The 54,942-nt window shown below is 73.4% G+C and carries 55 protein-coding genes and 1 tRNA gene (2 of these 56 cut by a window edge); 21 read left to right on the top strand and 35 right to left on the bottom strand.

Annotation, left to right across the window (positions count from 1 at the left end):
* Both AB0J57_RS14595 and dacB read right to left on the bottom strand, forming a co-directional pair.
* Positions 1-128: the beginning of a zinc-dependent metalloprotease gene (locus AB0J57_RS14595; RefSeq protein WP_366128436.1), read on the bottom strand. The gene continues 997 nt to the left of window position 1, outside the view; 128 of the gene's 1,125 nt are visible here — the first part of the coding sequence; it begins with the start codon at positions 126-128; its stop codon lies beyond the left edge, outside the window.
* A 55-nt stretch (positions 129-183) separates the two neighbouring features.
* A complete protein-coding gene (gene dacB, locus AB0J57_RS14590; RefSeq protein ID WP_366128435.1) occupies positions 184-1,617 on the bottom strand; it encodes a D-alanyl-D-alanine carboxypeptidase/D-alanyl-D-alanine-endopeptidase in 1,434 nt (477 codons plus the stop codon).
* A 111-nt stretch (positions 1,618-1,728) separates the two neighbouring features.
* Between dacB and AB0J57_RS14585 the strand changes: the two genes are divergently transcribed.
* Both AB0J57_RS14585 and AB0J57_RS14580 read left to right on the top strand, forming a co-directional pair.
* Complete coding sequence (locus tag AB0J57_RS14585) at positions 1,729-2,223, top strand: inorganic diphosphatase (protein ID WP_031077398.1); 495 nt, start codon at positions 1,729-1,731, stop codon at positions 2,221-2,223.
* 120 nt (positions 2,224-2,343) lie between these two features.
* Positions 2,344-3,993, top strand: coding sequence for a threonine/serine exporter family protein (locus tag AB0J57_RS14580; RefSeq protein ID WP_366128434.1), 1,650 nt, complete (start codon positions 2,344-2,346; stop codon positions 3,991-3,993).
* A 460-nt stretch (positions 3,994-4,453) separates the two neighbouring features.
* Here AB0J57_RS14580 and AB0J57_RS14575 read toward each other — a convergent pair whose 3' ends face one another.
* Complete coding sequence (locus AB0J57_RS14575) at positions 4,454-4,858, bottom strand: hypothetical protein (protein ID WP_366128433.1); 405 nt, start codon at positions 4,856-4,858, stop codon at positions 4,454-4,456.
* A 104-nt stretch (positions 4,859-4,962) separates the two neighbouring features.
* Here AB0J57_RS14575 and AB0J57_RS14570 point away from each other — a divergent pair, with 104 nt between their 5' ends.
* Complete coding sequence (locus AB0J57_RS14570) at positions 4,963-9,420, top strand: cation-transporting P-type ATPase (protein WP_366128432.1); 4,458 nt, start codon at positions 4,963-4,965, stop codon at positions 9,418-9,420.
* Between the two features lie 8 nt (positions 9,421-9,428).
* Here AB0J57_RS14570 and AB0J57_RS14565 read toward each other — a convergent pair whose 3' ends face one another.
* The 8 genes from AB0J57_RS14565 to AB0J57_RS14530 form a co-directional block, all read right to left on the bottom strand.
* Positions 9,429-10,139 carry a VTT domain-containing protein gene (locus AB0J57_RS14565; protein WP_366128431.1) on the bottom strand — a complete coding sequence of 237 codons (711 nt, stop codon included), beginning with the start codon at positions 10,137-10,139 and terminating at the stop codon, positions 9,429-9,431.
* Positions 10,140-10,462: 323 nt separating this feature from the next.
* Positions 10,463-11,221, bottom strand: coding sequence for a MerR family transcriptional regulator (locus AB0J57_RS14560; protein ID WP_366128430.1), 759 nt, complete (start codon positions 11,219-11,221; stop codon positions 10,463-10,465).
* Positions 11,222-11,394: 173 nt separating this feature from the next.
* Positions 11,395-12,249 carry an ABC transporter permease gene (locus AB0J57_RS14555; RefSeq protein WP_366128429.1) on the bottom strand — a complete coding sequence of 285 codons (855 nt, stop codon included), beginning with the start codon at positions 12,247-12,249 and terminating at the stop codon, positions 11,395-11,397.
* Positions 12,246-13,190: an ATP-binding cassette domain-containing protein gene (locus AB0J57_RS14550; protein ID WP_366128428.1), complete on the bottom strand. Its 945-nt coding sequence runs from the start codon at positions 13,188-13,190 to the stop codon at positions 12,246-12,248. Before AB0J57_RS14550 ends, AB0J57_RS14555 begins: the two co-directional genes overlap by 4 nt.
* Positions 13,191-13,327: 137 nt before the next feature.
* Positions 13,328-13,969: a PadR family transcriptional regulator gene (locus AB0J57_RS14545; protein WP_366128427.1), complete on the bottom strand. Its 642-nt coding sequence runs from the start codon at positions 13,967-13,969 to the stop codon at positions 13,328-13,330.
* A gap of 73 nt (positions 13,970-14,042) precedes the next feature.
* The gene (locus AB0J57_RS14540) at positions 14,043-14,588 is read right to left on the bottom strand and encodes a DinB family protein (protein WP_366128426.1); all 546 of its coding nucleotides are present in this window, start codon (positions 14,586-14,588) and stop codon (positions 14,043-14,045) included.
* A 114-nt stretch (positions 14,589-14,702) separates the two neighbouring features.
* On the bottom strand, positions 14,703-16,160 hold the full coding sequence (locus tag AB0J57_RS14535; protein WP_366128425.1) for an aldehyde dehydrogenase family protein: 1,458 nt from the start codon (positions 16,158-16,160) through the stop codon (positions 14,703-14,705).
* Positions 16,161-16,222: 62 nt separating this feature from the next.
* Entirely contained in the window at positions 16,223-17,104 is an 882-nt protein-coding gene (locus AB0J57_RS14530; RefSeq protein WP_366128424.1) for a helix-turn-helix transcriptional regulator, read from the bottom strand.
* 310 nt (positions 17,105-17,414) lie between these two features.
* On the opposite strand from AB0J57_RS14530, the gene AB0J57_RS14525 reads away from it, so the two are divergent.
* Positions 17,415-17,924, top strand: a complete 510-nt coding sequence (locus AB0J57_RS14525) for an ATP-binding protein (RefSeq protein ID WP_366128423.1) — start codon at positions 17,415-17,417, stop codon at positions 17,922-17,924.
* An 85-nt stretch (positions 17,925-18,009) separates the two neighbouring features.
* Here AB0J57_RS14525 and AB0J57_RS14520 read toward each other — a convergent pair whose 3' ends face one another.
* The 5 genes from AB0J57_RS14520 to rpmG all read right to left on the bottom strand — a co-directional run bounded on the left by AB0J57_RS14520 (position 18,010) and on the right by rpmG (position 20,307).
* Positions 18,010-18,249, bottom strand: a complete 240-nt coding sequence (locus tag AB0J57_RS14520) for a DUF397 domain-containing protein (RefSeq protein WP_351821188.1) — start codon at positions 18,247-18,249, stop codon at positions 18,010-18,012.
* A 247-nt stretch (positions 18,250-18,496) separates the two neighbouring features.
* Positions 18,497-18,742 carry a 30S ribosomal protein S18 gene (rpsR, locus tag AB0J57_RS14515; RefSeq protein ID WP_366128422.1) on the bottom strand — a complete coding sequence of 82 codons (246 nt, stop codon included), beginning with the start codon at positions 18,740-18,742 and terminating at the stop codon, positions 18,497-18,499.
* A 4-nt stretch (positions 18,743-18,746) separates the two neighbouring features.
* On the bottom strand, positions 18,747-19,871 hold the full coding sequence (locus AB0J57_RS14510) for a GTP-binding protein (protein WP_366128421.1): 1,125 nt from the start codon (positions 19,869-19,871) through the stop codon (positions 18,747-18,749).
* Positions 19,871-20,134, bottom strand: a complete 264-nt coding sequence (locus tag AB0J57_RS14505) for a type B 50S ribosomal protein L31 (protein ID WP_366128420.1) — start codon at positions 20,132-20,134, stop codon at positions 19,871-19,873. The genes AB0J57_RS14510 and AB0J57_RS14505 overlap by 1 nt, the downstream gene beginning before the upstream one ends.
* An 8-nt stretch (positions 20,135-20,142) precedes the next feature.
* Complete coding sequence (gene rpmG / locus AB0J57_RS14500) at positions 20,143-20,307, bottom strand: 50S ribosomal protein L33 (RefSeq protein ID WP_290113321.1); 165 nt, start codon at positions 20,305-20,307, stop codon at positions 20,143-20,145.
* A gap of 63 nt (positions 20,308-20,370) precedes the next feature.
* Between rpmG and rpmB the strand changes: the two genes are divergently transcribed.
* The 3 genes from rpmB to AB0J57_RS14485 all read left to right on the top strand — a co-directional run bounded on the left by rpmB (position 20,371) and on the right by AB0J57_RS14485 (position 21,415).
* Complete coding sequence (gene rpmB / locus AB0J57_RS14495; RefSeq protein WP_344356933.1) at positions 20,371-20,607, top strand: 50S ribosomal protein L28; 237 nt, start codon at positions 20,371-20,373, stop codon at positions 20,605-20,607.
* Entirely contained in the window at positions 20,607-20,912 is a 306-nt protein-coding gene (gene rpsN, locus AB0J57_RS14490) for a 30S ribosomal protein S14 (protein ID WP_126888379.1), read from the top strand. The genes rpmB and rpsN overlap by 1 nt, the downstream gene beginning before the upstream one ends.
* Before the next feature lie 62 nt (positions 20,913-20,974).
* Positions 20,975-21,415, top strand: a complete 441-nt coding sequence (locus tag AB0J57_RS14485; protein WP_366128419.1) for a hypothetical protein — start codon at positions 20,975-20,977, stop codon at positions 21,413-21,415.
* On the opposite strand, the gene AB0J57_RS14480 is transcribed toward AB0J57_RS14485, so the two are convergent.
* Entirely contained in the window at positions 21,412-23,469 is a 2,058-nt protein-coding gene (locus tag AB0J57_RS14480) for an FUSC family protein (protein ID WP_366128417.1), read from the bottom strand. The genes AB0J57_RS14485 and AB0J57_RS14480 overlap by 4 nt on opposite strands.
* Before the next feature lie 34 nt (positions 23,470-23,503).
* A complete protein-coding gene (locus AB0J57_RS14475; RefSeq protein WP_366128416.1) occupies positions 23,504-24,664 on the bottom strand; it encodes a DUF2786 domain-containing protein in 1,161 nt (386 codons plus the stop codon).
* A gap of 139 nt (positions 24,665-24,803) precedes the next feature.
* Here AB0J57_RS14475 and AB0J57_RS14470 point away from each other — a divergent pair, with 139 nt between their 5' ends.
* Genes AB0J57_RS14470 through AB0J57_RS14460 form a run of 3 tightly spaced genes read left to right on the top strand, consistent with a single transcriptional unit; the run spans position 24,804 to position 29,382 of the window.
* Positions 24,804-25,556 (top strand): ABC transporter ATP-binding protein, encoded by a 753-nt coding sequence (locus AB0J57_RS14470; RefSeq protein WP_366128415.1) that lies wholly within the window; start codon positions 24,804-24,806, stop codon positions 25,554-25,556.
* Positions 25,550-27,637 (top strand): ABC transporter permease, encoded by a 2,088-nt coding sequence (locus AB0J57_RS14465; protein ID WP_366128414.1) that lies wholly within the window; start codon positions 25,550-25,552, stop codon positions 27,635-27,637. The genes AB0J57_RS14470 and AB0J57_RS14465 overlap by 7 nt, the downstream gene beginning before the upstream one ends.
* 56 nt (positions 27,638-27,693) lie before the next feature.
* A complete protein-coding gene (locus tag AB0J57_RS14460; protein WP_366128413.1) occupies positions 27,694-29,382 on the top strand; it encodes a bifunctional 3'-5' exonuclease/DNA polymerase in 1,689 nt (562 codons plus the stop codon).
* 14 nt (positions 29,383-29,396) lie between these two features.
* Here the strand turns inward: AB0J57_RS14460 and AB0J57_RS14455 are convergent, their stop codons facing one another.
* From AB0J57_RS14455 to AB0J57_RS14440, 4 genes are all read right to left on the bottom strand, one after another.
* Positions 29,397-30,617 (bottom strand): hypothetical protein, encoded by a 1,221-nt coding sequence (locus AB0J57_RS14455; RefSeq protein WP_366128412.1) that lies wholly within the window; start codon positions 30,615-30,617, stop codon positions 29,397-29,399.
* A gap of 64 nt (positions 30,618-30,681) precedes the next feature.
* Positions 30,682-31,194, bottom strand: coding sequence for a SigE family RNA polymerase sigma factor (locus AB0J57_RS14450; protein WP_366128411.1), 513 nt, complete (start codon positions 31,192-31,194; stop codon positions 30,682-30,684).
* Positions 31,195-31,389: 195 nt separating this feature from the next.
* Positions 31,390-31,782 (bottom strand): rodlin, encoded by a 393-nt coding sequence (locus tag AB0J57_RS14445; protein ID WP_366128410.1) that lies wholly within the window; start codon positions 31,780-31,782, stop codon positions 31,390-31,392.
* Between the two features lie 161 nt (positions 31,783-31,943).
* Complete coding sequence (locus tag AB0J57_RS14440; protein WP_366128409.1) at positions 31,944-32,336, bottom strand: rodlin; 393 nt, start codon at positions 32,334-32,336, stop codon at positions 31,944-31,946.
* A gap of 202 nt (positions 32,337-32,538) precedes the next feature.
* Here AB0J57_RS14440 and AB0J57_RS14435 point away from each other — a divergent pair, with 202 nt between their 5' ends.
* From AB0J57_RS14435 to AB0J57_RS14420, 4 genes are all read left to right on the top strand, one after another.
* The gene (locus AB0J57_RS14435; RefSeq protein WP_366128408.1) at positions 32,539-32,907 is read left to right on the top strand and encodes a DUF6479 family protein; all 369 of its coding nucleotides are present in this window, start codon (positions 32,539-32,541) and stop codon (positions 32,905-32,907) included.
* A gap of 145 nt (positions 32,908-33,052) precedes the next feature.
* Complete coding sequence (locus AB0J57_RS14430; RefSeq protein WP_366128407.1) at positions 33,053-34,405, top strand: cytochrome P450; 1,353 nt, start codon at positions 33,053-33,055, stop codon at positions 34,403-34,405.
* 459 nt (positions 34,406-34,864) lie between these two features.
* Positions 34,865-35,098, top strand: a complete 234-nt coding sequence (locus AB0J57_RS14425) for a chaplin (RefSeq protein ID WP_366128405.1) — start codon at positions 34,865-34,867, stop codon at positions 35,096-35,098.
* A gap of 208 nt (positions 35,099-35,306) precedes the next feature.
* A complete protein-coding gene (locus AB0J57_RS14420; protein ID WP_366128404.1) occupies positions 35,307-36,818 on the top strand; it encodes a glycosyl hydrolase in 1,512 nt (503 codons plus the stop codon).
* Here the strand turns inward: AB0J57_RS14420 and AB0J57_RS14415 are convergent.
* Genes AB0J57_RS14415 through AB0J57_RS14380 form a run of 8 tightly spaced genes read right to left on the bottom strand, consistent with a single transcriptional unit; the run spans position 36,808 to position 46,065 of the window.
* Positions 36,808-37,905, bottom strand: a complete 1,098-nt coding sequence (locus AB0J57_RS14415; protein WP_366128402.1) for a GNAT family N-acetyltransferase — start codon at positions 37,903-37,905, stop codon at positions 36,808-36,810. The genes AB0J57_RS14420 and AB0J57_RS14415 overlap by 11 nt on opposite strands.
* A complete protein-coding gene (locus tag AB0J57_RS14410) occupies positions 37,902-38,588 on the bottom strand; it encodes a lipopolysaccharide biosynthesis protein (RefSeq protein ID WP_366128401.1) in 687 nt (228 codons plus the stop codon). Before AB0J57_RS14410 ends, AB0J57_RS14415 begins: the two co-directional genes overlap by 4 nt.
* Complete coding sequence (locus AB0J57_RS14405; protein ID WP_366128400.1) at positions 38,585-39,682, bottom strand: glycosyltransferase; 1,098 nt, start codon at positions 39,680-39,682, stop codon at positions 38,585-38,587. Before AB0J57_RS14405 ends, AB0J57_RS14410 begins: the two co-directional genes overlap by 4 nt.
* The gene (locus AB0J57_RS14400; RefSeq protein ID WP_366128399.1) at positions 39,679-40,407 is read right to left on the bottom strand and encodes a polysaccharide deacetylase family protein; all 729 of its coding nucleotides are present in this window, start codon (positions 40,405-40,407) and stop codon (positions 39,679-39,681) included. Before AB0J57_RS14400 ends, AB0J57_RS14405 begins: the two co-directional genes overlap by 4 nt.
* Positions 40,340-42,028 (bottom strand): lipid II flippase MurJ, encoded by a 1,689-nt coding sequence (locus tag AB0J57_RS14395; protein ID WP_366128398.1) that lies wholly within the window; start codon positions 42,026-42,028, stop codon positions 40,340-40,342. Before AB0J57_RS14395 ends, AB0J57_RS14400 begins: the two co-directional genes overlap by 68 nt.
* On the bottom strand, positions 42,021-43,517 hold the full coding sequence (locus tag AB0J57_RS14390) for an O-antigen ligase family protein (protein ID WP_366128397.1): 1,497 nt from the start codon (positions 43,515-43,517) through the stop codon (positions 42,021-42,023). The genes AB0J57_RS14395 and AB0J57_RS14390 overlap by 8 nt, the downstream gene beginning before the upstream one ends.
* The gene (locus AB0J57_RS14385; protein WP_366128396.1) at positions 43,517-44,914 is read right to left on the bottom strand and encodes a sugar transferase; all 1,398 of its coding nucleotides are present in this window, start codon (positions 44,912-44,914) and stop codon (positions 43,517-43,519) included. The genes AB0J57_RS14390 and AB0J57_RS14385 overlap by 1 nt, the downstream gene beginning before the upstream one ends.
* The gene (locus AB0J57_RS14380) at positions 44,911-46,065 is read right to left on the bottom strand and encodes a glycosyltransferase (RefSeq protein ID WP_366128395.1); all 1,155 of its coding nucleotides are present in this window, start codon (positions 46,063-46,065) and stop codon (positions 44,911-44,913) included. Before AB0J57_RS14380 ends, AB0J57_RS14385 begins: the two co-directional genes overlap by 4 nt.
* Before the next feature lie 346 nt (positions 46,066-46,411).
* Here AB0J57_RS14380 and AB0J57_RS14375 point away from each other — a divergent pair, with 346 nt between their 5' ends.
* The 5 genes from AB0J57_RS14375 (at position 46,412) to AB0J57_RS14355 (ending at position 49,541) form a co-directional block, all read left to right on the top strand.
* Positions 46,412-46,651 carry a chaplin gene (locus AB0J57_RS14375; protein WP_366128394.1) on the top strand — a complete coding sequence of 80 codons (240 nt, stop codon included), beginning with the start codon at positions 46,412-46,414 and terminating at the stop codon, positions 46,649-46,651.
* Positions 46,652-46,995: 344 nt separating this feature from the next.
* On the top strand, positions 46,996-47,598 hold the full coding sequence (locus AB0J57_RS14370; protein WP_366128393.1) for a hypothetical protein: 603 nt from the start codon (positions 46,996-46,998) through the stop codon (positions 47,596-47,598).
* 302 nt (positions 47,599-47,900) lie between these two features.
* Positions 47,901-48,182, top strand: coding sequence for a hypothetical protein (locus AB0J57_RS14365; RefSeq protein WP_366128392.1), 282 nt, complete (start codon positions 47,901-47,903; stop codon positions 48,180-48,182).
* A gap of 227 nt (positions 48,183-48,409) precedes the next feature.
* On the top strand, positions 48,410-48,934 hold the full coding sequence (locus tag AB0J57_RS14360) for a hypothetical protein (RefSeq protein WP_366128391.1): 525 nt from the start codon (positions 48,410-48,412) through the stop codon (positions 48,932-48,934).
* 319 nt (positions 48,935-49,253) lie between these two features.
* On the top strand, positions 49,254-49,541 hold the full coding sequence (locus tag AB0J57_RS14355; protein ID WP_366128390.1) for a chaplin: 288 nt from the start codon (positions 49,254-49,256) through the stop codon (positions 49,539-49,541).
* Between the two features lie 91 nt (positions 49,542-49,632).
* Here the strand turns inward: AB0J57_RS14355 and AB0J57_RS14350 are convergent, their stop codons facing one another.
* The gene (locus AB0J57_RS14350; protein ID WP_366128388.1) at positions 49,633-50,499 is read right to left on the bottom strand and encodes a tyrosinase family protein; all 867 of its coding nucleotides are present in this window, start codon (positions 50,497-50,499) and stop codon (positions 49,633-49,635) included.
* Positions 50,483-50,896, bottom strand: a complete 414-nt coding sequence (locus tag AB0J57_RS14345; RefSeq protein WP_366128386.1) for a tyrosinase family oxidase copper chaperone — start codon at positions 50,894-50,896, stop codon at positions 50,483-50,485. Before AB0J57_RS14345 ends, AB0J57_RS14350 begins: the two co-directional genes overlap by 17 nt.
* Before the next feature lie 189 nt (positions 50,897-51,085).
* Between AB0J57_RS14345 and AB0J57_RS14340 the strand changes: the two genes are divergently transcribed.
* Both AB0J57_RS14340 and AB0J57_RS14335 read left to right on the top strand, forming a co-directional pair.
* Positions 51,086-51,595 carry a DUF5949 family protein gene (locus AB0J57_RS14340; RefSeq protein WP_366128385.1) on the top strand — a complete coding sequence of 170 codons (510 nt, stop codon included), beginning with the start codon at positions 51,086-51,088 and terminating at the stop codon, positions 51,593-51,595.
* 127 nt (positions 51,596-51,722) lie between these two features.
* A complete protein-coding gene (locus AB0J57_RS14335) occupies positions 51,723-52,358 on the top strand; it encodes a vitamin K epoxide reductase family protein (RefSeq protein WP_366128528.1) in 636 nt (211 codons plus the stop codon).
* Positions 52,359-52,455: 97 nt separating this feature from the next.
* Here the strand turns inward: AB0J57_RS14335 and AB0J57_RS14330 are convergent.
* From AB0J57_RS14330 to AB0J57_RS14320, 3 genes are all read right to left on the bottom strand, one after another.
* Positions 52,456-52,529 (bottom strand) — tRNA-Thr (locus AB0J57_RS14330).
* A gap of 78 nt (positions 52,530-52,607) precedes the next feature.
* Positions 52,608-54,146, bottom strand: a complete 1,539-nt coding sequence (locus AB0J57_RS14325) for an alpha/beta hydrolase (protein ID WP_366128383.1) — start codon at positions 54,144-54,146, stop codon at positions 52,608-52,610.
* A gap of 53 nt (positions 54,147-54,199) precedes the next feature.
* Positions 54,200-54,942, bottom strand: the 3' portion of a protein-coding gene (locus tag AB0J57_RS14320; protein WP_366128382.1) for a DNA polymerase III subunit delta'. It continues 463 nt past the right edge of the window; 743 of the gene's 1,206 nt are visible here — the last part of the coding sequence; the start codon falls outside the window, past its right edge; the stop codon is at positions 54,200-54,202.

Genomic DNA, 54,942 nt, shown 5'->3' with positions numbered 1-54,942 from the left:
CGCCGCAGTTCGGCGACGACCGCGCGGGCCTCGTCGCGGCTCACCTCGGGCCCGGGGCGTACCAGTCGGGTCGCGGTCGCGACCGCGAGGTTCCAGTCGACCATCTCGGCACCACCGATGCTCGTCATGCGTCAACCGTACGTGCTCGGTGCCCGATCGGGTCAGGGTGCGGCTCCGGTCGGCTCAGTGCGGCACCTGGGGAAGCAGCGCGGTGGCGAGGCGGTCCAGGGCGGGCTGGGCGGTGTACGGGGACGGGGTCCGGCCCGCCAGGAACGCGAAGGCGAGCAGCCGGCCGTCCGCCGTCACCACGGTGCCGGCCAGGGTGTTGACGCCGGTGAGGGTGCCGGTCTTGGCCCGGACCAGTCCGGCGCCCGCCGCGCCCGGGGAGCCGTCGCCGAAACGGTCCTCCAGGGTGCCGCTGAAGCCGCCCACGGGCAGGCCGGTGAGGACGGGGCGCAGTTCGGGGCGGGCGGGGTCGGCCGCGCGGGCGAGCAGCGCGGTGAGGAGGGCGGCGGAGATCCGGTCGCCCCGGTCCAGGCCGCTGCCGTCGGCGAACCTGGCCCCGGCGAGCGGTACGCCCAGGTCGCGCAGCCGCTCGCGGACGGCGCGCTCGGCGCCGGCGAAGCTCGCGGGGTGGCCGGAGGCGATCGCGGTCTGGCGGGCGAGGGCCTCGGCGAGGTCGTTGTCGCTGTGGGTCAGGGTGCGCTCGACGAGGGCGGACAGCGGCTCGGACCAGGTCTTGGCGAGGGGGACGGCCTTCTTGGGGGCACGCGCGCGTGCCGGGGGTTTTCCGGTGACGACGCCGTGCTCGGCGAGCAGGGCGGCGAAAGCGCGGGCGGTGTCCCCGGCCGGGTCGGCGGTGCGCGGGGCGGGTCCGCCGGCCGACCCGTCAAGGCGCCCTTCATTGGTCATCAGGGCCGTGACCGGGGCGATGTTGTCGTTGACGCCGATCGGGTGGCGCTCGGGGCCGGTGTACCGGGAGGTGTCGTAGGTGAGCGTGACGGTGGTGACGCGGCGGGCCCGCAGGGCGCGGGCGGTGTCGGCGGCCAGGGCGCGCAGCCGGACGGGGTCGAGGGTGGGGTCGCCGCCGCCGACGAGCGTGACGTGGCGGGCGTCCGGGGTGGCGACGGCCGCGGTGGGGATGCGGTGGTCGGGGCCGAGGGCGGCGAGGGCGGCGGCCGTGGTGGCGATCTTGATGGTGGAGGCCGGGGTCATCGGTACGCCGGCCCCGTTGCCGTACACCTGCTTGCCCGTCGTCAGGTCGACGACGGACGCCGAGCGCAGCGGGCCGAGCCCCGGGTCGGCGAGCAGCGGGTCCAGGGTGGCCGCCAGGGAACCGAGCCCGGACTTCGGGGCGGCCTTCGTGCGCGGGGCGGTGAGCGCGGTGAGGACGCCGGGGGCGCTGGGGGCCGGGGCGGGCGGCCTCGGGGCGGCGCGTTCCGGGCCGGTCGCGCCGTGATGTGCGCCACCTGTGCGGGCCTGGGCGGCGGCTCTGGCCCGCTCGGCCGTACGCTGACCCGAGTCCCAGGGCCCGGCCAGGGTCACCACCCCGGCCGCCAGGACGAGGCCGAGTACGGCGGAGCCCGCGGTGAGCTGCACCACCTTCGGCTCCAGCACGGCTGACCAGCCCCTTTCGCGAGCACAGAGTTGCGTGAGGGACACTTAACCACTGAGCTGTGCCGTGAGCACGGCACCCCCGATTTTGTGTTGATCTTGGAGGAGCCACCCGTGGAGTTCGACGTCACCATCGAGATCCCGAAGGGGTCGCGGAACAAGTACGAGGTGGACCACGAGACCGGTCGTATCCGACTGGACCGCCACCTCTTCACGTCGACCGTCTACCCGGCCGACTACGGCTTCGTCGAGGGCACCCTGGGCGAGGACGGCGACCCGCTGGACGCGCTGGTCATCCTGGACGAGCCGACCTTCCCCGGTGTGCTGGTGAAGTGCCGGGCCATCGGCATGTTCCGGATGACGGACGAGGCGGGCGGCGACGACAAGCTGCTGTGCGTCCCGGCCTCCGACCCGCGCATGGAGCACCTGCGCGACATCCACCACGTGTCCGAGTTCGACCGCCTGGAGATCCAGCACTTCTTCGAGGTGTACAAGGACCTGGAGCCCGGCAAGTCCGTCGAGGGCGCGAACTGGGTCGGCCGCGCCGAGGCCGAGGCCGAGATCGAGGCCTCCATCAAGCGCCTGGAGGCGCAGGGCGGCGCTCACTGAGCCCCCGTTTCTCCGTACGACGGGCGGTGCACCCTCATGGGCGCACCGCCCGTTGTCGTACCGGCCCATTGGCACGCCCATACTGGGCAGACGGGTCGGATGGGAGTGAGGACGAGCACAGTGGCGCCGGAGACGGACGGTCCCGAGGACCGTAAGCCTCAGTCCGATGAGGCACACAGCGCCTTCACGCCGCCGCCGGGCGTGGGGCAGCCCTCCGGCACCGAGGAGGACCAGCAGACGACGTCGGAGTTCGCCCTCCCCCCAGGGCTGACGCCCGAGGCGCCCGCCGAGCCGGAGGGGTCGGCGTTCGCGCCGCCCTCCACGTACTCGGCGAAGGAGTCCCCGCCGGCGTTCACGCCCGCCGAGGGGTTCCCGGCGATACGGCTGTCCAAGGACGCGCCGTGGCAGGACCGGATGCGCACCATGCTGCGGATGCCGGTGAGCGAGCGGCCGGTGCCGGAGTCGGTGCAGAAGCAGGGCGACACGGGGCCCGCCGTGCCGCGCGTGCTGGACCTCACGCTGCGTATCGGCGAGCTGCTGCTCGCGGGCGGCGAGGGCGCCGAGGACGTCGAGGCGGCGATGTTCGCGATCTGCCGCTCGTACGGGCTCGACCGCTGCGAGCCGACGGTGACCTTCACGCTGCTGTCGATCACGTACCAGCCCTCGCTGGTGGACGACCCGGTGACGGCGAACCGGACCGTGCGGCGGCGCGGCACCGACTACAACCGGCTGTCCGCGGTCTACACGCTGGTCGCCGACATCAACGCCGACGACTACGAGGTCTCCCTGGAGGAGGCGTACCGGCGCCTCGCGGAGATCCGGCGCAACCGGCACCCGTACCCCGGCTGGGTCCTGACGGTGGCGGCGGGCGGGCTCGCGGGCGCCGCGTCGATGCTGCTGGGCGGCGACATGGCCGTGTTCCTGATCGCGGCGGCGGGCGCGATGCTGGGCGACCGGCTGGCCTGGTTCTGCGCGGGGCGCGGGCTGCCGGAGTTCTACCAGTTCGCGGTGGCCGCGGTGCCGCCGGCCGCGCTGGGCGTGCTGGTGAGCCTGCTGCACGCCGGGCTCCAGCCGAACGCGGTGATCACCGGTGGGCTGTTCGCCCTGATCCCGGGACGGGCGCTGGTGGCCGCCGTGCAGGACGGCCTCACCGGCTTCTACATCACCGCCTCAGCACGCCTGCTGGAGGTCGGGTACTTCTTCGTCGCCATCGTGGTGGGCGTGCTCTCCGTCCTGTACGGGGGCGTCCAGCTCGGCGCCAAGCTCAACCCCGAGGGCGTCCTGAACGCGGTCGAGCGGCCGGTGATCCAGATCCTGGCGGCGGTGCTGCTGTCGGTGACGTTCGCCATCCTGCTCCAGCAGGAACGTTCCACGGTGCTGTTCGTGGCGCTGAACGGGGCGGTGGCGTGGGTGGTCTACGCGTCGATAGCCGTCACGGCGGACGGCTCCACCGTGATGGCGACGGCGGTGGCGGCCGGGCTTGTGGGCCTGTTCGGGCAGTTGATGGCCCGGTACGAGCACACCTCGTCGCTGCCGTACGTGACGGCGGCGATCGGGCCGCTGCTGCCCGGTAGCGCCACGTACCTCGGGGTGCTGAACATCGCCCAGAACAACATGGACGCGGGCTTCACGTCGCTGGCGCGGGCGGCGGCGCTGGCGCTGGCCATCGCGATCGGGGTGAACCTCGGCGGCGAGATGGCGCGCATGTTCATCCGCGCGCCGGGCTCGGCGGCGGCGCGCCGCGCGGCGAAGCGGACAAGGGGCTTCTGACGGGGCGCCGCGCCCCGGTTCCCCGGCGGTGCGGTGCGGCACCGGGCCCTTCAGGCGCCCATCCCCCGCCCGCACCCGGCAGACGACCGGGGTGGGGCCGTGCAGGGTCGCCCCCGCAGAGGCTGGCGGCGACGGCCGGGCTCCCTTTACCAGCGCCCAAGGCCGCCGGCCGCGAGGAGGCGAGCCCGGAGGGGCCCCGCCCCCCCACCCACCGGGGGCGTCCGCACCGCCCCGCGGGTCACCGGGAACAGGCACCGCCCCGGTCCGTTGTGCCCACCCGTCCCTCCCCCAAGGACTTCGTCCAGGGGGGGACCCCCAGCGGAACGACTGCCCACAACGGAGGCGGGAGGTGCCGTGCCACGGCGGGACGACTGCCCACAACGGAGGCGGAGGGGGCGGCGTGCCCCAGCGGGAGGGGACCCCGCCCCGCAACGGGAGCGGGACCCTGCCGACAACGGAGTCAGGCCGTGGCGCCCGGGCGGGGGCCGGACATGAGGCCGCCGCGGCGGAGGACCGCGTAGCCGACGCCGATGCCGATGGCGACCGGCCATTCGATGATGTCGGCGGCGCCCAGGACACCGAGGCCGAGGTAGAGCGGCAGGCCGCCCTTGGCGGGGAGCACCTGGCGGGCCGCCGCCACCGGCAGCAGTGCCGCGTTGGCCGCGTTGCTGGCGACCTTGTCGAGGGACGGGACGGTGAAGCTGACCGTGCGCTGCCCGTCCGAGGACGAGGACGGGGCCTGGGCCCGGTCCGGCTCCTTGGCGGCTTCCTTGCGCGGCTGGGCAGCCTGCTTGGTGGCCGCTGCCTTCGTGGTCTTGGTCGTGGTCTTTGTCGTGCGCTTGCGGGGTGTCGAAGAGGTGGCCACAGATCTCACATCCATGGATGTGGTATGGGCGGGTTGTCTACATTTCAGGGTATCCATTCCGGTACGGCTGAATCGACGGGACAACGGACCGGAGGCATCAATCCATGTCACCGCTGCAACTGCTCGGGCCGATAGCGTCCGGCGTGACGTACGGGGTCGCGGCCGGCGTGCGCGGCGCCGCCGATGTGGCCGCACAGCTCATGGGACTGCCGCAGCGCGGCGTCTGGTGGCGGCCGGGGCGCTGCTACATCGAGGTGCACGGCGTCCACGGCGCGGGCGGCGAACGGGTCGCCCGGCGCATCGAGCGCGCCCTGGAGGGCCACCCCCGCGTGCTGTGGGCCCGGGTGAACGCGCCGTCGGAGCGCGTCGTGGTGGCCGTGGCCCCGACCCCGCCGTCCGACCGCGAGCTGGTCGCCCTGGTCGAGCGGGCGGAGGGGCAGCTCGCCGCGCACGTCGACGAGTTCGACGAGTGGTGCCCCGAACCGCACCACCCCTGCGAGGGCCCCAGGACCCGCCAGTCGGTGCCCGCGCTGGCCGCCGACACCGTGGGGCTCGCCATCGCCTCCGTACGCCAGTTGGCCCCGTGGCTCCGGCTGCCGCCCGAGGTCGCGGCGCTCGCCGGGGCGCTCCAGCACCACCCCAAGCTGCGCCACCTGGTCGCCGAGCTGAGCAGCACCGAGCAGGCCGAGTCCGTGCTGCCGGTCGTCAGCGCCCTCGCCCAGGGCGTCGCCACCCGTGGCGGAGGCATCGCCCTGGACGCCCTCGAACGGGTCTCCCAGTGGCGCGAGGCCACCGCGGAACGCGCCGCGTGGAACGAGGCCGAGCCCTCGCTCGTCGCCGGGCCGGACGACGCCTCGGCCGAGCCGATCGTCGTGGACCGCGCCGGTCCGCCGCCCAAGGACGCCACCGACCGGTACGCCGAGCGCGCCATGGCGGCGGGCCTGACGGCCGGCGCCCTGACCGTCCCGTTCGCCGGGCCCCGCAAGGGGCTGGCGGTCGCCCTGTCCGCCGTGCCGAAGGCCCCGGAGGCCGGCCGGGAGGGCTTCGCCACCCGTCTGGGCCGGGCCCTGGCGCTGCGGGGCGTCGTCACCATGGACCGGGGCGCGCTGCGGCGGCTCGGGCAGGTGGACACCGTGGTCCTGGAGGAGGACGCGCTGCGCAGCGACCGGTACGAGCCGGTGGACCTGGAGCTGCTCAGCGGCGCCGACCCGGAGCTCACGGCCCAGCGGCTGTTCACCCTGTTCGACTCGGACGCGCCCCTGCGGACCGCCCGCGACGACGACGGCTGGGTCCTCGGGCCGCTCGACGAGCTGGAGCTGACCGGCCGCACCGGGCGGCAGGCCGAGGCACGGCTGCTGCGCCGGGGCAGCGAGAAGACGCTCGGCCTGGCCCGTGGACGGCGGTTGCAGGCCGTGGCCGGGCTGGCCACGCAGACCGCGCCGGGCGCCGAGGCGGTCGCGGCGGCGGCCCGCCGGGCAGGCGCCCGGGTGGTGCTGGCCACCGACCGGGAGGCCCCCGCGTTCACGTTCGCCGACGCGGTCGTCCCGGCGGGCGGGCGCCTGGTCGCCTCCGTACGCGGCCTCCAGGCCGACGGCGCGGTGATCCTGCTGGTGTCCGGCAACCGGCGGGCGCTGGGCGTGGCCGACTGCGGCGTCGGCGTGCACCGGGAGGGCGAGCCGCCGGCCTGGGGCGCCCACCTCATCGTCGGCGCCGACCTCGAATCGGCCGGGATCATCGTGGACGCCGTCGGCATGGCGGCCCGGGTCGACCGGGACAGTGCCGTGCTCGCGGCCGGCGGCAGCGGTGTCGGCGCCGTCGCCGCGCTGCGCGCCCGCTCCCCGCAGGCGACCGCGCGGGGCATGGCGGCCGGCACCACCGCCGGGGCGCTCGCCTTCTGCCTCGGCACCTGGCGCGCCCGGCAGCTCCTGGCCCGCCCCCTCGCCCCGCCCGTGACCACGGTGCCCTGGCACCTGATGCCCACCGACCGGGTGCTGGAGCGGCTGCGCACCACCCCCGACGGCCTGACCGGCGAAGAGGCGGCCGCCCGCAGCGGAGGCCCCGGTGGCGGCAACGAGCCCGCCCGCCTCACCCTGCCGTCCGCCTTCATCGAGGAGCTGGCCAACCCCCTGACCCCCGTCCTCGCCGGTGGCGCCGCCCTCGCCACCGCCGTGGGCTCGCGCACCGACGCCGGGCTCGTGGCCGCCATCACCGGCACGTCCGCCCTCATCGGCGGCTTCCAGCGGGTACGCACCGAGCGGGCCCTGGAGGAGCTGTTCCGCCGCTCCGCGATCGGCGCGCGCGTCCGCCGCGGCGGCCGGGAGCGGCTGGTCACGGCCGGCGACCTGGTGGAGGGCGACATCGTGCTACTGCGGCCCGAGGACGTCGTACCGGCGGACTGCCGGCTGCTGGAGGCGGAGGGGCTGGAGGTCGACGAGTCGTCGCTGACCGGCGAGTCCCTCGCGGTCCACAAGGACCCGGCGCCGGTGGTCGCCACCGACATCACCGGCCGCCGCTCGATGGTCTACGAGGGCACCACCGTCTCCTCCGGGCGGGGCGTGGCCGTGGTCGTGGCGACCGGTTCGAGCACCGAGGTCGGGCGCAGCCTCGCCACCGCGCGGCAGGCCGCTCCGGAGACCGGTGTGGAGGCCCGGCTCGCCTCGCTCACCCGGTCCAGCCTGCCCATCGCGATCGGGTCGGCCAGCGCGGTCGCCGCGTCGGGCCTGCTGCACGGGCGGCCGCTCGCCGACAACCTCGCCTCCGCCGTGAACCTCGCCGTCGCCTCCGTACCGGAGGGGCTGCCCTTCCTGGTCAACGCCGCCCAGCTCGCCGCCGCCCGGCGCCTCGCCGACGTGGGCGCGCTGGTCCGCAACCCGCGCACCATCGAGGCGCTGGGCCGCGCCGACGTGCTGTGCTTCGACAAGACGGGCACCCTCACGGAGGGCAAGCTCCAGCTCGCGGCGGTCAGCGACGGGGACGGCGCCCTGCCGCTGGACCAGTTGGACGGCGTACGCAAGGACATCCTCGCCGCCGCGCTACGGGCCACCCCGCCCGCCCGGCAGGCCGAGCCCATGGCCCACCAGACCGACCGCGCGGTGACGGCCGGGGCGCGCAGTGCCAAGGTGTCGGTACGGCACGGGGCGGCGCGGTGGCGGCGGCTGGACACGCTGCCGTTCGAGCCGTCCCGCGCCTACCACGCCACGTCGGGGCAGACCACGCACGGCCTGCTGCTCAGCGTGAAGGGCGCGCCCGAGAACGTCCTGGACCGCTGCGCCCGGCACCGTACGCCCGGGGGCCGGGCGGCCGGGCTCGACGAGGCGGGGCTCACGCGGCTCAACGCCGAGGCGGAGGAGCTCGCGGGCGCCGGGCGGCGGGTGCTGGCGGTGGCGGAGCGGCGGATGGACCCCGGCGAGGACCTCACCGACGAGAGCGTGCGGGACCTGGTGTTCCTGGGCTTCGTCACGCTGGCCGACCCGGTACGGGCGGGCGCCGCCCCGGCGACCGCGCGGCTGCGGGCGGCGGGCGTGCACACCGTGATGCTCACCGGTGACCACCCGGCCACCGCCGACGCCATCGCGTCCACCATCAGCGACGTCACCGACCCGAAGGTCTGCACGGGCGCCGAGCTGGACGAGCTGGACGACGACGAGCTGGACGAGCTGCTCCCGACCGTGGACGTCATCGCCCGGTGCAGCCCGCACCACAAGGTCCGGATCGTCCAGGCTTACCAGCGCATCGGCCGGGTCGTGGCCATGACCGGCGACGGCGCCAACGACGCGCCCGCCATCCGGCTGGCCGACATCGGCATCGCGCTCGGGCGGCGCGGCACCCCGTCCGCGACGGCCGCCGCGGACCTGGTGGTGGGCGACGACCGGCTGGAGACGATCGTCTCGGCGCTGATGGAGGGCCGCTCCATGTGGGCCTCGGTGCGGGCCGCGCTGGGCATCCTCATCGGCGGCAACCTCGGCGAGGTCACCTTCAGCGTGCTGGTCTCCACGCTCACCGGCGCCACGCCGCTCAACGCCCGCCAGATCATGCTGGTCAACCTGCTCACCGACCTGGCGCCGTCACTCGCCATCGCGGTGCGCGAGCCGGCCGGCCACACCGCGAAGCGGCTCCTGGCGGAGGGCCCGAGCCGCTCGCTGGGCAGCGCGCTCACCCACGAGATGCTGCTGCGCGGCGCCATCACGGCCACCGGCGCCGGGCTGGCCTGGACCGGGGCCCGCCTGACCGGGCGCGGCAGGCGGGCGAGCACGGTGGCGCTGGCCGCGGTCGTGGGTACGCAGTTGGCGCAGACCCTCGCGACGGGGGGCCTGGACCGCAACGTGCTGGCCGCGAGCCTGGGCTCGGCGGCGGTGCTGGCCGCCGTCATCCAGACCCCGGGCATCAGCCAGTTCTTCGGCTGCACACCGCTGGGGCCGGTCGGCTGGGGCATCGCGCTGAGCTCGATCGCCGCGGCGACCCTGCTCGGTACGGCCCTGTCGCCGCTGGTCCGCTCGGCGACGGCCGCCGCGGAGGGGGAGGAGGCCCAGGAGGAGGCCCGAGAGGACAAGGCCTCCTCCTGACGAGGGGGTCAGCGCTTGGCGTGCCGCCCGCGCTGGGCCGGCGGCGTCCCGTCCTCGACGGCCGGGTCCTGCTTGCCCTGCTTGCTCTGCTTGCTCTGCTTGCTCTGCGAGCGGGCCCGCAGGTACTCGATCACGATCGGGACGACCGAGATCAGCACGATGAGGATGAGGATGGCCTCGATGTGCTCGTGTACGAAGTCGACGTTGCCCAGCGACGCCCCCAGCAGCGTCACGCCGGCGCCCCACAGGATGCCGCCGATGACGTTGAAGGTGATGAACGAGCGGTAGTTCATCCGGCTCACACCGGCGATGATCGGCGTGAACGTCCGCACGATCGGCACGAACCGGGCGAGGATCAGCGACTTGGGCCCGTGCTTCTCGAAGAACTCATGGGCCTTCTCCACGTTCTCCTGCTTGAACAGGCGGGAGTCGGGGCGCTTGAAGAGGGCGGGTCCGACCTTGCGGCCGAAGAGGTAACCCACCTGGTCACCGATGATCGCGGACAGCACGATCAGGGTGCACACCACCCACAGCGGTGTGTCGAGGACGCCGGTGGTGACCAGCAGACCCGTGGTGAACAGCAGCGAGTCACCGGGCAGGAAGAAACCGATCAGCAGTCCGGACTCGGCGAAGACGATGACCAGGACGCCGATGAGGCCGAAGGTCTCGATGAGATAGTCCGGGTCCAGCCAGCTCGGTCCGAGCGCAAGCGTATTCACGGGTTCCGGGGCTCCTGGGTCGGTGGGCGGGGACGGCTGCCCAAAGCTATCAACGCTTCCGCCCCTCCACCGGTTCCACCGCCCCCTGCGGGCCCGCACCCGGCATACGGCCGGGGCGGGGCCGTGCAGGGCCGCCGGCCTCGAGGAGCCGAGCCCGGAGGGGCCCGGCCGGCCCCCACCCACCGGCAGGCACCGCCCCGCCCCGTTGTGCCCACCCGTCCCTCCCCCAAGGACTTCGTCCAGGGGGACCCCCAGCGGGATGACTGCCCACAACGGAGGCGGGGCGGCCGCCACAGTGGCGGCCGCCAGCCGGACCGGTCCCGTCAGGCGTGGCGGTCCGCGTTGGCGTGGATGGCGGAGCGGAGGTGCTCCGCCATGCCCGGGCGCATGGCGTCGTAGAACGCCGTGAACCGCTCATCGGACACGTACATGTCCGCGAGGCACCGGTGGAACTCGTGGGTGCACTCGTAGAACCACGTGTTGATCTGCTGCCGGTGCTCCTCGGCGAGGTCCATCGCCCGGTCGCCCGTCGGCGGCTCGCCCTCCTCCATCAGGGCCTGGTACCGGGCGCCCCAGTCGGCGTTCTGGTCCTGCATGCGCTGCCAGTCGGCCTTGGTGTAGCGGGCCGTACGGCGCTGGGACTCCCGGTATGCCTCGGTGTCGCCCCAGCGCTGCTCGACCTCCTCCGCGTACTGCTCGGGGTCGTTGTCCCCGAACACCTCGAACTTCTCCTCGGGCGTGAGGTTGATGCCCATCTTCTTCGCCTCCATGGCGTGCTCGACGGCCTCGGCCATCTTCTGGAGCTCGGCGATCCGCGTGGTCAGCAGCTCGTGCTGGTGCCGCAGGTGCTCCTGCGGGTCCGCGTCGGGGTCGTCGAGCAGGGCCGCGACCTGGTCGAGCGGGAAGCCCAGCTCCCGGTAGAACAGGATCTGCTGCAGCCGGTCGAGGTCGGCGTCGTCATAACGCCGGTGGCCCGCGTGGCTGCGGCCGCTCGGGGAGAGCAGTCCGATCTCGTCGTAGTGGTGCAGCGTCCGCACCGTGACATGGGCGAAAGCGGCGACCTGTCCCACGGAGTAGCTCATGGCTCTCCGCTCCCTTCGTGTCGGTACGCACTCCACCCTGAGCCCTCACGCGACGTGAGGTGCAAGCCCGTTTGCCCGTCACCAGTGTGCGGACCCCCACGCGAAGCCGCGCGCACGCACGCGTGCGGCGTATCCGGCCCGTACCCGGATACGCCGCGCACCTCGCGCTCCCGTCAGCGGCTCAGCCGCCCGAACCTCCGCACCGCCAGCGGGAAGAACACCGCGAGCAGCACCAGCGGCCACGCCACCGCCAGCAGCTCCGCGTGCTGGGCCGCCCACGACGCCCCGGCGGCATCCGCGGCGTCCGCGATCCCCGGCGGGCCGACCAGTTCGCGGACGGCCGTCGCGGTCGCCGACAGCGGGTTCCACTCGACCACCGAGCCCAGCCAGTCCGGCATCGCACCGGGTGCAGCGAACGCGTTGGAGAGGAAGCCGACCGGCCAGACGAGGATCTGCACCGCCTGCACCAGTTCCGGTCTGCCCGCCACCATCGCGAGGTGGATGCCGATCCACAGCATCGCGAACCGCAGCAACAGCAGCAGCCCCACGGCCACCAGGAAGGCCCCGAAGCCGCCGTGCGCCCGCCAGCCGATGGCGTACCCGGCGCCGACCATCACGGCCAGGCCGAGCACCGACTGGAGCATGTCGGCGACCGAACGCCCCACGAGCACCGCGCCATTGGCCATGGGCATCGACCGGAAGCGGTCGATCACGCCCTTGTTGAGGTCCTGCGTGACCGCCAGCAGGGTCGCCTCCAGGCCGAACGCCATGGTCAGCGCGAACATGCCGGGGATGAGGTAGTCGATGTAGTCGCCCTCGACACCGCGCCCGCCGCCGATGAGGTACCCGAACATCAGCAGCATCATCACCGGGAAGGCGAGCCCGACGACGACCTGGACCGGTTCGCGGGCCCAGTGGGCCAGTTCGCGCCGGGTGATGGTCCACGAGTCGGCGAGCGCCCACCCGATGCGGCCCATGCCGATCGTGCTCGTACCCGCGCCCGTGCCCACGCTCACGTCCGCGCTCATACGGCCACCGCCTCCTTCTGCTCGCCGCCCGTCAGGTGCAGGAAGACCTCGTCCAGGGTCGGCCGCCGCACCGCGATGTCCTCCGCCTCGATCCCGGCGGCCTCCAGGTCCCGTACGACCCGGGTCAGCGCCGCCATCCGGTCCTCGACCGGGGCGCTGACCAGCCGCCGGTCCTCGTCCACGTCGGCCGCGCCGGGCACCAGGGCGGCCGCGGCGGCCAGGTGCCGGGCATCGCGTACGACGATGTCGATCCGGTCGCCGCCGACCTTGCCCTTCAGTTCGTCCGCCGTTCCGTCGGCGATGACCCGGCCCCGGTCGACGACCGAGATCCGGTCCGCCAGTTGGTCGGCCTCCTCCAGGTACTGCGTGGTGAGCAGGACGGTCGTACCGCCGCCCACCAGCGACCGGACGGAGTCCCACACCTCGGCCCGCCCGCGCGGGTCGAGCCCGGTCGTCGGCTCGTCCAGGAACAGCACCTCCGGTTCGGTGATCAGCGAGGCGGCCAGGTCCAGCCGCCGCCGCATGCCGCCGCTGTACTGCTTGACCGCCTTGCGGCCGGTGTCGGCGAGCCCGAACCGCTCCAGCAGCTCGTCCGCCCGGGCGCCCGCCCGCCGCGCGCCCAGGTGGTGGAGCCGGCCGAACATCTCCAGGTTCTGCCGCCCGCTGAGCCCCTCGTCCAGTGCCGCGTGCTGCCCGAGCAGCCCGATCCGCCGCCGCACCTCGTCCGCGCGGGTCCGTACGTCGAACCCGGCCACCCGCACCAGGCCCTCGTCGTGCCGCAGCAGCGTGGCCAGCACCCGGACCGTGGTGGTCTTGCCCGCGCCGTTCGGCCCCAGGACCCCGTGGACCGTGCCCCGGCCGACCACCAGGTCCAGCCCGTCAAGGGCCTGCTTCTCGCCGTACCGCTTCCGCGCGCCCTCGACGACGATCGCGTCCGTCATGCACCCTCCCAACCCGGTAGTCAAAATTGACTACGCATGCAAGGTAAGCCATGCCGGGGGATTAGTCAAACTTGATTAGCCAGGAGCGCCCCAAAGCGCCCCAGAGGACCCGGAACAGCCAGAACAGCCAGAGCGGGCTAGCGCGCGGACCCCGGCTCCGGCTCGCCCGTCGCGTACGGGTTCTCCTGGCCCTCCGCCAGCACGCCCACGAAGGGCTCGCCCTCGTCCGCGAACGTGTAGGCGCCGCTCTCGATGCGCTCGATCAGCCCGCGCGTCCACTCGGCACCGGCGTCGGCCGAGTGCACCCACATGTTCATGATCTCGCCGATGTGACCGAGCGCCTCCGGCCCGTCCTCCGGCGTGTAGTACTCGGTGACGCCGGCCCGCCACCGCTCCAGCCCCTCGATCCGCCGCTTCAGCAGCGCGACGGCTTCCTCGCGCGGCAGGTCGACGATGAAGCCGACCCCGGCCGACAGGACGTCCATCTTCTGGTCGTACGCCGTCAGCGCCTCGCGCAGCAGCGCGAAGTACTCCTCGGTGCCCTTGTCGGTGATCTCGTACTCGGTGCGCGGCGGGCCGCCGGCCGTGCTGGGCGCGGTCTCGTAGGCGCGCAGGAGCCCCTGCTTGGCCATCTGCTTGAGCGCGTGGTAGATCGAGCCGGGCTTGGCGTTGGACCACTCGTGCGCGCCCCAGTACTCCAGGTCGTTGCGGACCTGGTAGCCGTGCGCCCGCCCGTGCTGGCGCACGGCCCCCAGGACCAGCAGCCGGATCACTGACATCACCTCACGCACCCTTCTGGTCAATTTTGACCAGGGTACGCAGAGCTGCTCGACGCCGGCCGGAGCGCCCCGTTCAGTCCCCTCGGCCCTGCTCCAGGGCGATGAGCTCGAACGAGGTCTTCCCGTCCAGCGACTCCCGGATGATGTCGGCGTGCCCGGCGTGCCGGGCCATCTCCTGCACCAGGTGCATCCCCATCCAGCGCATCGAGACCCGGCCGTCCTTCGGGAACCACGGCGCCTCGGGCAGCGGGAAGGTGTCGTCCAGGCTCGGCACGGTGCGCAGGAATTCCTCCGTCTCCTTGATCACCCCGTCCCAGAACTCCAGCACTCCCTGGACCGACTCCGCGCCCACCAGCCGGAAACCCTCGTCCCAGGTGTCCCGGCTGCGCTGCCGCTCGTTCGGCTTCTGCTGTGCCAGCCGCAGCCAGTTCAGCTCCACCTCGGCGACGTGCTTGACCAGTCCGGCCAGCGACAGTTCGCTGGCGCTGGGCCGCGACGCCGCCTGCTCGTCGGTCAGCCCGTGGAGCGAGCGGCGCAGCGCGTCGCGCTGCGCCTCGATGAACGACAGCAGCGCGCCGCGCTCGTCGCCGTGTGCCTCCGCGGGAACAAGGGTGACCATGACCGTCCGCCTTTCGCCGGCTTCCTGGGCTCTTTCGACACCGGCTACGCTACGGGCACTTGAGGTCAGTCCCGGTCCTAAATGGACATCCGGGGGAACCCGAAACAGGGGAACCTAAAAGGGGAACCGGCTGCGGCCGTGCTGGATCGAGATCCACTTGTAGGTGGTGAAGGCGTCCACCGTCGCCTCGCCGTTCAGCCGGCCGACGCCCGAGTGCTTCTCACCGCCGAACGGCACGATCGGCTCGTCGTGGACGGTGCCGTCATTGATGTGGATCATCCCGGTGTGGATGCGCTGGGCGATCCGTACGCCGCGCTCGACGTCCCCGGTGTGCACGGCGCCGCTGAGCCCGTACGGGGTGTCGTTGGCGATCCGTACCGCCTCGTCCTCCCCGTCGAAGGGGATCAGCATGACGACCGGGCCGAAGATCTCCTGGCTCAGGACCGGGGAGTCGGCCGGCAGGTCGGCCAGCACGGTCGGTGCCACGACGTTGCCCTCGGCGCCGCCCCGGACGAGTGCCGTCGCGCCCGCGCCGACGGTCTGGTCGACGAGGGTCGTCACCGCCTCGGCCTGGGAGGAGTTGATGAGCGGGCCGATGTGCGTGGCGGGGTCGGCCGGATCACCGGTCTTCAGGGTGCGCACCTTGGCGACGAACTTCTCGGTGAACTCCCGCTCCACCGCACGGTCCACGAGCACCCGGTTGGCGGCCATGCAGACCTGCCCCTGGTGCACGAACCGGCTGAAGACGGCCGCGTCGACCGCGTAGTCGATGTCCGCGTCGTCGAGCACGATGAGCGCGCTGTTGCCGCCCAGCTCCAGCACGGACCGCTTGAAGTTGGCGGCGCAGACGGTGGCGACGTGCCTGCCGACCCGGTCGGAGCCGGTGAACGAGATGACCTTGGGCACCGGGTGCTCGATCAGCGCGTCGCCGATCTCGGCGATGTCGGTGATCACGACGTTGAGCAGACCGGCCGGCAGGCCCGCGTCCTCGAAGATCTTCGCGACCAGGGCGCCGCCGAGGATCGGCGTGTTCTGGTGGGGCTTGAGGACGACCGCGTTGCCGAGGGCGAGCGCCGGGGCGACGGACTTGATCGACAGCAGGAAGGGGAAGTTGAACGGGCTGATGACGCCGACGACCCCGACCGGGACCCGGTAGAGGCGGTTCTCCTTGCCGTCGACCGGCGAGGGCAGGATGCGGCCCTCGGGGCGCAGGGCGAGGTGGATCGCCTCGCGCATGAACTCCTTGGCCAGGTGCAGCTCGAACCCGGCCTTGGTCCGCGTACCGCCGAGCTCGGCGATGATCGCCTCGGTGATCTCGGCCTCGCGCTCCTCGATGAGCCGCAGCGCCCGCTCGAAAACAGCGCGGCGCGTGTACGGATTGGTGTCCGCCCACGCGCGCTGTGCCCGCTCGGCCGCCCTGTAGGCCTGGTCTATCTCGTCGACCGTGGCCACGGTTATGGAGGCGAGCTTCTCCTCGTTGTACGGATTGAAGTCGATGATGTCCCACGAGCCGCCGCCGGCCCGCCACTCACCGTCTATGTACTGCTGGGCCAGGTCTGTGAAGTAGGACATGCCATCCCTTCCCGAGGGCGCGCACCGTGCTGCTGATGACGAGACGTCATCCTACTGACGGGTCACGTGAGTTGGAGGAGACCTCGGAGAAGGTCGCGGCTCTCCTCGGGGCCCGGGCTGTCCTGATGCAGCCGCCCCATCACCCGCTCGTACTGGGCCACTTCCTCGCGCTTGTCGAGGTAGAGCGCGCTCGTGAGCTGCTCCAGGTAGACGATGTCGGAGAGGTCGGACTCGGGGAAGCTCAGCATGGTGAAGGCCCCGCTCTCGCCCGCGTGGCCACCGAAGCTGAAGGGCATGATCTGGAGCGTGACGTTGGGCTGCTCGGAGACCTCGATCAGGTGCTTGAGCTGGTCGCGCATCACCTCCCGGTCGCCGTACGGGCGGCGCAGGGCGGCCTCGTCGAGAACGGCGTGAAATCGCGGTGCCCGCTCGGAGACGAGCACCTTCTGGCGCTCCAGCCGCAGCGCCACGCGCCGGTCGATCTCCGCACGCGGGGCGTCCGGCATGCCCCGGGCGACGACGGCGTGCGCGTACGCCTCCGTCTGCAACAGGCCGTGCACGAACTGCACTTCGTAGATGCGGATGAGGGAGGCGGCGCCCTCCAGGCCGATGTACGTCTGGAACCAGCCCGGCAGCACGTCGCCGTAACTGTGCCACCACCCGGCGACGTTGGCCTCCCGGGCGAGACCGAGGAGGGACTCGCGCTCGGCCTCGTCGGTGACTCCGTACAGCGTGAGCAGGTCCTCGATGTCCCTGGCCTTGAAGCTCACCCTGCCCAACTCCATGCGGCTGATCTTGGATTCGGACGCCCGGATCGAATAGCCGGCGGCTTCGCGGGTGATGCCGCGCGACTCACGCAGCCGCCGCAACTGCGAACCCAGCAGGATGCGCCGCACCACGGAACCGCTCGATTCACTTGCGGTCACGTCTCCAACCCTCCCCATCGCTGATGTGTACGACGGAGCACCCCCGAGCCCCGAGACGGCGGATTCTGCCACCAAAACGCTTCAGCGCGTACTCGACCGGTTACGGAAAGACGAAGGCTTGACTCATCGGGGGCCTCGTCGGCGTCCTGCCGGTGAAAGTCATGGGTGGAAGATATGACCAAGAACCGGCACGGGGGTGGACAGGTCGGGCGCGTGCACGTGCATCTGCCCTTGCATCAGATGGTCGCATTCGGAACCATGGTCCCCGCGCACCTGCGTAGTCGTTCGTGTTGTAGCACCACAGCCGCGAATCCCGGGAGTGCCTCGCATGGGGACGAATGGATCGACCATGCTCGAGCCTTTAAGGCAGGGGCTTCCGCCGATCGATGCCGCTTCCGTCTCCAGTTCCGCCTCGTGCGCACTGCCCGCCCGCTATGAAGCGGTGCGCGGGGCACGGAAGTTCACCAGCACGACGCTCGCCCAGTGGGACCTCACCGACCGGTTCGACGATGTCGCGCTGGTGGTGTCCGAACTCGTCACCAACGCGCTCCGGCACGCCCTGCCCGCCGACACGCCCCGGGAGTGCCCGCACGACCCGCCCGTACGGCTGCACCTGATGCGCTGGGCGAGCCGGCTGGTGTGCGCGGTGCGCGACCCCAGTCCGGACAGCCCCGCGACGCGCGAGTCGGAGGAGGACTTCTCGGCGGAGTCGGGGCGCGGGCTCTTCCTGGTCGAGTCCTTCAGCGACAGTTGGGGCTGGCACCCGCTGGCCGGCACGCTGCACGGCAAGGTGGTCTGGGCGCTGTTCCGCCTGTCGGACACGCCGCAGGGACCGTAGCCGAGGACCGCGGACGAGGAACCGTGTACGCCGCTGGGCGCCGCCACTCCGGCGGCGCCCGCACTCGTGTGCGGGCGGGCGCGCCTCAGCCCGCTATCAGGTGGTCGAACTCGCCGTCCTTCACGCCCAGCAGCAGGGCCTCTATCTCCGCCGGGGTGTAGACCAGCGCCGGGCCGTCGGGGTGCCGGGAGTTGCGTACCGCCACATGCCCGCCGGGCAGCTTGGCGAACTCCACGCACGAGCCCTGTGAGTTGCTGTGCCTGCTCTTCTGCCATACGACGCCGTGAAGCTCTGTGGCCGCCATGCCGTTGTACACGTGGTGCACAGGACGCTCCCCGAGATACATGATGCAGGTGTCAACTATCGGGATCATAGCGCCGACTCGCGTGCGAATGCGCGTGCAGATGCACGTGCACGCCAGGTGCTCCTTCGGTTACAGCCCCTCGTGCTACTCCCCCGTACGCCAGTAGAGACGTACGAAGGGACCCAATGGCTCCCGCCTTCGTCCACGACATGCGAAAAGGCCCTCCCGAAGGGAGGGCCTCGTACCGCGGGTGCGTACGTGCGGGGTGTCAGCGCGCCGACGAGGAGTACGGCAGCAGGGCCATCTCCCGCGCGTTCTTGATGGCGCGGGCGAGCTGGCGCTGCTGCTGCGCCGATACGCGGGTCACGCGCCGGCTGCGGATCTTGCCGCGGTCGGAGATGAACTTCCGCAGCAGGTCGGTGTCCTTGTAGTCGATGTACGTGATGCCGTCGCGGTCCAGCGGGTTGGGGCGGGACTTCGCGGGCTTGCGGTCGGCGGAGCGGCGGGGGGACATGGGGTCAGACCTCCAGGAGGGCGTCGAAGGCGGGTGGGAGCCGCTTCCAGGCCTCGCGGCCGGCGGCGTACTCCGCGTCGGTGAGCAGGCAGGAGTCGAGGAGCTCGGCGAGCCCCTCGCGGTCCAGTCCGGGCGAGGTGAAGACCAGGTGCTGGCAGCGGTCCCCGTGCTCGGGGTCCCAGTCCAGCGCGGCCGCCGCCCGGCGCATGGGCGGGACCATCTCCCAGGCGGCGTCCGGCAGCGAGGCGAGCCACGGCCCGGCCGGCTCGACGCACAGGGCGCCGCCCGCCGCGTCCCACGCCAGCAGGGTGTCGGGCCGGTCGGCCAGCCAGAAACGGCCCCGGCTGCGCGCGGCCGCACAGCACAGGTCCTCCAGCGCCGCGTACAGCCGCTCCGGGTGGAACGGACGGCGCCGGTGCCACACGTACGTGGCGACGCCGTGCGCGTCCGCCTCCTGCGGCAGCAGCGCACACGCCGGGTGCTGCGCGGCCGCCGCCGCCTCGACGTCGAACCCGGCCAGCGCGGCGGCGGCCAGGTCGCCGTCCGGCACCGGCACCTGCCGGGCCGTCGGGTGGAGCTGGGCGAGCAGCGCCCGGTCCTCGTCGTCGGCGTCGGGGCTGTCCAGGACGGCGAGCACGGGCGCGTACTCCAACTGGCGCGCCCAGGTGTCGGCGACCGTGCGCTGGTCGGTGGCGGCCGCGGCGAGGCCGGCCTCCATCAGGTCGTCGCCGTTGCCCAGGTACGGCAGCAGCAGCGCCGGGTCGACGGCCGTGATCACGGAGCTGACCGTCAGCCCGGCCGCCGCGACCACCTCGGCCATCGCCTTCGGCTCGACCGAGTCCCACAGCTCGACGACCGCGAGCCGCGTCAGCCCGGCGTCGGCGAGCCGCTCCAGCTCGGGCACCAGGTCCTCGCGCAGCGCGCAGCACGCGCAGTCGTTGACCAGCGGCGTCTCGTCCGTCGACAGGACGCCTGTCGCGTCGCGTACCGTCCGCACGACCGTCCCCTCGGGGGCCGTCGACAGGTCGTGATGGAGCGCCACGCTGCCGGGCACGGTGGCGAGCAGCCGCTCCACGGCGGCCGCGCGGGCGTCGGAGTGCAGCCCGCCGACGAGGGCGACGGACAGCATCAGCGGGCCTCGCGCGGGGCCTGGGACCCGTACCGCTTCTGGAACTTCTCCACGCGTCCGGCCGTGTCCAGCACGCGCGCCTGGCCCGTGTAGAAGGGGTGGCTCGCGGACGAGATCTCGACGTCGATGACGGGGTAGGTGTTGCCGTCCTCCCACTCGACCGTCTTGTCGCTGGTCGCGGTGGAGCGGGTCAGGAAGGCGAAGCCGCCCGCCTTGTCACGGAAGACGACGGGCTCGTACGTGGGGTGGATTCCGGGCTTCATCGCGTGCCTCAGCGCTCCTCTCGGAAGTCGACGTGGCGTCCGACGACCGGGTCGTACTTGCGCAGCGTCATGCGGTCGGGGTTGTTACGGCGGTTCTTGCGGGTCACGTAGGTGTAGCCGGTGCCGGCGGTGGACCGGAGCTTGATGACCGGTCGGAGTTCGTTGCGGGCCATGGGGTTAGAGTAAGTGGAAATGGTTTCCATTACCAAGACAGCATTCAGAGAGGTAGGTCACCCTTGTCAGCCCACTGCCAGCTCACCGGCGCCCAGCCGGGATTCGGCAACCGCATCTCGCACTCGCACCGGCGTACGTCCCGGCGCTTCGACCCCAACATCCAGCGCAAGCGCTACTGGCTGCCGAGCGAGGGCCGGTACGTCCGGCTCACCCTTTCCACCAAGGGCATCAAGACCGTCGACACCATCGGTATCGAGGCCGCCGTGGCCCGGATCCGCGCCCGGGGAGTGAAGGTCTGATGGCCAAGAAGAGCAAGATCGCGCGCAATGAGCGGCGCAAGGAGGTCGTCGAGCGGTACGCGGCCCGCCGCGCCGAGCTGAAGGCGGTCATCCGCCGGCCCGGCACCCCCGAGGCCGAGCGGCTCGCCGCCCAGGCGGAGCTGCGCCGCCAGCCCCGCGACGCCAGCGCGACCCGGGTACGCAACCGCGACAGCGTGGACGGCCGCCCCCGTGGCCACCTCCGCAAGTTCGGGCTCTCCCGGGTGAACGTGCGCCAGCAGGCGCACGCCGGGTTCCTGCCCGGGGTCACCAAGTCGTCCTGGTAGCCAGAAACTACCGACTGGTAGCTTGGCGCGCGTTTCCGGCACCGACGTTGGGGAGACGTGGCGTGAACGCGCACAGGCTCGTACGTACCGGGGTCGTCGCGGCGGTGGCGATAACCACCTCACTCTCACTGGCCGGCTGCGGCGGCGGCCGCGACCAGCGGGGCGGCGACGACCACGGCTCCGGCGGCAGACCCGTCAGCAGCCCCACCCCGTCCCCGACCGCCTCGCCCGTCACTTCCGGCGCGCTGGAGGGGTCGTGGGTGGGGCTCACGGACGGCAAGCCCGTCAGCCTGACCGTCGGCAAGGGGCACGCCCTGGTGCTGGCCGAGGGCCACATCTGCCAGGGCACCGCCCGGGGCGCTGACCCGGTGACGCTCACCCTGGCCTGCGACGACGGATACACCGCCCGTACGGAGGGCTCGGCGACGGCCGGCAAGGACCAGCTCGTCATCACCTGGTCCGGCGGCGCCAAGGACACACTCACCAGGGCGGACACCCCCTAGGCCCCGGAAGGCCGTTCCTCCAGGGCGTCCGACAACGCGTCCAGGGCCTCCAGCAGAAGCCGCGCGCCATTGCGTACGACCGGATCGGGGACCGTACCGGCGTCCCACCGGGCGACGGCGTCACGCACCTCGTCCCAGCGCGGGACCCGGCGTTCACGCACGGCCTTGGCGCCCTGCTCCGTGGCGTCGCGCAGCGCCTCCGCGAGACCGGCGGCGGCCGGGAGCGGGGCCGCGTCGCGGTCCGGGAGGTGAGCCTCCATCAGCATGGCGACCCGGCCGAGCCGCACCAGGGCGTCACCCGCGTCGGCGGCCGCGGCGCGCGACAGGCCACGGTGCCGGACCGGTTCGTGGGCGGCCCGTTCGACGGCCTCCTGCCACGCCACGCGCGCGTCCCGGGTGGCCAGCAGCGCCTGCCGCACGGCGCCCGTGCCGCGCGCCGCCGGGTCCGCGTAGTGGGCCACCACACAGGCCGCGTACCGCCCGTCCGCCGCCAGCCAGTCGGCCAGCCGGGTGCGCAGCCGTGGCGTCTCCCAGGCCGGGTACACCGCGTACGCCGCCATCGCGAGGACACCGCCCAGCAGGGTCAGCACGACCCGCTCCGGGACCGTCTGGGTCCACTCCGTACCGCCCATGCCCAGCAGGAACACGACGTACGCCGACACGCAGACCTGCGCGACCGCGTACCCCGTGCGCATCAGCAGGTACATCCCGAAGGCGCACACCACCGCCAGCGCGGCCGACGTGTACCCGCCGGGGTGCGCCGCCTGCACCACGCCCGTGGCGAGCGCGACGCCCAGCAGCGTGCCGCAGAAGCGGGCCACGCAGCGGGAGTAGGTCTGGGTGAAGTCGGGGCGCATGGCCATGACGGCGGCCATCGGCGCCCAGTAGCCGTGCCCGAGGGGCAGGGCCGTGCCGATGGCGTACCCGCCCGTGGCGACCGCGCTGACACGGACGGCGTGCCGGAAGACGGGTGAGGCGGGGCGCAGTTCGGCCCGGACGGTACGGGCGGCGACGGGGAGGAGCTTCCAGAGGGTCGGGCGTTCCCGCAGCTCGCCCACGTCGGCCCGGTCGGTGGGCGTCGCCGTCTCGACGACGTCCTCCAGGAGGGCCGCGAGCCGGGTCGCCGCGCGGCGGGCGGGGCCGGTCAGGACGGCGCCCGTGTCGGGGGTGCGCAGCGCGGCCAGGGCGGCGGGCGGGATGGTGGCGGGGCGGCCGTGGCGGACGGCCTGGGCGGCGGTGTCGAGTACGGAGCCCGCGGCGCCCAGCAGTTCGCGCACCCGGTCGCGCTGCGGGCCCTCGCCCGGGACGCCGACGGCCGGGTCGGCGAGCGAGGCGAGGACCGGGCGGATGCGCTCGGCGAGCCCACGCGCGCCGTGCAGTTCGGGCGGGCGGCGGCGGGCCTGGCGGGGCGTGACGGCGGCGGCGCTGCGCGCGGTCATCAGCGGTACGGGGTCGAACGGGGCGTACGGGTCGTGGCGGAGGCGGCGGGCGTAGTCGGCCTCGGCGGCCAGCGCGTCGGCGAGCGCGTCACGCTGGGCGCCCCAGCGGCGGATGGGGACCAGGACGATGAGCGCGGCCTGGACGAGCCCTCCGACGGCGATCATCGCCGCGTGCCCGGCGGCGTCCGCGACGGAGGTGGGCAGGGTGACGGTGACCAGCATGATCGCCACGTTGGAGGAGGCGATGATGCCGGTGGTGGGCCCGGTCGCCCAGGCGAGCCCGGCCAGGAAGGTCCACAGCGCGAGCAGGGCGAGGAAGAGCGCGAGGTGCGCGCCCGTCAGGTACCCCAGGAACGTCGACACCGCGAGGCTGGTCCCGGAGGCGAGCGCGAGGGTGGGGCGCGGGCGCCAGCTCCGCTGGAAGGTGGCGATGGCCGCCTGGAAGGCGCCGAACGCGGAGCTCACCGCGACCCCGGCCCCGAAGAGCTGGAGGCTCACCCCGACCACGAGCGCCAGCCCGACGGCCCCGCGCAGCGCGACGAGCGGCTCCAGGCGCCGCCGCTCGACCGTCAGCCCCGAGCGGGCGGTGGCCTTCAGCGCTCGGAGCCAGCTCATGGGGTTGAGGGTAGGGGTTATCGACTGGTTTGCCCTACTTGGGGAGCCGCCCCTGCCCGTGTCCGTCCGTCCGCCCGTGGTCCGTGCGCGCCCGGTCCGCCGCCGCCGTGCCGTGGTGCCAGCCGGCCTCGTCGGTGGCGCCCCGCACCCTGGTGGTCGTCGTCTCGGGGAACATCCGGTCCGCCCGGGCCGTGACCGCCACGTCCCGCGCCACGAGGACCGGCAGCAGCGTCGGCTCCTCGGCGGTCACCCGGCGGGAGGCGGACGAAAGCCGGTCGCCGAGCCGGTGCGCGTACGCCAGCAGGAACGACTGGCGGAACGTCTTCGTGCGCTTGCGTCCCCCCTTCCGCTGCTCCGCCTCCGCCTTCGTCATCGCGCCCGTCCCCTGGACGAGCAGCGAGGTGTACAGCAGCTCGACGACCTCCAGGTCCGGCTCGAAGCCGACGACGGTCGAGAAGCCGAACGCCTCGTTCCACACCGCCCGGCAGCGGTTCGCCGACGCGACCGCGTCCAGCAGGATCGCCTTGGCCGTCTCGTAGGGCGCGTCGACACCGATCCGTACCGCGCCGGGCTCCTCCGCGCTGTGCGTACGCGCCGCGAGCGCGGCCTCGTCCAGGCTGTGGCGCGCCATCAGCTCCTGGGCCTTCGCGGTGAGCGCCTCGGCCTCCTCCGGGTACCCGGTCGCCTCCGCCTTGGCCAGCAGCGCCCGGATCCGGGCCAGCATGCGCGGCTCGCCGTGCACGGGCGCGGCGTGGAGCGGCGACGCGCCGGGTACGGGGCCGACCGGCTCGATCGCGGGGAGCCGGGCGAGCAGCCGGTACAGCTCCAGCACGGCGGTGGCGTACGAGAAGCGGTCCGCCCGCCGGTCGCCGCCCGGCAGCTCGGCGAGCTGCGCGGCCCACCGGGGCGGCAGCCACTCGTACGCGCTCGTCTCCGCCGCGATCAGCCCCGACACCAGCCGCACATGGTGTTCGTCCAGGTCACGACGTACGAGCCGGACGACATCGGCCGGCTGCCAGCCGCGCTGCCACGCCCGGCGTACGAACTCCTCGCCCCGCCGCGCCAGTTCCGCGTCCGCGCCCGGGTCGGCGGCCAGCAGCGAGGCGCCGGTGTCGAGCGCGGCGTCGTCCTCGGCGTACAGCGCGGCGGCGAACGCCCGCTCGACGCTGCTCGCCCCCGTGTGCCCCGCTGCCATGGTCCCTGCCTCCTCGCGCGTACGCCGCATCCGGCGCTTCCAGGCCTCCATGGTCGCAGGGGGGGGTAGGGCCGGCCCTACCTCGAAGACACCTGCCAGCGGTCGTGATCACGGGCCGTGAAAGCGGTTCGCTTGAGGCATGACCACAACCGCCGTACGGCTCACCGCCCTTCGCCGCACCTACCGCGACGTCACCGCCCTCGACGGGGTGGACCTGGACTTCCGTGCCGGGTCGCTCACCGCCGTCATGGGGCCGTCCGGGTCCGGCAAGTCGACGCTGCTCCAGTGTGCGGCGGGGCTCGACCGGCCGACGAGCGGGCGCGTCGAGGTGGCCGGGACGGACCTGGGCGGGCTGAGCGAGCGGCGGCTGACGCTGCTGCGGCGCGACCGGATCGGGTTCGTGTTCCAGGCGTTCAACCTGCTGCCGTCGCTGACCGCCGCGCAGAACGTGGCCCTGCCGCTGCGGCTGGCCGGGCGCCGCCCGTCGCGGGCCGAGGTGCGGGCCGCCCTCGCGCGCGTGGGGCTGGCCGACCGGGCTCGGCACCGGCCCGGTGAGCTGTCCGGCGGGCAGCAGCAGAGGGTGGCGATCGCGCGGGCGCTGATCACCCGGCCCGCCGTGCTGTTCGGTGACGAGCCGACCGGGGCGCTGGACACCACGACGAGCCGTGACGTGCTGCGGATGCTGCGGGAGCTGGTGGACCGCGAGGGCCAGACGATCATCATGGTCACGCACGACCCGGTGGCCGCGTCCTGCGCCGACCGCGTGGTCTTCCTGGTGGACGGGCGGGTGAGCGGGGAGCTGACGGCGCCCACCGCCGAGGCGGTCGCGGGCCGGATGGCCCGCCTGGAGTCCCCGGAGTGTCTCGGGTCCCCGGAGCGTGCCGCGTGCTGAGCCTCGCGCTGAGCGGCCTGCGCGGCCGCTGGACGGCCTTCCTCGGCAGTTGCGTCGCGCTCGCGCTCGGCGTGGGGCTGCTGGCGACCATGGGCCTGGGCCTCGCCTCGACGCTCGACGCACCGGAGCGGGCGCCCGAGCGGTTCGCGGCCTCACCGGTGGTGGTGATCGGCACGGACACGCTCACGGTCGGGGGCGTGTCGCACGAGCTGTTCCATCCACACCCTGTGGACGCGCGGCTGCTCGCCGAACTGCGGGCACTCGGGCCGGTGGCGACCGACGGCCGCCCGGACGCCGTCGGCGTGGACGCCGATCCCGACGCCGTACGCCGGGTCGTCGGCGACCGGGGCCGTGTCCTCACCGGGGACGATCGGCGGCAGGCCGACCCGGAGCCGGAGCGGGACGCCGAGGCCCTGGTGACGGTGAACGCCCTGCTGGGCACGGCCGGCGGGGTCACCGCCTTCGTGTCGGTCTTCGTCGTCGCCTCGACGTTCGCGTTCGCGGTGGCGCTGCGCCGGCGCGAGTTCGGGCTGCTGCGCACGGCCGGGGCCACACCCGGGCAGGTGCGGCGGGCACTGCTCACCGAGGCGGCCCTCGTCGGGGTCGCCGCCTCCGCGGCGGGCTGCGCGCTCGGGTCGTGGGGCGCGCCGGAGCTGGCCCGCGTCCTGGTCGAGGGCGGGATCGCGCCCGAGTGGTTCACCATCCGGGACGCCGCCTGGCCCTACCACGTCGCCTTCTGGACCGGTCTGGCCGTGGCCGTCACCGGCGCCTGGGCGGCCGCCCGGCGGGCGGGGCGCACCGGCCCGGTGGAGGCGCTGCGCGAGGCCGACGTCGACAGTGGCGTCCTGCCCCCGGGTCGCCGCCTGCCGGGCGCCGCACTGCTGCTCACGGGCGCCGCCCTGCTGGCCTGGACGCTGTTCGCCGACCCGTCGGACCTGCTCAAGCGCAAGACGTACACGACCCAGCCGATGCTCCTCATCACCGGCGTGGCCCTGCTCGCCCCGCTGCTCGTCCGCCCCGTCGCACGCGCCCTCCCGCTGCCCGGCGCCACCGGAATGCTCGTCCGGGCGAACACCGCCGCCGCGCTGCGCCGTACCGCCGCCGTCGCCGCGCCCGTCCTGGTCACCGTCGCGCTGGCCGGGTCACTGCTCGGCTCGGCCGCGACGGTCACCGCCGCCAAGGCGGCCGAGGCCCGGCGGCAGACGGCGGCGGACCACGTGGTGACGGGCGAGGGACTCAAGCCCGTCCGGGTCCCCGGCGCCACGCTCTCCCCCACCGCGTCGACCGGCGTCTTCGTCCGGGACGGGGAGACGGCCGTCGTCCGGTACGAGGCCCGGGCGGTCACCGACCCGGCCGCCTTCGCGGACCTCGCCCGCCTGCCCGTCGTCGCGGGCGAGGTGAAAGACCTCGACGACGGTTCGATCGTCATCAGCCAGGAGATCGCGAACAGCGAGTCCGGCGAACGGACGGTCGGCGACCGCATCCAGGTCTGGCTGGGCGACGGCCGGCAGGCGTCGCTGCGCGTCGCGGCGGTCCTCGCGACCGGCACGGGCGACAACGGCCCCTACGTCACGGCCGCCAACGCCCGCGCGGCGACCGTCGACCGCATCGACGCACGGCTCCCGCCCGGCACCGGCCCCGCCGCGCTCCGCGCCACGGGCGGCACGGTGAGCACCGCCGACGCCTGGGCGGCGCCCCGAACCGGCCCGCAGACCCGGCTCGGTCTTCTCGTCGTGCTGGGCATCGCCCTCCTCTACACCGCGATAGCCCTCGCCAACACGCTGGTGATGGCCACGTCGGTACGCGGCGGGGAGCTGCGCTCGCTCCGGCTGGCCGGCGCGACGCGCCCCCAGGCCCTGGCGGTCGTGGCGGGCGAGACGCTGCTCGCGGTCGCGGTCGGCGCGGTCCTCGGCGCGGCCGTGGCGGCGGTCAGCCTCGCCGGGCTCGCCGCCGCCCTGGCGTCCCTGTCCGCCCCGGTGACGATCACGGTCCCGTGGGGCACGGTGGGCGCCGTCCTGGGAGGCTGCGCCCTGGTGGCGGTCGCCTCGGCGCTGCCGGCCGCCGTCCGCACGGCCCGGTGAGCGCGCCGTGCCGTGCCGTGCGCCGATTGTCAGTGCCGGGTGCCAGACTCGCACCCGTGAGCGAACGCTGGGTGGTGGACGGCACCGAGGGTGGCGGGGCGCGGCTGGTCCCCCTCGGTCCGGACGGGCTGCCCGCCGGCCCGGTGCTGACCGAGCCGGACCTCGTCGAGGCGGTACGGTCGCGGCCGGGCGTCGGCCGGTGGGTGTGGCGGTCCACCGGAGCGGTCCATCCCCGGCTCCTGGCGGCCGGGGTCCGGGTCGAGCGGTGCTACGACATGGAGGTCGCCGAGCAGTTGCTGCTCGGGCACGAGGGGCGCCTCGGCGAGCCCCGCTCGGCCGCGGCGGCCTGGGCGCGGCTGCACGACCGTCCGGTGCCGTCCGATCCGCCGCTCAGGGCGGCCGAGCCGGGCGCGCAGTCACCGCTGTTCGAGCCGCCGACCGGCCAGGACGTGCCCTTCGAGGGCCTGCTGGAGGTGTACGCGGACCAGCACCGAAGACACGCGGCCACCGAGCACCCCGGCCGCATGCGGCTGCTGACCGCGGCCGAGTCGGCGGGGATGCTGGTGGCCGCCGAGATGACCCGGGCCGGACTGCCGTGGCGCGCGGACGTCCACCGGGCGGTGCTGCACGAGCTGCTGGGCGAGCGGTACGCGGGCGGGGGCGCGCCGCGGCGGCTGGCGGAGCTGGCGGACGAGGTGTCGGCGGCGTTCGGGCGCCGGGTCCGCCCCGACCTGCCGGCGGACGTGGTGAAGGCGTTCGCGCAGGCGGGGATCGTGGTGCGCTCGACGCGCCGCTGGGAGCTCGCGGAGATCGACCACCCGGCCGTCGAGCCGCTCATCGCGTACAAGAAGCTGTACCGGATCTGGACGGCGCACGGCTGGAGCTGGCTCCAGGACTGGGTGCGGGACGGGCGCTTCCGGCCGGAGTACCTGCCGGGCGGCACGGTCAGCGGACGCTGGACCACCAATGGCGGCGGCGCCCTCCAGATCCCGAAGGTCATCCGGCGGGCGGTCGTCGCCGACGACGGCTGGCGGCTCGTCGTCGCGGACGCGGACCAGATGGAGCCCCGGGTGCTGGCGGCGATCTCCAGGGACCCGGGCCTGATGGAGGTCGCGGGCCACGAGGACGACCTGTACACGCGCCTGTCCGACCGGGCGTTCTCCGGCGACCGGGAGCACGCGAAGCTCGCGCTGCTCGGCGCCGTCTACGGGCAGACCAGCGGGGACGGCCTGAAGAACCTGGCGGCCCTGCGGCGCCGGTTCCCCCGGGCGGTGGCGTATGTGGACGACGCGGCCAAGGCGGGCGAGGAGGGCCGCCTGGTGCGCACCTGGCTGGGCCGCACCAGCCCGCGCGCGGCGGGCGCGGCGGAGGCGGACGAGGCGGGCATCCCCCAGGAGGGCGCGGAAGAGCCGCTGTCGGACGGCGAGTTCACCCCGGGGTACGCCTCGGTGAACGCCCGCGCGCGGGGCCGGTTCACCCGGAACTTCGTCGTACAGGGCAGCGCCGCCGACTGGGCGCTGCTGATGCTGGCCGCGCTGCGGCGGGCGCTGGCCGGGATGCGGGCGGAGCTGGTGTTCTTCCAGCACGACGAGGTGATCGTGCACTGCCCCGCCGAGGAGGCCCCGGCGGTCGCCGAAGCGATCCGCACGGCCGGCGACACGGCCGGGCGGATCGCCTTCGGGGACACCCCGGTGCGGTTCCCCTTCACGACGGCGACGGTCGAGCGCTACTCCGACGCCAAGTGACCTTGCCGCCCCGCCTACTTGAGCGTCAGCCAGGAGTCGTGGACGGCCACCGCCTTGAGCTGCTCCAGGGTGGCGGGCGGTGTCGTCCGGTTGGCGTCCTTGTGCGGGTACTCCGCGTTGTACGAGGTGATGGTGACGCGCAGGCCGTTCGGCCGTAGCGCGTCGACCCGCCATTCCGTGACGCCCTTGCCCTTCGCGGGCCGCTCCGACGTGGCGATCTTCGTGCCGTCCGGGAGCGTCTCGCTCCACCGCGGCTCCCCGTCACCCCGGGCGCCCTTCGGGGTCAGGGTGGCCTGGAGGTAGCTCAGGGTCTTGTTCCTGACGTCGTACGCGGTCATGTAGCCGGTGGCCCCCTCGCCGCCGCCGCCGCGCGGCGACAGCCCCTTCGGCGACAGGCGCCGCAGCCGTTCCGCCACGGCATCGCTTCCTTCGACGCGCAGGTTGCGGGTGAACACATCCGGGTTCGGGATGCCGTACTTCGTCATCGACATCCTCATGAGGACCATGAGGTTGTTCGTCTGCATCTCGGTGAACGGAGGCTGCGCCCGCGTGACCCGGCCGTCCTTGGGCACACCGTTGTAGGCGGTCAGCTCAATGAGGTAGCCCTCGTCGGACAGGCCCACCGTCCTGGACTTCGTCAGGCCCTTGTCCTCGCTCAGGAAGGTGGCCGAGCCCCCGGGCCACGGCCTGTCGTCGCACTTCGTGAGGGGCGGGGTGAGGTTCTTCGGACAGGTGACCAGTTTGCGCGTGGCCGGGTCCTCGGGGTCGGCCCGCTTGAACGACACCTCGACCATGGCCTCGCCGAATCCGTCGTCGTACACGAGCGAGGCGTTCGCCGCCTGGAACGGGTTGCCGAGGTTGCTGTCGGCACGCTGCTGGGTCATCTTGCCCTGGGGCAGCGCCCGCTGCAGGATCTGCACCATCTGGTCGGCGGAGACCCGGATGTGCCAGTCGGGGTCCTCCCACTTCGGGTCCCGCGTCTCCGGCCGGGTCACGCTCGGGGACGGACCGGTGTCGTTGGCCACTTCCCGGGCGGAGGACGTGCCGAGCAGCCACCCCCCGTACACCGCCGAACCGGTCAGCGCCATCACGGCGCCCGCGGCCGCGCCCACGCGGCGCCGCATCACCCGGGCACGGCCCCGCCGCAGTCCGCCTTCCACGATCGCGCGGTGGTCCGTGGTGAAGGTTTCGCCGGCGCGGCGCATCGCCTCGGAGACGTCGTCCTCAAAGGGCATGGGGGAACCACCGTTCGTGGGTCGTATGACGTTCGGGTCGCAGGGGTGAGGGGCAGCAGGCCGTTCAGTGCGCGGTGACGAGCTCGGCGAGGGTGCCGCCGAGCTGTTCGCGGAGCCGTGCCAGCGCCCTGGTGGAGCGGGTGCGTACGGCGGCGGCGCTGACGTTCATGGCCGCGGCGGTCTCCTCCACGCTGCGGTCCTCCCAGTACCGCAGCACCACGACCGCCCGGTCCTTCGGGGCCAGCCGCGCCAGGGCGTCGAGGAGCGCCAGCCGCAGGTCCGGGTCGTCGCCCCGGCCGGTGGCGGTCTCGGGAAGCTCGGCCAGCGGCCGCTCGCCCGAGGAGCGCCGTCGCCGCTGGGTGAGATAGGTGCGGACGAGGACGGTCTGGGCGTAGGCCGCCGGGCTGTCGACGCGCGCCATCCGGCCCCACAGCGCGTACATCCGTCCCAGCGTCTCCTGCACCAGGTCCTCGGCGAGGTGGGTGTCGCCACTGGTCAGCAGGCAGGCGGAGCGGAAAAGATGCCCGGTGCGGCCCGTCGCGAACTCCATGAACTCGTCCGCTCGGGACCTTCTCATGCCCTCCCCTTCACCCCGCTGCCGTCGTGCTCCACCCCCTTGACGCGGCAGCCCCCGGCAAATGTTTCACACGACTTCCCCGCCGCCCTCCGTCCCGCGCGCGGGCCCGCCCCGCACACGAGGGCGGGCCCCACATCCGTGGTGCCGGATGTGGGGCCCGCCCATGCGGTGGCTGCGCGCGCGTCGTGTCCCGCGTCAGTCCCGGATCGCGGCGGACGCGTTCTCGGAGATGACGTCCTCCAGGATGTGCGACAGGGCGCTGTCACCCTTGACCGCCGTGGAGTTCTCCACGCACTGCTGGTCCTGCTGGTCGTTCAGGATGTCCTGAACGCCGACGTTGACCAGCGCGATGATGTTCTGGACATCGGCGTAGATCGGCAGACCGATGCAAGGCTTGTTCAGCGTGCCCTGGACAAGGCCCACCTGCGGGCTCTGGTGGCCGCCCGTCACGGTGTTGCCGTAGATCTGCCGGGAGAAGTTGCCGTTCTGCGTGTCGATTCCGCGGTCGCCCACGGCGGCGGCCATCGGCGCGGACGCGCCGAGCACGGCCGCAGCGACGCCGGCGGTAGCCAGAACCTTCTTGATCATGGTTCATCCCATTCGTCGAGAGACCCGGGTGCTCGGGTCGTGCCGCGCCCGGCGTCGGGCGCGTGGGGGGTGTAGCCGGGGATGGTCCCGGGCGCGTGGCGGCGGACGCCACGCGGTACCGCCCGCACGGCCCTGCGGCCGTGCGGGACGGTGGCCTCGCGTCAGTCCCGGACGGCGGCCGAGACGTTCTCGGAGAGGACGTCCTCCAGGAGGTGCGACAGGGCGCTGTCGCCCTTGACCGCCGTGGAGTTCTCGGCGCACTGCTGGTTCTGCGTGTCGTTGAGGATGTCCTGAACACCGACGTTGACCAGGGCCAGGATGTTCTGAACGTCGGCCTGGATCGGCAGACCGATGCAGGGCTTGTTGAGGGAGCCCTGGATCAGCCCGATCTGCGGGCTCATGTAGCCACCGGTGTGCGTGTTGCCGTACGACTGGGTGGCGAAGTTGCCGTTCTGCGTGTCGATTCCGCGGTCGCCCACGGCGGCGGCCATCGGCGCGGAGGCGCCAAGGACGGCCGCGGCGACGCCGGCGGTGGCCAGAACCTTCTTGATCATGGTCCATCCTTCTCGTCGAGAGACCCGGTGCTCGGGGTCGCCCTGATCAACAGCACGGCACCGTTTAAGTTGCGCCAGGTCACCCGAAGAGATCAATCACCTAAAAGCGGATGGATCGCTTAAATGATGATGGGGTTGTCCACTCCCCTGGACATGTCTGGTCGGGGCATGTCCGGGGTACACGCCCCATATGGACTCTCTCATGACGTTCACCACGGAATTCGCCGCTAAGGACCATGTCGTCGGTATTGGTCCGCTGGTCGCGGGCATCCTCCTCGTCGGCTTCCTGATCGGCGCGTTCTGGCTGGGACGGCGCATCCGGAACCGGGAGCCCGCGCCCCCCACGCCCGACGAGCAGCCGCACCGGCCGCCGGACGCCGGGCTGCCGGGTGAGGCCGAGGGCCACCGCCGGCCCGCCGAGCTCGACGAGCGCGAGGACCGGGTGATGCCGTACGAGCTGAGGCACCAGAACACCGACCCGGACGCCTCGCCGCGCACCGAGAAGGACGCCAAGTGGGGCGGTGCCCCCAGCGGCGGCTTCGGCAGCGGCGGGCCCACCACGGGCGGCTGACCCGCACCCCCCGGCGGGCCACACCGCCGGGCGGCCCCCGGGCGGGCCGCGAACGGACCGCCCGGGCCGACCGCTGCCCGGGCGCCCCGGCCCCGCCCCCTCCACGCACCGTTTTGCGCGCTCGGCCCCTGGGCACCCGGGGGCCATGAGCAGTACGGACACGGCCACGCACACCCCCGCCCGGGCGTCCGGGCGCGACACCGCGCGACTGGCGGCGCAGGTGATCGCACCGACCCTCGCGGCCGGCGCCATCGCCCGCCGGCGCGCCGGGATGGCCCTCGCCGAGCGGTACGCCCTCGACCGGCGCGCCACCGGGCTGCTCACCGAGCTGCGTGGCGCCTACGGTCCCGGCCCGCTCCGGCTCGACGTGGCCGGGCGCCACTTCGCCGTCGTCCTCCAGGCCGGCGACGCCACCCGCGTCCTGAACGGCACGCCGGACCCGTACTCCCCCGCCACCCGCGAGAAGCGCGCCTCCCTGGAGCAGTTCCAGCCGCACGGCGTGCTGATCTCGCGCGGTACGGAGCGTGACGCGCGGCGCGCGTTCAACGAGGCCGTGCTGGAGTACGGCCACCAGATGCACAGCCTGGCGCCCCGGATGGTGCGCACGGTCCGGGAAGAGACGGGCAAGCTCCTGGGCGCGACGACCGCCGGCGACGGAGAGATCGGCTGGGCGGACTTCAGCACCGCCTGGGACCGCACCGCACGCCGCCTCGTCCTGGGCGACACCGGGCGCGACGACACCGGCCTGACCGCGATGCTCGGCCGGCTGCGCTCCACCGCCAACTGGTCCGTCGCCGCCCCGCGCCGCACCGCCCTGCGCGCCCGCTTCGAACGCCGCCTCCGCGCCCACCTCGACCGCGCCGAGCCCGGCAGCCTCGCCGCCGCCCTGACCGCCACCACCGCCGCGCCCGGTACCGACCCGGCCGGGCAGGTGCCCCACTGGCTGTTCGCCTTCGACGCGGCGGGCATCGCCACCTTCCGGGCGCTGGCCCTGCTGTCCACGCACAACGCGCAGGAGACGCAGGTACGCAACGAACTGGCCGTCACCGACCTGACCGAGCCCCGCCTCCTGCCGTACACCCGCGCCTGTGTGCTGGAGTCGCTGCGCCTGTGGCCGACCACGCCCTTCGTGCTGCGCGAGTCGGTGCGCGAGACCGACTGGGGCGAGGACGCGCTGCCGGCCGGCACCGAGTTCCTCATCTATACGCCTCTGTTCCACCGGGACGAGTCGCTGCCGTACTCCGACCGGTTCACGCCGGAGATCTGGCTGGACGGCACGGCCCAGGACACGGAGGCGCTGATGCCGTTCAGCGCGGGCCCCGGCGAGTGTCCGGGCGAGGACCTGGTGCTCCTGGTCACCTCCACCATGCTGGCGGCCCTGCTCGAACGGCACACGTACCTGCCGGAGCGGCCCGGCAGGCTGCGGCCCGACCGGCCACTGCCGCGCACCCTCGACCACTTCGGCCTGCGCTTCGCGGCCCTGCCCCATCGACCGTGAGCGGTTTCGTGAAGCGTGAGGGTACGAGCACGGGCTGTGACATGATGCGAGAGCCTCGCCAAGGCTGCTGTGAACGGAAAGGTTCGGCATGGCTCCTCGCGCCGGTAAATGGCAGCGTGTGCCCCTCATCCCACAGAGCAGGCAAGCGACGGAGGCCGAGACGGTCCCCGTCTATTCGTCGTTGACGCGCGAATGGAGAGCGCTGGGCCGGACGGTCCCGGGCCTGCCGGACCGCGAATGGGACGTTCTGGTGGCGCGCCCCGTGTGGCCCAGTCGTTGAGCCATCTGCCTCCGGCCGTAGCTCGGCGGTTCGAGTGAATCGGTGCGGAAAGCTGCCACAGTGGTGTCTTTCCGCTTTCGCATTCGTTGTGATTTTCGCAGTGGAAGCCGGGCCACATCGGGGCCCGTTCGTCACGAAATCCGTGGCAAGACTTCCTCCTGTGGAAAGGAAGCCGAACTATGAAGTGCAAGAAGGCTGCGGTAGCCGTCGCCGGTGTTGTCATGGCGCTGGGTGCGGCCGCGCCTGCTGTCGCCGACGCCGACGCCCACGGTGCCGCCGTGGGCTCGCCGGGCGTCATCTCCGGCAACGTCGTCCAGGTCCCGATTCACGTGCCGATCAACGTGTGCGGCAACACCATCAACATCATCGCGCTGCTGAACCCGGCCTTCGGGAACGTCTGCGTCAACAAGTGACGCGACATCAGGCCTCGGCCGCGTAACAGCCGGTCCCGGAGCGCTCCGGGACCGGCTTTTCTGTGCCCGGCTGCCCCAAGCGGGCGATGAAATCCACCAACGGCCTACTGAGCGACGGGACCGCGATCCCGGTCGGCCCATTAAGAATACTTTTGCTCCGAGTGACTGAGCGACTGGCGAATCCTGGCGCCTGGCGAAGGAGCGGAGCATGGGTCACCGGAGAGCGAAGACGAGAGGCACGCGGCGGGGGGTGCTCACCGCCGGGCTGCTGAGCCTGCTGACTGCCGGTTCGGTCCTGTCGGCCCCGGCCGGCCACGCCTCCGAACCGGCGGCTCCACGGGGCCCGTCCCCCGAAGTCCTGGCGGCGACGGGAACGGGGCAGGGTCCGGGCCCGGAAGGGGACCGGGACGCCGGGGCGGCAACGGCGGCTACGGGGGCTGCGGCGGAGGCGGGGGCGACGAGCGGGGTGGAGGCCGATACCGGCAGCGGGCCCGGGACGGGGGCGGGACTGGAGCGTGCGGAACCCGCCGGTCCGGGGAACGAGCCGGTTCCGGGCAGCGAGCCGGTGCCGGGGCGGGACGCGGGCACAGGGAGCGGCACGGCCATGGGGGCGTACCTGGATTACGGGCCGCGGGGCATTCACCGCATGGCGGGGCTGCGCAAGTGGCTCGGCGGTACCGACCTGCGGGTCGGGCACACGTACCTGCCCGGCGACGTGTGGACCAACATCGAGGGCCGGCCCGGGTTCCTGGAGCACTGGGCGCGGTGGCGGCAGGAGCGCGAGGACCGGCTGTTCGTGCTCAACGTGCCCATGCTGGAGCGCAACGAGAGCCACCTGCCGGACCCCGTCGTACGGCAGTTGCTGCGGCTGGGCGCGGACGGGCGGTTCGACCGGCACTTCCGTGCCCTCGGCGAACGCCTCGTCCGGCTCGGCGTGCCGGACACCGTCATCGTCCTCGGCTGGGAGATGAACGGCATCACGTACTCGCACCGCTGCGGCCCCGACCCGGAGGCGTGGAAGGCGTACTGGAAGCGCATCGTCACGGCCATGCGCGCGGTGCCGGGCCAGCGCTTCCGGTTCGACTTCGCGCCCAATCGCGGGCGGGACGCCATCCCGTGGACCGCGTGCTACCCCGGTGACGACGTCGTCGACATCATCGGGATGGACTCCTACGACCAGCCGTCGGGCGAGAGTTTCGACGAGCAGGTGAACCAGCCCTACGGGCTGCGGCAGCACGTGGAGTTCGCCGCCGAGCACGGCAAACCGATCTCGTACCCGGAATGGGGGCTGTTCCGCAACGGCGACAACCCCGAGTACATGCGGCGCATGCTGGAGTGGATCGACCGGCACAAGCCGCTGTACCACACCATCACCGACTACTGCCCGCACGGTGTCTGGCAGTGCGACGAGAATCCGGAGTCGGCCGAGGTGTTCCGCACGATGCTCTCCGGCAAGGGCAACCCCACGGAACCGCAGCCCGAACAGCCGGAGGAGCCCCAAGAGCCGGAACAGCCGGAGCAGCCCGAAGAGCCCGGACGCCCGGAGCAGCCCGAGCAGCCCGAGCAGCCCGGACGCCCGGAGCAGCCCGGACGCCCGGAGCAGCCCGAACAGCCCGAGCAGGCCGCCTGTACTCCGCTGGACCTCGGCGACTGGGTCGAGCGGTGGCTCGGCCGCCAACTGTGCGTGAAGTTCGAGTGGCGCCGTTACGTCAGCTCCTGAGCCGCCGCACCCACGTCCGGGTACGCAGCCGGTCCGCCGCCCACCGGCGGCCGGCCGCGTACCCGGCGAGGAGCAGCAGGAGCGGCGCGGTCCGTCGCCGGGCGAGCAGCAGCCGCTCGTTGACGACCGGTTCGGGGCGCCAGTGGCTCTTGTACGGCTCCCGGCCGCGCAGCAGGCTCAGCGTGGTGCGGCCGCTCGCGCTGCTCTCCCGGGCGCCGTTGCGCAGCAGCAGCGTCGCCACGTCCACCTTGTGCGCGCGCAGCACGGGATCGGCCCCGTACAGGTAGCCGCCGGACAGCAGCGGCGACATCAGCGTGAGGTCCGCGGCGACCAGGTCACCGGCCATGCGGAACTCCGTCACCATGGCGTCCCCCGACTCCACCATCGAGCGCACCGCCCGCTGGAGGTGCTCCGCGAACCGGGGCCGGAGGTGCTCCGGTGTCACCCCGCGGTCCGCCCACTGCCGGTGGTGCAGGGCCAGCAGCCGTTCCAGGGCGTGCGGCACCTCGGCGGCGGGTACGACGTGCTCCTCGATGCCCAGCCTGTCGAGCTTGCGCAGCTTCGAACGCGCCCGCTGGGCGCGGGACGCCGGGAGGCGGCCGACCAGCTCGTCGATGGGCGCGGCGGGCAGCTCCATGCACACCGAGTCGGGCAGGCGGCGGCGCGGGCCGCGCCAGCAGGCGTGGACCCGCTGCGCGGCGGCCCCGGCCCGTACCTCCCGGAGGTCGATCACGGCGGTACGGGCCAGGCGGCCGAGCGCCCGGGCCAGTACCGGTACCGCCTCGTCGGCGTGGGCGTCGTCGACGAGCACGTCCGAGAAGTCCGTGATGGCCCCGCCCAGGTGGGTCAGCACCGGCAGCGGCCGGCGCACCAGCCGGAGGGGCGCCGCCGCGACGAGCGCCCCGTCGCGGCGTACCAGGACGACACGCAGGCGGCCGGGGGTGCCGTACGACACCCACCAGGAGTGCAGCCAGGAGTGCGACTGGAACGGGGTGGCCGTGGCGCACCGCCGGTACAGGCGCGCCCACTCGGCCGCGAGCCCGCCGAACGCCTCCCCGTCCCGGCAGACGGTCACCTCCCACGTCATACGAGGGCCTCCGGATGCGGGTTCGGCTGGGGCGCCGGCTGCGCGGCCGGGCCGGGGCCGGGCACGGGCCGGTACCCGTACCGCGCCCCGCGCCGCCCGTACCGGGGCCGCACCAGCAGGGCGAGCCCGCCGAGCAGCCCGCCCGCGCAGCCGCCGACGAGCGCGGACAGCGGCGCCGACGGCGAGACGGGGCTCGTCGGCGTGGCCGCCCGGGTGAACTGGAGGACCTTGACTCCGGTGCTGCCCTCCGTGTGGGAGCCCTTCTGCACGAGGGCCCTGGCCACGCTGTCGGCCATCCCCGCCGCGGCCGCGGCCTCCGGCGCCCGCGCCGTGATGGCGATCATCGGCGCGTCCGGCGAGGTCACGGCCTGGACGCTCGCACGCAGTGTGGCCGCCGGCACGCCGGCCGCGACCTGGGCGTCGCCGACGATCGCGATGTCGGTGGCGACCCTCCCGTACGCCTGCGCCAGGCCCATCGCCCCGGCGGGGTCGGACTTCGCGGACGGTACGACGATGACGTAACTGGTGGCCGCGTACTCGGGGGTCTTCAGCAGCCCGTACGCGCCCCCGGCGAGGACGCCCAGCAGCGCGGCGGCCGGGACCAGCCACCGGCGGCGGGTGCGCTTGAGGCGGGTGAGCCAGCCGATCGCACGGCGTACGGCAAGGGACTGGGTGGTGGTCATCGACAACTCACTTCGTCGTAGAGCTCGCTGTAGAGGGACATCAACTGCCGGGCGCTGTGCGCGATGTCGTAGCGGTGCACGGCGGCGGGGACCGGGAGCCGCTCGCGGGTGACCGACGCCAGCGCGGCGGCCACCTCGGGTGCCGTCCCGCCGATCCGGCGCGCCCCGGGCGCCTCCTCGGGCGGCAGGTCGTCGAGCGCGGGGCACGCCACGTACCGCACGGGCAGTCCGGCGGCCAGCGCCTCGACGATCGCGAGCCCGAACGCCTCGTCGGCGGACGTGGACACGAACACGTCCATGGCGGACAGCAGTTCCGGCAGCCCGCGGTCGACCGCCCCGGCCCACACCACCCGGTCCGCCGCGCCGCACTCCCGGGCGACCTCCTCCAGCCGCTGCCGCTGCTCGCCCTCCCCCACCAGCAGCAACCGGATGTCGCCGGGCACCGAGGCCACCGCGCGGATCAGCGTGTCGAACCGCTTGCCCGCCGCGAGGCGCCCCACCCCGCCGACGACGTACGCGTCCGGCGCCAGCCCCAGCCGCTGCCGCACCGCCCGCCGCGCGGCCGGGTCGAACGCGAAGCGCTCCACGTCGATGCCGTTCGGCACCACCCGGATGCGCCCCGGGCGCACGCCCCACCCGGCCAGGCGCCGCGCCACCGTGTCGGAGACGGCGACCGTCGACGTACCGAGCCGCTCGCTGGCCAGGTACAGGGCGCGCGCGCCGCTGCTCAGACGCCGGCCCTCGATCTGGGCGGCGCCCAAAGAGTGTTCGGTCGCGACGACCGCGCGTACGCCCGCCAGCCGGGCGGCGAGCCGCCCGTACACGCACGCCCGGTACAGGTGCGTGTGGACGACGTCGAAGCCACCGTGCCGGATGAGCCGGGTGAGGCGGGGCAGGGCGGCCAGGTCGCGGTTGCCGCGCATGCCCAGGTGGGTCACCGGCACCCCGTCGGCGCGCAGCGCTTCGGCGACCGGGCCGGGGTTGGTGAGCGTGACGACGCTGCTGCGGACGCGGTCCATGTGCGGCAGCAGCAGGCGCAGTTGCTGCTCGGCGCCGCCGATGCCGAGGCCGGTGATGATGTGCAGGACCTTCATGACATGGGTACGGGAGCGCGCCGGGCCCCGTGCAGCTTCCGTTTGGCGTGCAGCCGCCACGCGGTGTCGCGCTGCCCGATGTGCACCCGGGGCAGGGCGAACACGCCGCTGACGGCGCCCGGGTCGATGGCGGCGGCGTACGTGTACCCCGCCTCCCGCACGGCCCGGACCGCGCGCTCGTTGACGTGCCCGTACGGGTAGCAGAACCCGTCCGGGGCCGTTCCCGTGATCGTGCGGAGCGCCTCCCGGCTGGCGGCCGTCTCCTCCCGCAGTACGTGCTCGGGCGCACCGGACAGGGAGACGTGCCGCAGACCGTGCGAGGCGACCTCCATGCCGGCGGCGGCACAGCGCCGGACGCCGTCCTCGGTGAGCAGCGGCTTGCGCGGGCCGAGCGCGTCCCAGGAGTTGTCGCCGCCGAGCCGTCCCGGGAGGACGAAGACGGTGGCCGTGCACTCGTGGCGGCGCAGGAGGGGGACGGCGTTGTCGAGGAAGTCGGCGTACCCGTCGTCGAAGGTGAGCCCGACCAGGCCGCGCGTGTCGCCGTGGCGGGCCGCGTACAGCAGCAACTGCCGTACCCCGACCCCGCGCAGGCCGTGGTCGCGCAGCCAGCGCAACTGCTTGTCGAGGCGGGCGGGCGAGACGGTCACGTGGTACGGGTCATCGTCCGTGGTGTCGTCGATCGAGTGGTACATCGCCACCCAGAGGGGGATTCTCGGCTGGTTCATGAGCGGGCCTTCGCAGGGCGGAACGGATCAGTGAGGGGACCACCGGGGCGCGCAGGGCGCAGGCGGCGGCGGTGAACGCGGCGGTGACGGTGACGAGGGCGAGCGGCACGGCGAGGGGCGGCGGTCCCGTCGCGCACCACCACCCGGCTGCCGTGGCGACGGCCGCCGCCCCGGCGAGCCGGGCCAGCCCGAGCGCGAGGTGCCGGGCGTCGAGCGGGACGCTCTGCCGTCGTACGCCGGCCAGGAGGAGGGCGGCGGCGAGGGTGATGCCGAGCGCGTTGGCGGCGGCGATGCCGGCGGCGCCCCACGGTCCCGCCCACGCCCGGCCGGCCGCGGCGGTCACGGCGATGCCGCCGAGCATGACGGCGGCCGGGTACCACAGGGGCCGGGAGGCGGAGAAGTAGCAGCGCACGAGGGCGCCGACGAGCGTCTGGCCGAGCAGCCCGAGGGCGTACACCCGCATGACGGCGGCCGTGGCAGAGGTGTCCGCCCGGTCGAACGCGCCGCGCTGGAAGAGCAGTTCGACGATCTGCGGCGCGGCCGCCACGACGGTCGCGGCGCCGACGAGCACGATCACCCCCGCCAGCAGCAGGTCGCGCTCGGCCCGCCGCCGTGCGGTGTCCGGGTCGCCCGCCGCGAGCGCCCGCGCGACAACCGGGAAGCTGACCGTGCACAGCATCAGCGAGAGCACCATCGGCAGTTGGGCGACCTTCTGCGCGTAGTTGAGGTGCGAGATCGCCCCGGCGGGCAGCGGCGCGGCGAGGAAGCGCTCGACCAGGACCTGCGACTGGCGGCACACCGCGAACACGATCACCGGCGCGAGCGCGGCCAGCAGGAGGCGGGGCGCCGTCCCGTCCTGGGCCCGCGCCGTACCGGGCGTACGCAGTTGCCGCCACAGGACCGGCGCCTGGATCAGCACCATCAGCACGCCGCCCGCCGCGGCCCCGGCCGCCGCCGCGCGCACGCCCCACGCGCCGGGGTCCAGGAGGACGACCGCCGCGATGATGCCGGTGTTGTACGCGACGTAGATCGCGGCGGGCGCGAGGAACCGGCCGTGGGCGCGGAGCGCCGCGCTGCAATACCCGGCGAGGGCGAAGGAGAACACACAGGTGGCCGTCAACCGGGTGCAGTCCACGGCCAGTTGCCGCTCAGGCAGCCCGGGCGCGAGCAGTCCGACGAGCCAGGGCGCGGCGAGTACGAGCACCCCGGCGGCCGCGCCCATGCCGAGGGCCGTCCTGGGCAGGGTCGCCCTGACGAGCGCGCGGACGGGGTCGCCGGTGGTGCCCGCCCGGCGGGCGAGGGCGGCGGCGAAGGCGGGTACGAGGACGAGGGCCATGCCGTCCTCGATCAGCAGCGTGGCCGCGAATTCCGGGACGGTCCAGGCGACGAGGAACGCGTCCGTGCCGGTACCCGCGCCGAACGTGTGGGCGAGCAGTTGATCCCGGACCAGCCCGAGAAGGGCACCCACCGCCGTCAGGGCCGCGGTGAGCGCGGCCGCCCGCGCGAGGAACCGACCGGACGGCGCCCATGCCGGCCGCTTGGGCGGCGGGGCGGACCGCCCGGCGTCGCCCTCCGGCACGGGCCGCGCCGTCACCGCACCGGGCTGCGGAACGTCAGCCATTCGGGGCCCCCACCTCTGGCGCCCACGCCCCGGCACCGCCATCACCGCCGGCGTAGGGGGCCGTGGAGGGTCGTCCCCGCTGGGGGACCCCCCTCCGGGTGAGAGTCGAGCCCGGAGGGGCCCCGCCCGTACCCACCGGCGTAAGCACCGGACCCAGGGCGAGGGACCCGCCACCGCCCACCGCCCCTGGCGGGCTCACCGCCCCACTCGCACCCACCGCCTCCGGCGCGAACGCCCACCAGGCGGCAAGCCCCAGCACCAGCGCCGTGAGGACCGTCGCCGGGCCGCCGATGTCCGCGTACGCGAAGTCGACGAGCTGCCAGACCAGCAGGCCCACCGCGACCAGCCCGCAGGCCGGCACCGCCCCGGTTCGGCGGGCGTCCGCCAGGCGCCGCACTCCGCACGCCAGCAGTGCGAGCCAGCTCCCCGCGATCGTCAGCAGGCCCAGCAGTCCCTGCTCGCCCAGCACCAGCAGGTACATGTTGTGCGGCGACAGCAGGGGCTGCCGCTGGAAGCCCCGGCCCGCGCCCGCCGTGTCGCTGCCGGACGACAGGGCCAGCGAGGCGTGGCTGTCCCGGTAGTGGGGGAAGCCCTTGAGCCCGACGCCCGTGAGCGGCTCGGCGCGCCACATCCCGGCCGCCGCCGCCCACATGGTGTACCGGTCGGTGACCGACCGGTCGGGGGTCGCCGTGACCTGCGAGATGCTGGCGACCCGCTCCTGGACCATCTGCGAACCGACGCCCAGCCCGGCCACCAGCACCACGCCCAGCGCGCCCGCCGCCAGCCCCACCCGCACGGCGCGCCGCACGCCGCACAGCGCCGACAGCAGCCCGCACGCCGCCACCGTCGCGATCCAGGCGCCCCGGCTGAACGACACCACCAGGGGCACGAGCAGCAGCCCGCCGCAGACCAGGGCCCACGCCCCGGCCCGCCGCCCAGCCTCCCCCGGTGAACCGAGCGCGATCCCGGCCGCCGCGACGATCCCGTACGCGACGACCGTCGCCATGCCCATCACGTCGGTGGGCCCGAAGGTCCCCACCGCGCGGACGTCCTCCCCCATGTACGACGCGCCCGTGCCGGTCACGTACTGCGTGACGCCCACCGCCCCCTGCGCGAGCGCGAGGCCGATCATCGCCCAGGTGACCACGGCGAAGTCCCGCCGGTCGCGTACCAGCAGCACCACGGCCGCCGGTACGAGGACGAAGACCTGGAGGTAGCGGGCGACGCCCGGGAGGCTGGCCGCCGGGTCGTGGGACGTGACCGCCGCGGTACAGACGCCCAGCACGGGCAGACCCAGCACGACGGCCGCCGTCCGCGACAGCGGCCGCGCCCGGTCCCGTACCAGGCGTACGGCGCAGAAGGCGACCAGCACGGCGGACGCGGCGTCCGCGACCGTTCCGGTGCCCGACGAGCCGTGCGGCGGCGGGACGGCGAGCAGCGCGACGACCGCGAGCAACGGCACCAAGGGCGCCCACCTGCGTACCGGCATCAGCTTCCCGCCGGGCGGATCAGCGAGGCCGCCGTACGCAGCAGGATGCACACGTCCTGCCAGAGCGACCAGTGGTCGATGTAGTGGTTGTCGAAGCGGCACCGGTCCTCGATGGAGGTGTCGCCGCGCAGCCCGTGCACCTGCGCGAGCCCGGTCAGCCCGACCGGCATCCGGTGCCGGGCCGCGTAACCGGGGTGGGCGCGGCTGAACTTGGCGACGAAGTAGGGGCGTTCCGGGCGCGGCCCGACCAGGCTCATGTCGCCGCGCAGCACGTTCCAGAGCTGCGGCAGCTCGTCGAGCGAGGTCCGGCGCAGGAACGTTCCGACAACGCTCATCCGCTCGTCGTGGGCGACGCTCCACCGGGTGGCGGCCTCCTCGTCGTCGGCGGGCCGCAGCGTACGGAACTTCAGCAGCGTGAACAGTCGGCCGTCCTGGCCGACGCGCTCCTGGCGGAAGACCACACCGGGACCGTCCGACAGCCGGATCGCGGCCGCGCACAGCAGCAGGAGCGGGGAGAGGACCGCGAGCATGAGCCCGGCGACCGTGACGTCGAGGATCCGTTTCGGCAGTCGGCCCCGGTGGGCGGGCGGCGGGTCCAGGCGCCGGCACGCGTGGCCCCACAGGTGCTGGCTCATCGGCGTACCGCCACCGGTGTCGCCGACGAGCCAGCCGACACAGCCGTAGTGGCGCAGCAGCGCGACGAGCTCGGTCTGCTCGGCGCCGGCGAACACCGCGTCGCGCACGCTGTTCTGGATGACCGCCCGGTGGATCTCCTCGGGGCTGGTCAGCACCGGCAGTGACGATTCGGCGGGTGCCTGCGGCCGGTGCGTGTCGACGATGCCGACCGGCCGGATGCCGTACTCGGGGTGCCTGGCGAGCGTGGCGGCCAGCCGCTGCGCGTCGGGCGCCGAGCCGACGACGAGCGCGGAGCGCGGGTGCGCGCGGGCGCCGGCGCGGCGCCGGTGGTGCAGGACGGCACGGCACCCGCACACGAAGACCAGGTGGACGGCGTACGCGGCGGCCAGCGCCGCCGGGCCGATGGCGCGCTGCGGGGACTGCGCGGCGAGCAGCGCGGCGGCCGCGCACCACGCGATGGCCGCACGCCCGGCGAGGGTGGGCAGTTCGTCGAGTACGGAGAGGACGGCACCGGGCCGGTAGAGGCCGGCGTACGCGTTGAGCGCGGCCAGGCACGCGGTGAGCTGCATCAGCAGGGCGGCGCTGCGCTGCTCGTGGTCGAGCAGCAGCGCGGCGAGCAGGACGGCGGCGCAGTCGGCGGCGACGAGGGAGGAGACGAAGGGCGGCGCGGGCACCGGTCGGCGCGGCGGCAGGGCCAGCCGGTCCGCCCGCCCGCGGGGCGGGACGACGGTGGTGGCCGGGCTGGTGCTTTCCGTGGTCACTGGGAGATCGGCTCCCTGAGCTCGTGGCGCGGTGCGGTCACCTCGCGGTACACGTCCGCGATGGCCGCGCCCGCACGCCGCACGTCGAATCGCCGCAGCACGTGCTGCTGGGCCCGGCGGCCCAGGGCCTCCCGCAGGACGGGCCGCCGCAGCAGTCCGGCGAGGGCGGCGCCGAGGGCCGCCGGGTCGCCGGGGCGGACCAGGCAGTGCGTCTCGTGGCCCGGCGGCAGGCTCTCGCGGGCGCCGTCCACGTCGGTGAGGACGACGGGGCGGCCGCCCGCCATGGCCTCCAGGGGCGCGAGGGCCATCCCTTCCCAGCGGGACGGCTGGACGACGAGGTCGGCGGCCCGGTACCAGGGCGCGGGATCGGCGACGGCGCCGGCGAAGGTCACCGAGTGCCCGGCGGTGGTCCGTCCGGCGGCGGCGTGGAGCGCTTCGGCGTCCGGGCCGTCCCCGACGAGGACGAGCCGGGCGTGCGGTACGCGGTCGAGGACGGCGGGCCACGCCTCCAGGAGCGTGTCCTGGCCCTTCTGGCGGCACAGCCGCCCCACGCACACCACGAGCGGCGCCGAGGCGGGCAGCGCGAGCGCGGCGCGGGCGGCCGCCCGGTCCGGACCCGTGGCGAACCGCTGGGCGTCCACGCCGTTGTGGATCACCGACCAGGCCGCCCGTACGCCCGCCCGCTCGCCACGCCGCCGTTCCGCCTCGCTGACGCAGACGACCCGGTCGGTCCAGCGGGCGGCCCAGCGCTCCCACCGCCTGGCGAGCGCGCCGGTCACCCCGTCGACCGCCTCGAACGACCAGGCGTGCGGCTGGTACACGGTGGGGACCCGGCCGCGTACGGCGATCCGGGCGGCCAGTCCGGCCTTCGCGCTGTGCGCGTGCACCAGGTCGGGGCGCAGCAGGTCGACGAGCTCGGCGATCCGGCGGCTCTCCGCCACCAGCCCCGGCCCCGGTTCGCGCCCCGCCCGCCACGGGTGCACATCGGCGCCCAGCGCCCGCGCCGCCGTTGCCAGCGGTGTACCGGGCGGGCAGGCGACGGCCACCCGCATTCCCAGGTCCACCTGCGCACCGGCCACGTCGGTGACCACGCGGGCCACCCCGCCGTCACCCGGCTGGACAACATGCAATGCGGTAAGTGGGGGACGCACGCGTGACCCTTTCTACGAAGCTGGTGGCAGTGAGGGGTCGGCGCTTTCCGGCGCGCGGGCGAATGTCAGGCCTCTGAATTCCCCCTGTTGGTTCTCCGCTTCTCCGCTTTGACGGATGAGGTCCGGCGAGAGGAACGTTATAACTCAACAATCACGACCAGAAGCATATGAAACACCGCCGGAGCAACTTCCGTATTTTCACGCCGCGTTCATGGTGCGGCGTGTCGCGCGCGAGCCCCCGGCGGTGGTGTCACCCATTCGGTCGCGCAACCGGCGAAATACTGGGGCGTTGTTGGTGTAGCCGGCCACGTCGGCCGCAGTGCCTCACCAACCTAGGAGCTCCTCCATGTCCCGTATCGCGAAGGCAGCCGTCCTGACCTCCGCCGTAGCCGCGTCCGTCGCCGGTGCCACCGGCGTCGCGCACGCCGACGCCGACGCGGATGCAGCGGCCGTGAAGTCCCCCGGTGTCATCTCCGGCAACATCATCCAGGTGCCGATCCACATCCCGATCAACCTGTGCGGCAACACCATCGACATCATCGGTGCGCTGAACCCCACTTTCGGCAACGTCTGCGTCAACGACTGACGCGGCACGCCACGCGCACAGCCGGCGCGAGACAGTGCGTCATCCCCGCGGGGGGGTGGCGCACTTCTGCGTGTACGGGAACGGGTGCGGGAGCGCATACGGGAACGTGTGCGGGAACGCGGGCGTGAACGCGGGCGGAAAAGGGCGGGCCACTCCATCGGCGGCGCGCCGCCATCGCCCCGGCGGCCGAGTCCGGGCTGCTTTTCGTGGCAGGTCAGGCGGCCCGATTCACCCGTCGGGCCCATTCATACGTTGTCACGCATGCGTTTGCGGGCCGCAATGGGCGGACTCACGGTGATGTCACGTTCTCGACGCATCACTGGGCATCACCGGAAGGACAAGGCATGCGTCTCCTGACACCCCGCCGTGTGGCGGTCACCGCGCTCTGTGCCGCGCTCACGTTCGGTACGGCGGGACCCGCCCTCGCCCACGCCACCCACCAGGCCGCCAAGGAACAGACCAAGGAGCAGGTCAAGGCGCCGGAGGACATCGGCGACATCCTCGGCTCGATCGGCAGCGTGCTCGACTCCGTCCTGGGCACCGTATCGGGCACGAACAGCGGCACCCAGACGCTCCCCGCGACCGACATGGACCAGCAGATGAAGGACCTCACGGCCGCCATCGAGGCCCTGAGGAAGGCGGCGGCCGAAGCGGAGGCCAGCTCTGCCCCCACGACCTCCTCCCCCGCGCCCGCGGGCACCTCCATGGACACGACGGACACCACGGACGCGGCCGTGGACAAGGCACTCGCCGGCATGGACAAGGCGATCGACGACATGGTCGCCGCCGCGATGAAGGGCCAGGCGGTCACCTCGGCGTCCCAGGTCCAGGCGGCCACCAAGACCCTGATCGACACGATCATGCGCGACGTCGCCGGGATGACCGGTACGCAGGCGACGGGCGCCACCACGCTCCCGGCGACCACGCTCCCGGCCACCGGCCTCTAGGTCCAGGGCCCAGTCCCCGACGGCCGTGCCGCCTCAGCCCTCACTGAGCCGACACGGCCGCCGGCCTTTCCCACCCACCAAGCTGATCCCATTGATCTCGTTCATCGCATTGATCTCGCTGATCGGAGAATAGGACCGATTCGTATCGTTCGAGTGCAGTGCCGAGAATTCGCGGCTCGCGGAGTTTCCCCCGCGCGGAGGGCTCGTTAGGGAAGACAGAGCGCTGCACAGGTGATCCCAAGTGGCCTGTGATGTGCGTGAGTTGCAGCGAACAGACGCCATTCCAGGAAGGACTCCCTCCCATGAAGCCCACCAAGGTTGCTGCGGTCGTCGCCGGTTCCATGATGGCTCTGGGCGCGGCCTCGCCGGCCTTCGCCATCGACCCCACCCTCACCCCGTCCAGCCTCAACGGAGGAGTCGAAGCCCTGGGCAAGCGGGGTCTGACCGAGGCCGTTCCCGCCGACGCGGTGGGCAAGGTGACCGACGGCAAGGCCGTCGACAAAGTGCAGGACACCGCCGGTGGGGCGAAGGACACCGCCACGCCGCTCCTGGGCGGCCTGCCCGCGCTGGGCGGCGGCAAGTAACTCCGCCTGATGGACGGGAAAGTACTCCCTCGTACGTGACGCTGCCGGGGCCGACGGAAAACGATGACGCTCGTTTCCCGTCGGCCTTTCGGCATGCCCGGTTCTCCGCACGGGACGCGGCACCACCCGGCGTTGCTGCAATCAGGCGAATTCTGACGCCGCTCTCGGCGCGTGCTCGTTCTTTGAGGCAGCACCGTTACTCACAGCCCGGGAAGGCGTACGCAGCAATGAACCTGAAGTCTCAGGCAGGCGTGGGGATTGTCGTCACGTGCCTCGCATCGGCGGCGATGGCGTCGCCCGCGGCGGCGTCCGCCGCCGTGCCGGTCGCACCGGTGGACGTGCCGCTGCACGGTCTCGGAACCGTACTCCCGACGGAGACGCCGACGCTGCGTACCGGCGTCCCGATCCCGCTCCCGGGGGCGCCCATGGGGCTCACCGGGCATGGGGAGGGCAGGGTACAGCCGCTGCTCCTGCCGCAGCTCCCCATCACGGCCGGGATCCCGGAGACGCTGGTCAGCGCGCCGCTGCCGGACGTCGTGGAGGGCGAGCCGACGGGCCGGGCGCTGGTCGCCGCCCCCGCCTCCGAGGTGCAGGCGACCACGCCGGGCGCGATCCTCGGCCTCCCGGTCACCCTGCCGCGCGCCGAGTCGCTCGGCCTGCCGGGCGTCGAGCTGCCGCAGGCGGGCTTCCTGGCGCCGACCGTGTCGGGAGCGCTGGACTCGACGCTCGGGCTGGCTCAGCCGAAGAACTGAGCCAGGCCCCTCCTCGCGAGCAATCCCTCTCGCCCGCGAGTCCCCCATCCCTCCGCAAGCCCCTCTCCCCCGCAAATCCCCCTCTCGCTCCACAAGTCCCCTATCCCTCCAACAAGTCCCCCTCCCTCCGCAAGTTCCCCTCCCCTCCCCCCAATCCCCGAATTCCCCTTCCCCCGCGCTCCCTGCGTCCAAAAGGGCGAACCCTGTGCCACGACCGGCTGTTGGAGTGGCGCGGCCGTTACCCGTCCTGAAAAGCGGCGTTGTAGGGGAGTGACGACCGCGGGTCCGCGGTCGGATTTCCACGTACAAGGAGATTTTGATGTCTCGCATCGCGAAGGCTGCCGCCGTCATCGTCGGCACGGGTGCTGTCGCCCTGAGCGGAACCGGCATGGCCGTCGCCGACGCGCGGTCCGACGCCGCTGCCGTCGAGTCCCCCGGTGTCATCTCCGGCAACGCGATCCAGGTCCCGATCCACATCCCGATCAACCTGTGCGGCAACACCATCGACATCATCGGTCTGCTCAACCCCGCGTTCGGCAACCAGTGCGCAAACGTCGACGGTCACAAGAAGGACCACAAGGACCACAAGGGCGGCTACGGCGGCTGAACACCCCGGCGTACAGCCACGTCAGCCACGTACGGCCCCCCGGCTCACCGGCCGGGGGGCCGTTCCGCGTCTCCGGGCGGCCGCCGGCCGGTCACTCGTAGCGGTAGATGTGGTGGTGGCCGGCGACGTCGGCGGGGGTGACCTTGAACGGCGGCATCGGCTCGTCCCGCGCGACGACCCGGCGGTACTGGTCCGAGCCGGGCGGGGGCGGGGTGGCGGGCAGGTAGCGGGCCCGGGGGTTCTTCCGCTGCCAGCGCGACCAGATCAGGTCGATGAAGGAGTGGTGGAGCCAGAAGACCGGGTCGTTGACGGACGCGCCGCCGAGCATCAGGCCGCCGACCCACCGGTGGACACGGTTGTGGTTGCGCCAGCGGCCGTTGCCGCTCTGCCGGGTCCAGCCCTCCAGCGCGTTGCGGAAGCCGGTGCGGCTCGTGGAGTCCCAGGGCGCGGAGTCGTACACGGTCTCGGCGGTCGCCCGGGCCAGCTCCCGTGCGGTGGGCAGCCCGATGGGGTTGGCCGGGTTGCCGAAGTTCCGGGTCAGGAACGGCGATTCGGTGACGCCGACCGTGATCGGCCAGTTCCCCCTGGCGTACGCGAAGGGGCCGGTCATCACCTGGTGGTCGCCGCGCCGCCCGTTGCCGCCCATGAAGTCCTCGCCCCACAGGGACGCGGCGGGGGTGTTGTCGCGGGTCCAGTCCCAGTAGGGGACGGTCACCGTCGGGTCGACGCTCCTGAGCGCCCGTTCGAACTCCAGCAGGTACTGCCGGTGCCAGGGCAGGAAGGACGGGGCCATGTGCGCGACCCGCAGATCGTCGTCGCCGTCCGCGCTGTAGTACTCGATGTGCGTACGGACGAAGTCGTCGTACCGTCCGCTGCGCTTCAGCGCCAGTACGGCGCTGACGAACTTCTTGCGCTCGGCGCCGGTCAGGTCGCGCTGGTTCTTACGGACGTACGCCATGGTGCCCTCCTCCCGGAGCCAGTCGGGCGGAGCCCAGCTCGTCCACGGCGGCGCGGGTGGCGGCCAGGGGCGTCGGGTACGACTGGTAGTGGTCGACGGGCGTGAGGTAGCCGCCGTCGGCGCACCGCATCAGGTGCAGGGGTCTGCCGTCGACCCGTACGCCGAACCGCCGCCCGTCCGGCGGCAGGGGGCCGCCCTGGATGTGCCGGCCCTTGTACATCTCGTCGAACCCGCCCCCGGACGCCCACGACCGCGTCCGTGCCGCCCCGTCGCGGGGCGTGGCGGCGACATGGGCCAGCGTCCCGCCGGTGAACGCGGTGACGGTCAGGGTGAACAGCGCCCGCAGCACGGCGCGCCGGCGCGGGAAGAGGCGGGACAACGGCTGTACGACGCTCATCGATCGGGCTCCCTGCTCATCGTGGCTCCCACCGGGCACAACGACCCCGCACCTGAACCGTTCCGGAGGGCGTAACCGCATCCCTCACCGGGCCATTACCCGGCCAGGTGAATCACGGCCCCGGCATATCGGCTGAACGGGTGGAAACACACCTGAAGGACCCGTAAGGCGCCACTACCATCCGGCAGCATGACCTCTTCCACCGCCGCAACCCCGGGGCAGCAGGAATCCCTCCTGGGCACCCTTGCCGTCATCCCGTGGGCCAATGAGCCCGAGCCCGAGTCCGATGCGCCCGTCATGCCATTCCTGATGGTGTACTCCCTCGGGGACGGCCGGGACGGGCCCGAGGCGGGGGCGGAGGCGCTGCGCGGCGAGTTGGAGAAGGCCGGCCTGTCCATCGGCGACAAGGTCACGGACCTCACCCGCGAGACCCGCATTCCGGTCACGCTGCTGGTGGAGGCCGAACAGGCCGTGCTCAACCTGCCGTTCATGAAGGTGCAGTGCCCGGTGCCGCCCGAGTGGGAGAAGGCCGCCCACGAGACCGGCAAGGCCTATCTGATCTGCTCGCTGCGCCCGTGGCCCGAGGCCGTGCAGGGACAGCCGGTCAGCGAGGAGCAGTTGCGGGCGTTCGTCGGCGCCGACGAGCTGGTGGAGCTGAGCGCCCACTGCCTGCTGCCCGTGCGCAGGGTACGTACCTGACCTCTCCCCCGAAGAGGCCCCGGCGGCAGGTCCGTTGACCTGCCGCCGGGGCTTTCCCTCGTTCCGGGGAAGAAAACGGGGAAAACCGCGACGAAAGGATTCGGCGTGTAACGTCGCCGCCATGACGATGACGCGCGTGAAGGACGAGGCGCCCCTCGCCCGGACTGAGGATCGCGAGCGGGACATCACGGTCGGCGCCGGCCGGCCGCTCGCGTGGCTGCTGGTGATCACGGGTGCGGTCGGGCTGCTCGCGGCGTGGGTGATCACGCTCGACAAGTTCAGACTGCTAGAGGACCCGGCCTTCACCCCGGGGTGCAGCCTCAACCCGGTGGTGTCGTGCGGCAACATCATGAAGAGCGAGCAGGCGTCGGTGTTCGGGTTCCCCAACCCGATGCTCGGCCTGGTGACCTACGGCATGGTGATCGCCATCGGCGCGGCCCTCCTCTCGGGCGCACGCCTGCGGCGCTGGTACTGGCTGGGCCTGAACGCCGGGACACTCTTCGGAGTCGGCTTCTGCACCTGGCTGATGCACCAGTCCCTCTACGAGATCGGCTCGCTCTGCCTGTGGTGCTGCTCGGCGTGGGCCGCGACCATCGTCATGTTCTGGTACGTGACCTCGCACACCCTCCGCAAGGGCCTGCTCCCCGCCCCGCGCGCGGTGCGGGGGTTCCTCGACGAGTTCACCTGGGTCCTGCCCGCCCTCCACATCGGGATCATCGGAATGCTGATCCTCACCCGCTGGTGGACCTTCTGGACAAGCTGACGAGCCCGGACGGGGGCCCGCCGGGCCCGCCCGTGGGCCCCCACCTCCGGGCATGCGAAAAGGCCAGGTCACAGTGGTGCGACCTGGCCTTCTTCGGAGCCGCCTTCGGGATTCGAACCCGAGACCTACGCATTACGAGTGCGTTGCTCTGGCCAACTGAGCTAAGGCGGCAGTGCCGTGCGATTCCCCCTGGGAGGTGCAGCGGCGGGGACCAGTTTACACAGGTCCAGGGGGTGCCTCGCACACGCGTCAGCGGCAGCGCTTTCCGGGCGGGGGGACCGTGCCGTCCAGGAGGTAGGTGTTGATCGCGGTGTCGACGCAGTCGCTGCCGCGGCCGTACGCGGTGTGGCCGTCGCCGTCGTAGGTCAGGAGGGTGCCGGAGGAGAGCTGGGCGGCGAGGGACTTGGCCCACTTGTAGGGGGTGGCCGGGTCGCGGGTGGTGCCGACGACGACGATCGGCGCGGCGCCGTTCGCCTCGATGCGGTGGGCGGTGCCGGTGGCTTTGGTGGGCCAGTACGCGCAGTTCAGGGACGCCCAGGCCAGGCCCTCGCCGAAGACGGGGGACGCCTTCTCGAAGGAGGGGACGGCGGCGGCGACCTGGTCGGGGCTGGTGAAGGCGGGCGGCTGGTCGAGGCAGTTCACGGCGGCGTTGGCGTACATCAGGTTCGAGTACGTGCCGTCGCCGTTGCGCTCGTAGTAGCCGTCGGCCAGGGCCAGCAGGGCGGAGCCCTCGCCGCCCATCGCCCGGGTCAGCGCCTCGCGGAGCTGGGGCCAGGCGGACTCGTCGTACATGGCGGCGATCACGCCCGTGGTGGCCAGCGCCTCGCCGAGTTCGCGGCTCTCGCCGGTGGGGACGGGCCGGTCGTCGAGCGCGGCGAAGAACGCCTTGAGGCGGGCGGCCGCAGCCGTGGGCGACTCGGTGCCGAGCGGACAGTCCGGCTGCTCGACGCAGTCGGCGGCGAAGGACTGGAAGGCCGTCTCGAAGCCGGCCGTCTGGTCGCGGTTCAGCTCGGCGGTCGGCAGGGACGGGTCCATCGCCCCGTCCAGGACCAGCCTGCCGGTGCGGGAGGGGAACAGCTCGGCGTACGTCGCCCCCAGGAACGTGCCGTACGAGGCGCCGACGTAGTTCAGCCTCTCGTCCCCGAGGACCGCGCGGAGGATGTCCATGTCGCGGGCGGACTCGACCGTGGAGACGTGGGGCAGGATCCGGCCGGAGAGCTTCTCGCAGCCGGCCGCGAATTTCCTGAAGGCGGCGGCGAGGCGGGCGGTTTCGCCCCGGTCGTCGGGGGTCTGGTCCACCTGCGTGTACGCGTCCATCTGCGGGCCGTCGAGGCACCGGACGGGCTCGCTGCGGGCCACGCCGCGCGGGTCGATGGCGACCACGTCGTAGCGGGCGCGCACGGGGGCGGGGTAGCCGGCGCCCGCGTACCCCTGGAGGTAGCCGACCGCCGAGCCGCCGGGGCCGCCGGGGTTGACCAGCAGCGAACCGAGGCGCTTGCCGGGGCCGGTGGCCTTGACCCGGGACACGGCGAGCTTGATCTGCTCGCCGTTCGGCTCGGCGTAGTCCAGGGGGGCCTTGAGCGTGGCGCACTCGAAGCCGGGGGCGCCGCACGCGCGCCAGGTCAGCCGTTGGCCGTAGTACGCCTTGAGCTGCTCGGCCGAGGCGGCCGAGGACGCGGCCGGGGCGGAGGCGGCCGGTGTCGTGCCCCCTTCCGTGCAGCCGGCCAGGAGCAGGCCGAAGACCGAGAGGGTGATGGCGGACGTGCGGAGCAGACGGCTGGAGTCCATCCCCGGAGCGTAGCCGGATGCTCACGCCTCGTGCCCGCGACTACCCGTACGGGTTACCCCTGGCGGAGGGCCATGGTCATCGCCTCCACCGCGAGCAGCGGCGCCACATTGCGGTCCATGGCCTCGCGGCAGGCGAGCACCGCCTCGATCCGGCGCAGCGTCCGCTCGGGTGTCGACTCGCGGGCTATCCGGTCCAGCGCGTCGCGCACGTCCTCGTTGGCCAGGGCGGTGCCGGAGCCGAGCTGTAGGGCGAGGACGTCGCGGTAGAAGCTCGTCAGCTCGCCGAGGGCCAGGTCCAGGCTGTCCCGCTGCGTACGGGTCCTGCGGCGCTTCTGCTTGTCCTCCAGCTCCTTCATCGCACCGGCCGTGCCGCGCGGCATCCTGCCTCCGGGTGCGGCCCCGAGCGCGGCCTTCAGCTCCTCGGTCTCCTTGACGTCGGTGCCCTCGGCGACCTCCTTGGCGTCCTCGGCCGCCGCGTCGATCAGCTCCTGGGCCGCCTTGAGGCAGCCGCCGATGTCGTCCACCCGCAGCGGCACCTTGAGGACGGTCGCCCGGCGGGCCCGGGCGCGCTCGTCGGTGGCGAGGCGGCGTGCGTGGTCGATGTGGCCCTGGGTGGCGCGGGCGGCGGCGTACGCGGCCTCCGGCTCGATGCCGTCGCGCCGGATCAGGACGTCGGCGACGGCCTCGACCGGCGGCGTACGCAGCGTGAGGTGGCGGCAGCGGGAGCGGATGGTGGGCAGGACGTCCTCGATGGAGGGCGCGCACAGCAGCCACACCGTGCGGGGAGCGGGCTCCT

It is taken from the genome of Streptomyces sp. NPDC049837 (assembly GCF_040674455.1).
GTDB lineage: Bacteria > Actinomycetota > Actinomycetes > Streptomycetales > Streptomycetaceae > Streptomyces.
This window is presented reverse-complemented; position numbering and strand designations above follow the sequence as displayed.

What these genes read in the sequence shown, in the direction of transcription:
- AB0J57_RS14405 (WP_366128400.1), bottom strand. Translation starts at nt 39,682, where the DNA reads ATGAAGGTCCTGCACATCATCACCGGCCTCGGCATCGGCGGCGCCGAG.
- AB0J57_RS14345 (WP_366128386.1), bottom strand. Translation starts at nt 50,896, where the DNA reads ATGAGCGTCGTACAGCCGTTGTCCCGCCTCTTCCCGCGCCGGCGCGCC.
- rpmG (WP_290113321.1), bottom strand. Translation starts at nt 20,307, where the DNA reads ATGGCCCGCAACGAACTCCGACCGGTCATCAAGCTCCGGTCCACCGCC.
- AB0J57_RS14470 (WP_366128415.1), top strand. Translation starts at nt 24,804, where the DNA reads ATGACCACAACCGCCGTACGGCTCACCGCCCTTCGCCGCACCTACCGC.
- AB0J57_RS14430 (WP_366128407.1), top strand. Translation starts at nt 33,053, where the DNA reads ATGAGCAGTACGGACACGGCCACGCACACCCCCGCCCGGGCGTCCGGG.
- AB0J57_RS14435 (WP_366128408.1), top strand. Translation starts at nt 32,539, where the DNA reads ATGACGTTCACCACGGAATTCGCCGCTAAGGACCATGTCGTCGGTATT.
- AB0J57_RS14450 (WP_366128411.1), bottom strand. Translation starts at nt 31,194, where the DNA reads ATGAGAAGGTCCCGAGCGGACGAGTTCATGGAGTTCGCGACGGGCCGC.
- rpsR (WP_366128422.1), bottom strand. Translation starts at nt 18,742, where the DNA reads ATGTCCCCCCGCCGCTCCGCCGACCGCAAGCCCGCGAAGTCCCGCCCC.
- AB0J57_RS14420 (WP_366128404.1), top strand. Translation starts at nt 35,307, where the DNA reads ATGGGTCACCGGAGAGCGAAGACGAGAGGCACGCGGCGGGGGGTGCTC.
- AB0J57_RS14560 (WP_366128430.1), bottom strand. Translation starts at nt 11,221, where the DNA reads ATGAGCTACTCCGTGGGACAGGTCGCCGCTTTCGCCCATGTCACGGTG.
- AB0J57_RS14475 (WP_366128416.1), bottom strand. Translation starts at nt 24,664, where the DNA reads ATGGCAGCGGGGCACACGGGGGCGAGCAGCGTCGAGCGGGCGTTCGCC.
- AB0J57_RS14440 (WP_366128409.1), bottom strand. Translation starts at nt 32,336, where the DNA reads ATGATCAAGAAGGTTCTGGCCACCGCCGGCGTCGCCGCGGCCGTCCTT.
- AB0J57_RS14370 (WP_366128393.1), top strand. Translation starts at nt 46,996, where the DNA reads ATGCGTCTCCTGACACCCCGCCGTGTGGCGGTCACCGCGCTCTGTGCC.
- AB0J57_RS14350 (WP_366128388.1), bottom strand. Translation starts at nt 50,499, where the DNA reads ATGGCGTACGTCCGTAAGAACCAGCGCGACCTGACCGGCGCCGAGCGC.
- AB0J57_RS14425 (WP_366128405.1), top strand. Translation starts at nt 34,865, where the DNA reads ATGAAGTGCAAGAAGGCTGCGGTAGCCGTCGCCGGTGTTGTCATGGCG.
- rpsN (WP_126888379.1), top strand. Translation starts at nt 20,607, where the DNA reads ATGGCCAAGAAGAGCAAGATCGCGCGCAATGAGCGGCGCAAGGAGGTC.
- AB0J57_RS14340 (WP_366128385.1), top strand. Translation starts at nt 51,086, where the DNA reads ATGACCTCTTCCACCGCCGCAACCCCGGGGCAGCAGGAATCCCTCCTG.
- AB0J57_RS14505 (WP_366128420.1), bottom strand. Translation starts at nt 20,134, where the DNA reads ATGAAGCCCGGAATCCACCCCACGTACGAGCCCGTCGTCTTCCGTGAC.
- AB0J57_RS14545 (WP_366128427.1), bottom strand. Translation starts at nt 13,969, where the DNA reads ATGTCAGTGATCCGGCTGCTGGTCCTGGGGGCCGTGCGCCAGCACGGG.
- AB0J57_RS14390 (WP_366128397.1), bottom strand. Translation starts at nt 43,517, where the DNA reads ATGCCGGTACGCAGGTGGGCGCCCTTGGTGCCGTTGCTCGCGGTCGTC.
- AB0J57_RS14570 (WP_366128432.1), top strand. Translation starts at nt 4,963, where the DNA reads ATGTCACCGCTGCAACTGCTCGGGCCGATAGCGTCCGGCGTGACGTAC.
- AB0J57_RS14375 (WP_366128394.1), top strand. Translation starts at nt 46,412, where the DNA reads ATGTCCCGTATCGCGAAGGCAGCCGTCCTGACCTCCGCCGTAGCCGCG.
- AB0J57_RS14530 (WP_366128424.1), bottom strand. Translation starts at nt 17,104, where the DNA reads ATGGGGAGGGTTGGAGACGTGACCGCAAGTGAATCGAGCGGTTCCGTG.
- AB0J57_RS14445 (WP_366128410.1), bottom strand. Translation starts at nt 31,782, where the DNA reads ATGATCAAGAAGGTTCTGGCTACCGCCGGCGTCGCTGCGGCCGTGCTC.
- AB0J57_RS14550 (WP_366128428.1), bottom strand. Translation starts at nt 13,190, where the DNA reads ATGACGGACGCGATCGTCGTCGAGGGCGCGCGGAAGCGGTACGGCGAG.
- AB0J57_RS14415 (WP_366128402.1), bottom strand. Translation starts at nt 37,905, where the DNA reads ATGACGTGGGAGGTGACCGTCTGCCGGGACGGGGAGGCGTTCGGCGGG.
- AB0J57_RS14535 (WP_366128425.1), bottom strand. Translation starts at nt 16,160, where the DNA reads ATGTCCTACTTCACAGACCTGGCCCAGCAGTACATAGACGGTGAGTGG.
- AB0J57_RS14510 (WP_366128421.1), bottom strand. Translation starts at nt 19,871, where the DNA reads ATGCTGTCCGTCGCCCTCGTCGGCGGGCTGCACTCCGACGCCCGCGCG.
- AB0J57_RS14455 (WP_366128412.1), bottom strand. Translation starts at nt 30,617, where the DNA reads ATGCCCTTTGAGGACGACGTCTCCGAGGCGATGCGCCGCGCCGGCGAA.
- AB0J57_RS14335 (WP_366128528.1), top strand. Translation starts at nt 51,723, where the DNA reads ATGACGCGCGTGAAGGACGAGGCGCCCCTCGCCCGGACTGAGGATCGC.
- AB0J57_RS14540 (WP_366128426.1), bottom strand. Translation starts at nt 14,588, where the DNA reads ATGGTCACCCTTGTTCCCGCGGAGGCACACGGCGACGAGCGCGGCGCG.
- AB0J57_RS14365 (WP_366128392.1), top strand. Translation starts at nt 47,901, where the DNA reads ATGAAGCCCACCAAGGTTGCTGCGGTCGTCGCCGGTTCCATGATGGCT.
- AB0J57_RS14360 (WP_366128391.1), top strand. Translation starts at nt 48,410, where the DNA reads ATGAACCTGAAGTCTCAGGCAGGCGTGGGGATTGTCGTCACGTGCCTC.
- AB0J57_RS14555 (WP_366128429.1), bottom strand. Translation starts at nt 12,249, where the DNA reads ATGAGCGCGGACGTGAGCGTGGGCACGGGCGCGGGTACGAGCACGATC.
- AB0J57_RS14395 (WP_366128398.1), bottom strand. Translation starts at nt 42,028, where the DNA reads ATGGCTGACGTTCCGCAGCCCGGTGCGGTGACGGCGCGGCCCGTGCCG.
- AB0J57_RS14525 (WP_366128423.1), top strand. Translation starts at nt 17,415, where the DNA reads ATGGGGACGAATGGATCGACCATGCTCGAGCCTTTAAGGCAGGGGCTT.
- AB0J57_RS14355 (WP_366128390.1), top strand. Translation starts at nt 49,254, where the DNA reads ATGTCTCGCATCGCGAAGGCTGCCGCCGTCATCGTCGGCACGGGTGCT.
- AB0J57_RS14410 (WP_366128401.1), bottom strand. Translation starts at nt 38,588, where the DNA reads ATGACCACCACCCAGTCCCTTGCCGTACGCCGTGCGATCGGCTGGCTC.
- AB0J57_RS14400 (WP_366128399.1), bottom strand. Translation starts at nt 40,407, where the DNA reads ATGAACCAGCCGAGAATCCCCCTCTGGGTGGCGATGTACCACTCGATC.
- AB0J57_RS14325 (WP_366128383.1), bottom strand. Translation starts at nt 54,146, where the DNA reads ATGGACTCCAGCCGTCTGCTCCGCACGTCCGCCATCACCCTCTCGGTC.
- AB0J57_RS14480 (WP_366128417.1), bottom strand. Translation starts at nt 23,469, where the DNA reads ATGAGCTGGCTCCGAGCGCTGAAGGCCACCGCCCGCTCGGGGCTGACG.